This window comes from Streptomyces sp. NPDC048419 (assembly GCF_043200415.1).
GTDB lineage: Bacteria > Actinomycetota > Actinomycetes > Streptomycetales > Streptomycetaceae > Streptomyces.
Window position 1 is genome coordinate 1 of sequence record NZ_JBICXT010000032.1, and the last position, 55,466, is coordinate 55,466.

The 55,466-nt window shown below is 69.1% G+C and carries 52 protein-coding genes and 3 pseudogenes; 21 read left to right on the plus strand and 34 right to left on the minus strand.

Translation table 11 applies throughout. The features are described 5' to 3' along the window. Nucleotides 1-262, minus strand: a pseudogene (locus ACGFYN_RS40355) (1,3-beta-glucanase); the annotation flags it as partial. Between the two features lie 181 nt (nt 263-443). Beyond that, the gene (locus ACGFYN_RS40360) at nt 444-1,517 is read right to left on the minus strand and encodes an alkene reductase (RefSeq protein WP_393870979.1); all 1,074 of its coding nucleotides are present in this window, start codon (nt 1,515-1,517) and stop codon (nt 444-446) included. Nucleotides 1,518-1,632: 115 nt separating this feature from the next. Here ACGFYN_RS40360 and ACGFYN_RS40365 point away from each other — a divergent pair, with 115 nt between their 5' ends. Then, entirely contained in the window at nt 1,633-2,010 is a 378-nt protein-coding gene (locus ACGFYN_RS40365; RefSeq protein ID WP_393870980.1) for a MerR family transcriptional regulator, read from the plus strand. 8 nt (nt 2,011-2,018) lie between these two features. On the opposite strand, the gene ACGFYN_RS40370 is transcribed toward ACGFYN_RS40365, so the two are convergent. The 3 genes from ACGFYN_RS40370 to ACGFYN_RS40380 all read right to left on the minus strand — a co-directional run bounded on the left by ACGFYN_RS40370 (nt 2,019) and on the right by ACGFYN_RS40380 (nt 3,736). Further along, the gene (locus ACGFYN_RS40370) at nt 2,019-2,330 is read right to left on the minus strand and encodes a hypothetical protein (protein WP_393870981.1); all 312 of its coding nucleotides are present in this window, start codon (nt 2,328-2,330) and stop codon (nt 2,019-2,021) included. 75 nt (nt 2,331-2,405) lie between these two features. After that, nucleotides 2,406-3,014, minus strand: a complete 609-nt coding sequence (locus ACGFYN_RS40375; RefSeq protein WP_393870982.1) for a TIGR03086 family metal-binding protein — start codon at nt 3,012-3,014, stop codon at nt 2,406-2,408. Between the two features lie 44 nt (nt 3,015-3,058). Next, nucleotides 3,059-3,736: a TetR/AcrR family transcriptional regulator gene (locus tag ACGFYN_RS40380; RefSeq protein WP_393871052.1), complete on the minus strand. Its 678-nt coding sequence runs from the start codon at nt 3,734-3,736 to the stop codon at nt 3,059-3,061. Between ACGFYN_RS40380 and ACGFYN_RS40385 the strand changes: the two genes are divergently transcribed. Then, nucleotides 3,735-3,959, plus strand: a complete 225-nt coding sequence (locus ACGFYN_RS40385; protein WP_393870983.1) for a hypothetical protein — start codon at nt 3,735-3,737, stop codon at nt 3,957-3,959. The genes ACGFYN_RS40380 and ACGFYN_RS40385 overlap by 2 nt on opposite strands. A 154-nt stretch (nt 3,960-4,113) precedes the next feature. Here ACGFYN_RS40385 and ACGFYN_RS40390 read toward each other — a convergent pair whose 3' ends face one another. Continuing rightward, nucleotides 4,114-4,839, minus strand: coding sequence for a hypothetical protein (locus tag ACGFYN_RS40390; RefSeq protein ID WP_393870984.1), 726 nt, complete (start codon nt 4,837-4,839; stop codon nt 4,114-4,116). Between the two features lie 359 nt (nt 4,840-5,198). Between ACGFYN_RS40390 and ACGFYN_RS40395 the strand changes: the two genes are divergently transcribed. Together ACGFYN_RS40395 and ACGFYN_RS40400 are read left to right on the plus strand one after the other, a co-directional pair. Continuing rightward, a complete protein-coding gene (locus tag ACGFYN_RS40395; RefSeq protein WP_393870985.1) occupies nt 5,199-5,630 on the plus strand; it encodes a VOC family protein in 432 nt (143 codons plus the stop codon). Nucleotides 5,631-6,072: 442 nt separating this feature from the next. After that, entirely contained in the window at nt 6,073-6,456 is a 384-nt protein-coding gene (locus tag ACGFYN_RS40400; RefSeq protein WP_393870986.1) for an alpha/beta fold hydrolase, read from the plus strand. Here the strand turns inward: ACGFYN_RS40400 and ACGFYN_RS40405 are convergent. The 3 genes from ACGFYN_RS40405 to ACGFYN_RS40415 form a co-directional block, all read right to left on the minus strand. After that, nucleotides 6,433-7,572 (minus strand): ROK family protein, encoded by a 1,140-nt coding sequence (locus ACGFYN_RS40405; RefSeq protein WP_393870987.1) that lies wholly within the window; start codon nt 7,570-7,572, stop codon nt 6,433-6,435. The genes ACGFYN_RS40400 and ACGFYN_RS40405 overlap by 24 nt on opposite strands. Nucleotides 7,573-7,831: 259 nt before the next feature. Continuing rightward, nucleotides 7,832-8,518, minus strand: coding sequence for an SDR family NAD(P)-dependent oxidoreductase (locus ACGFYN_RS40410; protein WP_393870988.1), 687 nt, complete (start codon nt 8,516-8,518; stop codon nt 7,832-7,834). Next, entirely contained in the window at nt 8,515-9,168 is a 654-nt protein-coding gene (locus ACGFYN_RS40415; protein ID WP_393870989.1) for a hemerythrin domain-containing protein, read from the minus strand. The genes ACGFYN_RS40410 and ACGFYN_RS40415 overlap by 4 nt, the downstream gene beginning before the upstream one ends. Before the next feature lie 188 nt (nt 9,169-9,356). On the opposite strand from ACGFYN_RS40415, the gene ACGFYN_RS40420 reads away from it, so the two are divergent. Continuing rightward, complete coding sequence (locus ACGFYN_RS40420; RefSeq protein WP_393870990.1) at nt 9,357-9,980, plus strand: TetR family transcriptional regulator; 624 nt, start codon at nt 9,357-9,359, stop codon at nt 9,978-9,980. A 747-nt stretch (nt 9,981-10,727) separates the two neighbouring features. Further along, on the plus strand, nt 10,728-12,266 hold the full coding sequence (locus ACGFYN_RS40425; protein ID WP_393870991.1) for a sulfatase: 1,539 nt from the start codon (nt 10,728-10,730) through the stop codon (nt 12,264-12,266). A 393-nt stretch (nt 12,267-12,659) separates the two neighbouring features. Here the strand turns inward: ACGFYN_RS40425 and ACGFYN_RS40430 are convergent, their stop codons facing one another. The 10 genes from ACGFYN_RS40430 to ACGFYN_RS40475 are packed head-to-tail and all read right to left on the minus strand — an operon-like array spanning nt 12,660 to nt 23,142. Further along, entirely contained in the window at nt 12,660-13,922 is a 1,263-nt protein-coding gene (locus tag ACGFYN_RS40430) for an ROK family protein (RefSeq protein ID WP_393870992.1), read from the minus strand. Then, nucleotides 13,909-14,859: a sugar kinase gene (locus tag ACGFYN_RS40435; RefSeq protein WP_393870993.1), complete on the minus strand. Its 951-nt coding sequence runs from the start codon at nt 14,857-14,859 to the stop codon at nt 13,909-13,911. The genes ACGFYN_RS40430 and ACGFYN_RS40435 overlap by 14 nt, the downstream gene beginning before the upstream one ends. Beyond that, a complete protein-coding gene (locus ACGFYN_RS40440) occupies nt 14,856-15,485 on the minus strand; it encodes a bifunctional 4-hydroxy-2-oxoglutarate aldolase/2-dehydro-3-deoxy-phosphogluconate aldolase (RefSeq protein WP_393870994.1) in 630 nt (209 codons plus the stop codon). The genes ACGFYN_RS40435 and ACGFYN_RS40440 overlap by 4 nt, the downstream gene beginning before the upstream one ends. After that, complete coding sequence (locus ACGFYN_RS40445) at nt 15,482-17,581, minus strand: dipeptide ABC transporter ATP-binding protein (protein ID WP_393870995.1); 2,100 nt, start codon at nt 17,579-17,581, stop codon at nt 15,482-15,484. The genes ACGFYN_RS40440 and ACGFYN_RS40445 overlap by 4 nt, the downstream gene beginning before the upstream one ends. Further along, entirely contained in the window at nt 17,578-18,321 is a 744-nt protein-coding gene (locus ACGFYN_RS40450; protein ID WP_393870996.1) for an SDR family NAD(P)-dependent oxidoreductase, read from the minus strand. The genes ACGFYN_RS40445 and ACGFYN_RS40450 overlap by 4 nt, the downstream gene beginning before the upstream one ends. A 7-nt stretch (nt 18,322-18,328) precedes the next feature. Then, nucleotides 18,329-18,631, minus strand: a complete 303-nt coding sequence (locus tag ACGFYN_RS40455; RefSeq protein WP_393870997.1) for a hypothetical protein — start codon at nt 18,629-18,631, stop codon at nt 18,329-18,331. Continuing rightward, nucleotides 18,628-19,494: an ABC transporter permease gene (locus ACGFYN_RS40460; RefSeq protein WP_393870998.1), complete on the minus strand. Its 867-nt coding sequence runs from the start codon at nt 19,492-19,494 to the stop codon at nt 18,628-18,630. The genes ACGFYN_RS40455 and ACGFYN_RS40460 overlap by 4 nt, the downstream gene beginning before the upstream one ends. Then, nucleotides 19,494-20,441, minus strand: coding sequence for an ABC transporter permease (locus ACGFYN_RS40465; RefSeq protein ID WP_393870999.1), 948 nt, complete (start codon nt 20,439-20,441; stop codon nt 19,494-19,496). Before ACGFYN_RS40465 ends, ACGFYN_RS40460 begins: the two co-directional genes overlap by 1 nt. 9 nt (nt 20,442-20,450) lie before the next feature. Continuing rightward, on the minus strand, nt 20,451-22,028 hold the full coding sequence (locus ACGFYN_RS40470) for an ABC transporter substrate-binding protein (RefSeq protein ID WP_393871000.1): 1,578 nt from the start codon (nt 22,026-22,028) through the stop codon (nt 20,451-20,453). 10 nt (nt 22,029-22,038) lie between these two features. After that, entirely contained in the window at nt 22,039-23,142 is a 1,104-nt protein-coding gene (locus ACGFYN_RS40475) for a mandelate racemase/muconate lactonizing enzyme family protein (protein ID WP_393871001.1), read from the minus strand. Nucleotides 23,143-23,363: 221 nt separating this feature from the next. Here ACGFYN_RS40475 and ACGFYN_RS40480 point away from each other — a divergent pair, with 221 nt between their 5' ends. Together ACGFYN_RS40480 and ACGFYN_RS40485 are read left to right on the plus strand one after the other, a co-directional pair. Beyond that, the gene (locus tag ACGFYN_RS40480; RefSeq protein WP_393871002.1) at nt 23,364-24,287 is read left to right on the plus strand and encodes a serine/threonine-protein kinase; all 924 of its coding nucleotides are present in this window, start codon (nt 23,364-23,366) and stop codon (nt 24,285-24,287) included. After that, nucleotides 24,284-24,907, plus strand: a complete 624-nt coding sequence (locus ACGFYN_RS40485; protein ID WP_393871003.1) for a hypothetical protein — start codon at nt 24,284-24,286, stop codon at nt 24,905-24,907. The genes ACGFYN_RS40480 and ACGFYN_RS40485 overlap by 4 nt, the downstream gene beginning before the upstream one ends. Here ACGFYN_RS40485 and ACGFYN_RS40490 read toward each other — a convergent pair. The 3 genes from ACGFYN_RS40490 to ACGFYN_RS40500 are packed head-to-tail and all read right to left on the minus strand — an operon-like array spanning nt 24,898 to nt 27,963. Beyond that, nucleotides 24,898-26,397, minus strand: a complete 1,500-nt coding sequence (locus tag ACGFYN_RS40490) for a sensor histidine kinase (protein WP_393871004.1) — start codon at nt 26,395-26,397, stop codon at nt 24,898-24,900. The two genes, ACGFYN_RS40485 and ACGFYN_RS40490, sit on opposite strands and share 10 nt — an antisense overlap. Next, the gene (locus tag ACGFYN_RS40495; RefSeq protein WP_393871005.1) at nt 26,394-27,110 is read right to left on the minus strand and encodes a response regulator transcription factor; all 717 of its coding nucleotides are present in this window, start codon (nt 27,108-27,110) and stop codon (nt 26,394-26,396) included. Before ACGFYN_RS40495 ends, ACGFYN_RS40490 begins: the two co-directional genes overlap by 4 nt. 49 nt (nt 27,111-27,159) lie before the next feature. Continuing rightward, the gene (locus ACGFYN_RS40500; protein ID WP_393871006.1) at nt 27,160-27,963 is read right to left on the minus strand and encodes a helix-turn-helix domain-containing protein; all 804 of its coding nucleotides are present in this window, start codon (nt 27,961-27,963) and stop codon (nt 27,160-27,162) included. A 291-nt stretch (nt 27,964-28,254) separates the two neighbouring features. Here ACGFYN_RS40500 and ACGFYN_RS40505 point away from each other — a divergent pair, with 291 nt between their 5' ends. The 3 genes and pseudogenes from ACGFYN_RS40505 to ACGFYN_RS40515 all read left to right on the plus strand — a co-directional run bounded on the left by ACGFYN_RS40505 (nt 28,255) and on the right by ACGFYN_RS40515 (nt 31,951). Next, nucleotides 28,255-29,763, plus strand: coding sequence for a sulfatase (locus tag ACGFYN_RS40505; RefSeq protein WP_393871007.1), 1,509 nt, complete (start codon nt 28,255-28,257; stop codon nt 29,761-29,763). Nucleotides 29,764-29,938: 175 nt separating this feature from the next. Continuing rightward, nucleotides 29,939-31,080, plus strand: a pseudogene (locus ACGFYN_RS40510) (beta-1,3-glucanase family protein). A gap of 46 nt (nt 31,081-31,126) precedes the next feature. Further along, nucleotides 31,127-31,951 (plus strand): thaumatin family protein, encoded by an 825-nt coding sequence (locus ACGFYN_RS40515; protein WP_393871008.1) that lies wholly within the window; start codon nt 31,127-31,129, stop codon nt 31,949-31,951. A 14-nt stretch (nt 31,952-31,965) separates the two neighbouring features. On the opposite strand, the gene ACGFYN_RS40520 is transcribed toward ACGFYN_RS40515, so the two are convergent. After that, on the minus strand, nt 31,966-32,418 hold the full coding sequence (locus tag ACGFYN_RS40520; RefSeq protein ID WP_393871009.1) for a DUF6924 domain-containing protein: 453 nt from the start codon (nt 32,416-32,418) through the stop codon (nt 31,966-31,968). Between the two features lie 207 nt (nt 32,419-32,625). Here ACGFYN_RS40520 and ACGFYN_RS40525 point away from each other — a divergent pair, with 207 nt between their 5' ends. From ACGFYN_RS40525 to ACGFYN_RS40535, 3 genes are all read left to right on the plus strand, one after another. After that, the gene (locus ACGFYN_RS40525; protein ID WP_393871010.1) at nt 32,626-33,345 is read left to right on the plus strand and encodes a chitinase; all 720 of its coding nucleotides are present in this window, start codon (nt 32,626-32,628) and stop codon (nt 33,343-33,345) included. A gap of 67 nt (nt 33,346-33,412) precedes the next feature. Further along, a complete protein-coding gene (locus ACGFYN_RS40530) occupies nt 33,413-34,267 on the plus strand; it encodes a glycoside hydrolase family protein (protein ID WP_393871011.1) in 855 nt (284 codons plus the stop codon). 98 nt (nt 34,268-34,365) lie between these two features. Next, a complete protein-coding gene (locus ACGFYN_RS40535) occupies nt 34,366-34,800 on the plus strand; it encodes a septal ring lytic transglycosylase RlpA family protein (protein ID WP_393871012.1) in 435 nt (144 codons plus the stop codon). Between the two features lie 18 nt (nt 34,801-34,818). Here the strand turns inward: ACGFYN_RS40535 and ACGFYN_RS40540 are convergent, their stop codons facing one another. Then, entirely contained in the window at nt 34,819-35,943 is a 1,125-nt protein-coding gene (locus tag ACGFYN_RS40540; RefSeq protein ID WP_393871013.1) for an ROK family protein, read from the minus strand. Between the two features lie 351 nt (nt 35,944-36,294). On the opposite strand from ACGFYN_RS40540, the gene ACGFYN_RS40545 reads away from it, so the two are divergent. After that, nucleotides 36,295-37,026: a ferritin-like domain-containing protein gene (locus ACGFYN_RS40545; RefSeq protein ID WP_393871014.1), complete on the plus strand. Its 732-nt coding sequence runs from the start codon at nt 36,295-36,297 to the stop codon at nt 37,024-37,026. A gap of 54 nt (nt 37,027-37,080) precedes the next feature. Here the strand turns inward: ACGFYN_RS40545 and ACGFYN_RS40550 are convergent, their stop codons facing one another. Further along, nucleotides 37,081-37,665, minus strand: a complete 585-nt coding sequence (locus ACGFYN_RS40550) for a TetR/AcrR family transcriptional regulator (RefSeq protein ID WP_393871015.1) — start codon at nt 37,663-37,665, stop codon at nt 37,081-37,083. A 137-nt stretch (nt 37,666-37,802) separates the two neighbouring features. On the opposite strand from ACGFYN_RS40550, the gene ACGFYN_RS40555 reads away from it, so the two are divergent. The 3 genes from ACGFYN_RS40555 to ACGFYN_RS40565 all read left to right on the plus strand — a co-directional run bounded on the left by ACGFYN_RS40555 (nt 37,803) and on the right by ACGFYN_RS40565 (nt 39,247). Next, nucleotides 37,803-38,366, plus strand: a complete 564-nt coding sequence (locus ACGFYN_RS40555) for a hypothetical protein (protein ID WP_393871016.1) — start codon at nt 37,803-37,805, stop codon at nt 38,364-38,366. A 264-nt stretch (nt 38,367-38,630) separates the two neighbouring features. Next, nucleotides 38,631-38,777, plus strand: a complete 147-nt coding sequence (locus ACGFYN_RS40560; protein ID WP_384257352.1) for a hypothetical protein — start codon at nt 38,631-38,633, stop codon at nt 38,775-38,777. A gap of 62 nt (nt 38,778-38,839) precedes the next feature. Then, nucleotides 38,840-39,247: an ATP-binding protein gene (locus ACGFYN_RS40565; RefSeq protein ID WP_393871053.1), complete on the plus strand. Its 408-nt coding sequence runs from the start codon at nt 38,840-38,842 to the stop codon at nt 39,245-39,247. Nucleotides 39,248-39,329: 82 nt separating this feature from the next. Here the strand turns inward: ACGFYN_RS40565 and ACGFYN_RS40570 are convergent, their stop codons facing one another. The 5 genes from ACGFYN_RS40570 to ACGFYN_RS40590 form a co-directional block, all read right to left on the minus strand. After that, nucleotides 39,330-40,847 carry a catalase gene (locus ACGFYN_RS40570; protein ID WP_393871017.1) on the minus strand — a complete coding sequence of 506 codons (1,518 nt, stop codon included), beginning with the start codon at nt 40,845-40,847 and terminating at the stop codon, nt 39,330-39,332. A 336-nt stretch (nt 40,848-41,183) separates the two neighbouring features. Next, nucleotides 41,184-42,827, minus strand: coding sequence for an FAD-dependent oxidoreductase (locus ACGFYN_RS40575; protein WP_393871018.1), 1,644 nt, complete (start codon nt 42,825-42,827; stop codon nt 41,184-41,186). Nucleotides 42,828-42,863: 36 nt separating this feature from the next. Beyond that, nucleotides 42,864-43,778 (minus strand): diiron oxygenase, encoded by a 915-nt coding sequence (locus tag ACGFYN_RS40580; protein WP_393871019.1) that lies wholly within the window; start codon nt 43,776-43,778, stop codon nt 42,864-42,866. A 280-nt stretch (nt 43,779-44,058) separates the two neighbouring features. Further along, nucleotides 44,059-44,964 (minus strand): glycoside hydrolase family 16 protein, encoded by a 906-nt coding sequence (locus ACGFYN_RS40585; protein ID WP_393871020.1) that lies wholly within the window; start codon nt 44,962-44,964, stop codon nt 44,059-44,061. A 174-nt stretch (nt 44,965-45,138) separates the two neighbouring features. Further along, the gene (locus ACGFYN_RS40590) at nt 45,139-46,356 is read right to left on the minus strand and encodes a glycoside hydrolase family 3 N-terminal domain-containing protein (protein ID WP_393871021.1); all 1,218 of its coding nucleotides are present in this window, start codon (nt 46,354-46,356) and stop codon (nt 45,139-45,141) included. Nucleotides 46,357-46,535: 179 nt separating this feature from the next. On the opposite strand from ACGFYN_RS40590, the pseudogene ACGFYN_RS40595 reads away from it, so the two are divergent. The 3 genes and pseudogenes from ACGFYN_RS40595 to ACGFYN_RS40605 all read left to right on the plus strand — a co-directional run bounded on the left by ACGFYN_RS40595 (nt 46,536) and on the right by ACGFYN_RS40605 (nt 51,548). Beyond that, nucleotides 46,536-47,757, plus strand: a pseudogene (locus tag ACGFYN_RS40595) (RNA-guided endonuclease InsQ/TnpB family protein). Nucleotides 47,758-48,414: 657 nt separating this feature from the next. Next, nucleotides 48,415-49,734, plus strand: coding sequence for a phosphatase PAP2 family protein (locus tag ACGFYN_RS40600; protein WP_393871022.1), 1,320 nt, complete (start codon nt 48,415-48,417; stop codon nt 49,732-49,734). Nucleotides 49,735-49,895: 161 nt separating this feature from the next. Beyond that, nucleotides 49,896-51,548 carry a beta-1,3-glucanase family protein gene (locus ACGFYN_RS40605; RefSeq protein ID WP_393871023.1) on the plus strand — a complete coding sequence of 551 codons (1,653 nt, stop codon included), beginning with the start codon at nt 49,896-49,898 and terminating at the stop codon, nt 51,546-51,548. A gap of 64 nt (nt 51,549-51,612) precedes the next feature. Here the strand turns inward: ACGFYN_RS40605 and ACGFYN_RS40610 are convergent, their stop codons facing one another. The 4 genes from ACGFYN_RS40610 to ACGFYN_RS40625 form a co-directional block, all read right to left on the minus strand. Then, complete coding sequence (locus tag ACGFYN_RS40610) at nt 51,613-52,653, minus strand: NAD(P)-dependent alcohol dehydrogenase (protein WP_393871024.1); 1,041 nt, start codon at nt 52,651-52,653, stop codon at nt 51,613-51,615. Nucleotides 52,654-52,680: 27 nt separating this feature from the next. Continuing rightward, nucleotides 52,681-53,466, minus strand: coding sequence for an SDR family NAD(P)-dependent oxidoreductase (locus ACGFYN_RS40615; protein ID WP_393871025.1), 786 nt, complete (start codon nt 53,464-53,466; stop codon nt 52,681-52,683). Between the two features lie 9 nt (nt 53,467-53,475). Further along, entirely contained in the window at nt 53,476-54,147 is a 672-nt protein-coding gene (locus ACGFYN_RS40620; RefSeq protein ID WP_393871026.1) for a TetR/AcrR family transcriptional regulator, read from the minus strand. A 96-nt stretch (nt 54,148-54,243) separates the two neighbouring features. After that, nucleotides 54,244-55,098 (minus strand): SDR family oxidoreductase, encoded by an 855-nt coding sequence (locus tag ACGFYN_RS40625; RefSeq protein ID WP_393871027.1) that lies wholly within the window; start codon nt 55,096-55,098, stop codon nt 54,244-54,246. Nucleotides 55,099-55,466 lie beyond the last annotated feature (368 nt).

The window sequence follows — 55,466 nt, forward strand, 5'->3', positions numbered from 1 at the left end:
CGTTGTGGGTGCCGGGGGTGTAGTACTCGCGTTCGTGGTTGTTGACGTTGTCGCCGGTCTCGGTCTGCCACTTCGAGCCGTCGACGGCGGCGCCGGCGGGTCCGTCGAAGGTGTCGGAGAACGCAACCGCAGCAGCTGCGGTCGCGGCGGCGGGGGAGGCGTCCGGCGGATCCGCGTGCGCCGCGCCGGTCGCGGCGGACGCGACCAACACGGCGGACAGGGCCGCGAACAGGCATCTTCGGAGCAGGCGTGGAGAGGCCACAGCTCTTCCTTCCATGCAACGGCCGGTCCCACGGATGAGCCGGCCGAGGTGGGGGATGAAGGCATCGCCTCTTGATTTAAGGATTGAGGTAAGTGTGAGTCAATAGCTTGGTACGGACCACTGGTTCGAGGCCGGCATGGGGACCGGGGCAGTCCTCGTACTTCGCCACGAACCGGAGGCGTCAGGCCGCGTATTGGTAGGCCGGGTAGGTCAGATACCCGGCGTCACCGCCCTGGTAGTACGTGGTCTCGTCGACGGGAGCGATCGGGAGTCCGGCACGCAGCCGCTCGACCAGGTCGGGGTTGGCGATGAACGCCCGGCCGAAACTGATGAGGTCGGCTCCCAGCCCGAGCCAGTGGTCGGCCTCGGCCCGGCCGGCCTGCTTGGGTCCCATCGGAAGCGACGGGTTCACGACGAGGGTGCCCGGCCAGGCGTGGCGCAGGGCGACCAGCACCTCTTCGTCGGTGGTGGCCTCGAGATGGACGTAGGCCACCTCCAGCCGGGCCAGCTCGGTCAGCAACGTGGTGTAGAGCTTGAGCACGTCGGTCTCCTCCACGCCCCAGAACGTGCCGCCCGGAGAAAGGCGGATACCGGTCCTGGTCCCGCCGACGGCCTCGACGGTCGCCGAGGTCGCCTCGACGGCGAACCGGATGCGGTTGGCCACCGAGCCGCCGTAGCCGTCCGTGCGCAGGTTGGCGTTCGACGAGAGGAACTGCGAGATGAGATAGCCGTTGGCGCCGTGCAGTTCGACGCCGTCGAAACCGGCCTCGACGGCACGGCGGGCGGCGTGGGCGTACGAGGCGGCATGCTCAGGCACTTCGGCTGTGTCCAGGGCGCGCGGTGTCGGCGCGGGCTGGGGCCCGGTGGGAGTGAACACGTCGCCGACGGCGGGGACGGCCGAGGGGCCGACCGGCTGCGTCCCGGTCGTGTCGCGGTGCGAGACCCGTCCGCCGTGCATGATCTGGGCGAACGCCCGCCCGCCGTTGGCGCGTACGGCGGCGGTCACCGGCCGCCAGGAGGCCACCTGTTCATCGGTGTGCAGTCCCGGCGTACCGGGATTGGACTGCCCGACCAAGCTCGGCTGCACCCCTTCGGTCACGATCAGCCCGGCCGTCGCTCGCTGGGCGTAGTACGTCGCCATCGACGGGGTGGCCAGCCCGCCGGCGGCGGCGCGAACTCGTGTCATCGGGGCCATCACCACTCGATTGGGCAGGGTCGTGTAGCCGAGCTGATAGCTGTCGAAAAGGGTCGTCACTTCGGGACTCCATCGCGATCTGTCGTGCCCGGATCTCGGGTACGGCAGTTACGCTAAAACCTCACATGGATGTCAGAGGCAAGCGTTGTGGCGCGGGCAACAGTGGGAGGACGGCATGCGCATCGGGGAGCTCGCGTCACGAACGGGAGTCAGCGTCAGGTCCCTGCGCTACTACGAGGAACAGGGGTTGCTCAGCAGTTCCCGCAGCGCCGGCGGGCAGCGGCACTACACGGACGGGGAGGTCCAACGGGTGGCGTTCATCCAGGCGTTGTACGCCGCGGGGCTGTCCAGCCGCACCATCGCCGAGCTGCTGCCGTGCGTCGACGCCCCCAGCGAGGACCATTCCGACGCCGCGTTGGAGCGGATGGCGCAGGAGCGCGGCAGGCTCTCCGACCACATTGCCGACCTCGTACGCACCCGGGACGCGCTCGACGCGCTGATGGTCACAGTCCGAAGGCATCGGGAGACGCTGCAGCCGGCAGTGGCCGAGTGATCGAGGCGTCAGGGGTGCAGGGGCGGCAGCTTCCGGCGCCTACCGGTGACCCGGCCCTTCCTGAGCGTCTTGCCGGCCTGGACCACCAGCACGGCCCCGCCGATGCCGAGGGCGGCGGAACACATGGCGAGGATCAAGTCCAGTGGCTGTCGATCTCCTCGGAGAGACCCGATGCCATGGAGTAGTTGGCCCAGGCCGATCGCAAGTCCGCCCCATCCCGCGCGGGTGTCCGCATGCCTGCGTCGTTGCCGCCGGACAAACCAGGCGCCGATCACCACGAACACCATTGCGCTGGTGCTCAGGATTACCGCGTCGATCATCCCCCACCTCCCGGGCAAGCGTACCGATTCCCGCCAGGTGTCGGCTTCTACGGAGGTCAACAGGCCGTGGGCGGCTCAGGACCGTACGGGCCACCGGTGCGGCTCGCGGCCCAGAAGGCGCAGTGTCTCCTCGAGCGGATTCGACCCGGCCGATACGTCCAGAGCGGGGGCGAAGGCGTTTCCCGGGCCGCGGCGGGCCGGGTCGGTCGGCACCAGCCGGGCTGTGGCGAGCGCGGCGTCGAGGACGTCGTCGGACAGTTCCAGGCCCGTCCCGAGGGCAGCGGCGACGTCCCAGGCGTGCACCACGTAGTCGATGAAGTGGAAGCGGACGGCCTGCCGGCCGGGAAAGCTTCCGCCCAGCTCGGGGAGTGCGAACTCCCGCTCTGTGGAGGCGGGTTCGGCGAAGGCCGCGAGCACCGCCGTCGCGGCCACCCGGTGGACGCGGGCCGGTTCGCTCATGTCCTGCGGCTCCTGCCAGTGTGCCGCCTCTAGTCCCGCTCCGTGTGCGGCCGCCGCGAAACCGTGGTGCTGGGCGGTCATGTGCGCCACGAGCCGTCGCAGGTTCCAGCCTGCGCACGGGGTGTCGCGTTCCCAGTCCGCGCTCCGGGCCAGTTCCACCACCCGTAAGGCCTCGTTCACGGCGATCCGGTCGAGTTCCACGATGTTCGCTCCGGTGACAGTCATGGCTCGAGAATAAAATTGTGCGAACGATCGTGCAATTAGTTTGTTCAGGTCGCCCGGGGCACTGGCGCCCCGTCAGCGGCGGCGTTCCGCAGCCGGCTTGCGATGCCCACCCGGGCCCGGCGATAGCCGGTCTCCTCGTCGTGCAGCACGGAGAAGGCGTTGGCCGCTTCCATCAACGCGACCAGTTCGAAGGCGAGTTGGGGGACATCGGTGCCGGGGCGCAACTCGCCGCTCGGGCCGGCCTCGTCGATCGTGCGCTCCATCAGGTTCGTCCACGCCCGGTGGGCCGAGACCACCGCGTCGTGCACCGGCCCGGAGCGGGCGTCGAACTCGGCGATGACCCCGTAGAAGAAGCAGCCGCCCGGGAAGACCCGACCACGCGAGTACTCGAGCCACAGCTCGCACAGCTGCCACACCCGTCCGACTCCTGCCGGAACCTGCTCGGCAGGCCGGATCACCCGCTCGGCGAAGATCCGCCCGGCTTCGCGTATGGTCGCCAGCTGGAGCTCCTGCTTGGATCCGAAGAGCGCGAAAACCCCGCTCTTGCTCAGCTCCAGTTCGGAAGCGAGCCGCCCCACGGACAGCGCCTCCAGCCCTTCGACGGACGCGATGTCGACGGTGCGGCGCAGCACCAACTGCCGCGTGCGGTTGCCCCGCTCGACGCGGCCGTCGAGCCGGGGCGACCGAGCGGTCCCTGGTGCGGCGCCCTTTGAGCCTTCGATGCGTCTCACAACCGACCACCCTAAAGGCGGCTGGGGCCTTCTGGGCTTCGAGCACGGGCGCGGGCTAGGCGCCCTGCGTAGGCAGTACCTCCAGATCGTCGAACTGCGAGGTGGTGTAGGAGTCCAGGCCGACCTGGCCGTGGTCGTACGTGGCGTCGGCGACCTGGGCGACCTCTGTTCCGTCGATACGGGCCGTGATCGTCTTCCCGGAGAAGCCGAGTGAGAGCCGGTGCCAGGTGTTCGCTCCGGGGGAGGAGAGGCTGCCGCCGGCCAGGACTCGGGTGGTCTTGTCGGGTGCGAGGACCTCGAGCGACCAGGCGCGTCTTTGAAACGTTCAATTGCCGTTGACGGCAACGGCTCGGTATGCGGCGGAGCCGTCAGCGTGCGTCGGGATCGGACGGCTCGGAGGCGTCCATCGAGGTGTCGGTCTCGCCGTCGGCGTCGTCGCCCACGGCGAACACGCTCTCGCGCAGGGCGCGGATCGCTCCGTCGAGCTCGTCCACACCGTGCATCAGCCGGCCCCGCGCGGGGCCTTCGTCGATCATCGCGGCCGCGCCGTGCAGGTCCAGCCCGGCGTTGAAGATCTTCCGCACGACGCTCTCGCGGAGGTCGGCGGCGATACGGTCCCGCTCCCGGGTCAAGGACACCTCCGCCTGCAACGCCGCGTTGGCCGTCAGCGAGCCCCTGATCCGGTCCCGCAGACCATGAGCGGCCACCGCGATCAGCGCGCCGAGGACACTCCACAGCACCACGCGCCTGACGACCACCGCATCGGGCGTGGCCTGGATGACCGACGACACCGCCTGGACGGTCACGACCGCCACCACCACACACGCCGACTCCCATCGGCGGTGGAACAGCACCGACCAGATCAGCGGGACCAGCAGGACAAGTCCCACACCGGAGGCCACGCCTGAGGCCAGGATCAGCTCCAGGACCGAAACCGTGTACAGCAGCGGCACCAGAACCGGGGCCCACGACGGCAGTCGCTGCCACGGCAGAAGGAAGGCCCCGGCACACGCGAGCAGGAGCGTGACGCTCACCGCGTACTCCCACCAGGACCGCACGTGCCCGAACGGCACCAGCACACTGATCGTGGCCACCAGGGCAACCAGTGCGAACGGCACGGCCCTTGACGCCAGACCGGGCTGGCGGAACTGCCAACCGACGTGGCCGCCGTCGGTAACGACCCGTGCCGGCCAGGGATCGGTTGGAGATTCCACAGCAACACCCCCGTAGGACCGAAGCGCGCAAAGGCCTCATCGGGAGGCACATGCGACGGTGCGCATCGTATCCACTCACACCGCCGACGGCCCAACGCCCATGCCCACGTGATCCGAGCCGCACCGGAAACGACGTACACGACCACGACCCGTCCCATACGATGCCCTCCCGAACGGACCCTGCGGCGAATCAAGCCAGGCCCGCGGTACGGTCACAGACCCCCTGCTATGGTGCGCCGATGTCGATCAAGAAGTTCCAAGTCACCTTCGATTGCGCGGACCCCGAGCGCGTGGCCCGCTTTTGGTGCGAGGTGTTGGGGTACGTCGTGCCGTCGCCGCCGGACGGGTTCGATTCGTGGGGCGATTTCGATCGCTCGCTGCCGCCTGAGCGGCAGGGTGCGGGGTTCGTGTGCGGTGATCCCTCGGGCGAGGGCCCGCGTCTGTACTTCCAGCGCGTCCCCGAGGGCAAGGTCGTCAAGAACCGGGTGCATCTCGACGTGCGGGTCGGCACCGGGCTCGTAGGCGAGGAGCGCCTGGCCGCGCTCAAGGCCGAGTCCGCGCGGCTGGTGGCGCTCGGCGCCGTAGAAGTGCAAGTGCTGCTCGCCGATGAGTACAACGAGTCCTGCATCCCGATGCAGGACATCGAGGGCAACGAGTTCTGTATCGACTGAGCGTCCTCAGCCCGGCCAAGTGGCCTTCGTCGGCGTGAAGACGTGCTCGACGCGGGCTCGGAGCGTTCGGGATGTGTGTTGAACTCCCTTGTCCAAGGGGGGATTTCAACCTCAACATGTTCGTGGCGGTGCGGGACGGCCGGGTCGCGGTGACCAGCTTGCAGCCCTCGGCGTCCTTCACTGGACGGAGTCATTCCGACCCCGTCCCGCCGCTACGGGGGTCCGGCGTCCTTCCTCAGCGCCGCGGACCTTACGCCGGGCCGAGAGGGCGCTTGATGAGGTGTTGAGTTCCCGCTCGTGTAGATGCGCTGACCGGCACCCTGAAGGCCGCCCGTTCTATCCACCGCACGTCAGTACGTGGCTCAGCTGTGTTGGGGCCAACGTCGCGCGTCTACCGTCCCGTTGAGCCCAGTTGGGCACGAGCGAGACGAAAGAGGAAAGCATGCAGTCCACGACCCCCGTCGTCCTTGTTCACGGCTTCTGGCACGGAAGCTGGTGCTGGAGCCTGGTGAGCGAGCAGCTCGCGAGCCGTGGTGTCGCCTCGGTCGCCGTGGATCTTGACGGGCATGGGCTGAAGAGCCGCGCACCCGATCCCGATGGCAGCGGCCGTTCGACTCCGGGACCTTCGCCGAGGAGCCTTCGCCGTTGGCCGGGATCACGGCGTCCTCCGCAGCGGCGAGCCTTGTCGGGCAGATACGGCGGGTCGGCAACGGCCGGCCGTGTTTGGTCGTGGCGCACGGCGTGGGCGGCACAGCCGTCGCCGCCAACAGCGCGGAGGGGAGTCGCTGACGGCGGCCGATACTCAAGCCCAGGCGGACCCCGGTGAAGTGGCGTCACTGGACAGCCGCAGGAGCGAGGCTGCGCCGACCGCCGCTGCGAAGTCGCCCAACACGGCCTGACGAACGGGTATCGGCGCCCGGGGTCCGTACGTGACGACGTTCTCCCGCACCTCGTCTTCCAGAGGATTCATCAGCGACGGTCCGAGAGCGACGAGCTCGCCGCCGACCACGATCATGCTCGGCCCGAGTGCCTTGGCGAGCCCCGCCAGGACTCGGCCCGTGTGGATCGCGGCACGGTGCACCACCGCGTGAGCGCCTTGTTCTCCCACTCTGAGCGCGGCCGCCAGTTGTGCAAGGTCAGCAGCGGCAGGGTAGGCGTCGAGCACCGCCTTGGTCGATGCCACCGTCTGGAGACAGCCCCGGCTGCCGCAGGAGCAGGGTGCGCCCCCGGGCTCGGCCAGGATGTGGCCGAACCCGCCCGACCGTCCCTGAGTACCGCGGTGCAGAACTCCACCGGCCACCAGGCCTCCGCTGACACGGTGCGACAATTCCATATACAGCACGTCTGTCAGGCCTTTGGCCGCACCCCACGCTGTCTCGGCCAACGCCGCCAGCCGCGGAGCGTTGCCGATCCGCACCCGGGTGCCGAAGGTGCGGCCGAGCATGTCCGCCACGGCCCGCTCATCGAGCGTGCCCGAGGATTCGGTGGTCTGGTCTGTCACCGAAACTCCGACACCGCCAAGGGCGTTGAAGCCGGTAGCGGCCAGATTTGCGGCCAGTCTCCGCGCGATGGCGATACGTTCCGGCCACGGAGTGGCGGCAGGGTGCATTTCGCCGACCGTGTGTATCTCCTTGCGCGCGGCGGTGAGCGCGGCCAGTCGGACATGGCGCCGGCTGAAGTCGACGCCCAGTAGGCGGCCGGCGGCCGGATTGAAGGCGAGCTTCTCCGCCGGGCGCCCCCGCCCGCGTCGTTCGGTGTCCGGGACTGTCGCAGTCACCAGCCCACGGTCCACGAGTCGGCCGGCAACCTTGTACAGCGTCGTCCGTGACAACCCGCATCGCGCGCCGAGCTCACTTCGCGTCATGGGCCCCGACTCGCGCAGCAACTGCAGCACCCGGTCCGCATGTTGTCCGTTTGTGCCTGCTGTGGCGAGGGTCTGCATATATCGTGCACCTGCTCGTGTGTTCGGGTGGTGGCCCGGCTGTAGTGTCGGGCGGGCCACCAAGTGCACTGCTTCAGGGCATGGGGCCTCATCGAGGCCGACCCGCGCGCCTCACTCACGGCGATGTCCGTATCACCGGCACCGGGTTGGCGGGAGCTGCACATCGAACGCACCGAGGCGTCAGGCGCCGGCAGTGACGACCAGGGCCTGGAGGAGTGCCGGAACATGACATCCGGGCCGAAGCCGTCGTCGTGTGAGCTCAGGTGGCCAGGAGGCCGCCGTCGATGTTCAGGTCGTGGGCGTTGATACCGGTGTTGCGGAGCAGGAAGTCGGTGGCGTCGGCGATCTCGGCCATGGTGACCAGCCGCCCGATCGGCGTCTGCGCCGAATGCGGCGGGTCGGGGACGTCGCGCCACTTGGGGCTGTCGCCGATCAGGCCCGGGTGCAGGGCGTTGACGCGGTGTGGTGCGATTTCCACGGCGAGTGTCCTGACCAGGCCGGTGATCCCGGCGTTGAAGGTGGAGACGACCGTCGAGCCGGGGTAGGGGCGCTCCTTGGCGAGTCCGCCGAAGAGCACGACGGAGGCGTGCGGGGTGAACCGGTCGCGCAGCACACGGACGGTCTCCGCGTAGCCGACGAGTTTCATGGTCACTGCGGAGACCGCGTCGGTGATGCTGAACTGGGCCAGGGAGTTGGCCGCTTGGCCGACGGCGGTGATCACGAGGTGGTCGACCTCGGTCACGTCCGCCAGCGAGGCGCTGATCGTCTCGGGGCGGGCGAGGTCGAGGGCCAGCCCGCGGGTGTTGCCCCCGATCCGGTCCGCCACGGCCTCGGCACGTGCCTTGTCCCTGCTGGTGACGATGACGTCGTCGCCACGGCCGGCGAAGTGCTCGGCGATGGCACTGCCCAGCCCGCCGCTGCCGCCGACGATGAGGGTGCTGGTCATGCGGTGACCGTCCTTTCCTGCTGGGTGGACTCGAGGCTGTTGAGGGTGGCGTCGGCCTGCTCGCGCATGGCCGGTACGAGCTCCAGGGCGGCCGGCGGCAGGTTCGCCGTGACCGCTGCGAGTTCGGCGGGGGAGCCCACCCGCTCGAAGAAGCCGATGTTGAGGTGTGCGCCGACAGGTGGGGCCGAGGCGATGACTGCCCGGGAGAACTCTGCCCAGGCGTCGTCGGACATGTGCGCCGTAAGGGCCGGGAAGAGCAGCGGCTCCTCATGGTCGAGGTGCGAGTGCACCAGGTCCCGCACAGCGATCGCCGCGGCGATCAGCACCGCCCGATCGGCGACGTTGTGGACGGGAGCGGCGGCCAGCGCGTCCAGCGACGCGTCCAGCGCGTCGTGCTCCGCCGCCAGCTCGGCCAGTCCGGCCGCCGCCGCGGGATCAGCTGCGGTCAACTGCGGCCAGAGCACCTCGTCTTCGCTCTCGTGATGGTGCCGCAGCGCCGCGACGAGGAAGTCTCGCAACTCCTCCAGCGCGGCAGGTGGCGCGGCAGGCTTCCGCGCGGCGTCCGCGAGCAAGGACGTCGCCGCGCGGTGCATCTTGTGCAGCAGCCGGGTCTCGACGACCGCCGCGGAATCCGCCCCCTCAACGCTCACTGCAGGCTTCTCAACGCTCACCACAGGCTCCCCAGCGCTCACCGCAGGCCCCCAACGCTCTCCATGTGCACCCTGACGCTCACGACGGGCTCCCTCCCGGTTGGTTAATATCCACTTGGATACTAACGTAGCAGTAGCGGCGTTCGACGTGCCGCACGGCCGTAGAGTGATCACATGAAGGAGCCGTCGTGAACGACGCAGAGCCGGCCGACGAGTCGGTGGACGAGCCGCCACGCAGGCGCCGTCGGGATCCCGAGGGGCACCGGGTGGCCATCATCGAAGCGGCCCGCCACACCTTTGCCGAGCGCGGTTACGCCCGTACGACGCTGCGTGAGATCGCACGCCGTGCCGGCGTCACACACGGCCTGATCACGCGTAACTTCGCCTCCAAGGAACGGCTCTTCCTCGCGGCGGTACCGGGCAATCGCGACCTCGAACGCGTCGCGGCCGGTGACCCCAAGACGCTGCCCGACCGGATCGCCCATGCATTCGTACGGCGCCTGGAGTCCGACGCCGTCAACGACCCGCTGATCGCGCTCCTGCGCAGTGCCGCCTCCGACGAACGCGCCGCCGCCCACCTCCTGGTTGCGATGCAGGAGCACAGCGCCGCCGTGTACGGCTCCGTTCTGTCACCTGGTGAACCTGCCGTGCCGGACGGCGACTTGGACACGCGCGTGGCGCTGGTAGGGGCGCAGATGATCGGAGTGGCCTTCAGCCGCTACATCGCGCGCACCGAACCCCTAGCCTCGATGCCGCCCGACAAGCTCACCGAACACCTCACCCGGATCCTGCGGCAGATCCTCTTCGGCTGACTGCCTGTCCGAGAAGCTGTTGTCCTTCCGGAAGTGAATTATTCCGGAGGCGGTGGATTTAATCCGAAGCGATGTTCTTGCGAGTCCCCACTCGTGGAAGCCATTGTTGCGGAGTGAGCACGTACGCAAAGGCTGACGAAACACGCCACGACCCCGGGGCCGGACGCGGTGAGCCCACTCCGTCCTGGGCTGAAACCGAATGGCGGCGGAGACAAAGCGTAGGCGCGTGGTCAGGTCGGGCGCTGCTGTGGATCCTTGCCTCGGCCTTGGTCCTCTTCACGGCCGTCCTCGTCTGGGCCGTCACCATCGCCGGCGGAGGCTGGTACCTGCTGCCGGCGGCGTTCTGCTTTCTGGTTCCTCTGCCTCTCTGGTATTTTCTCGCCGACCGGCGACGCGTAATGAGCATTCCCCGAAGGGACTCGCAGTCGTAGGGCCGGACAAAGCGCTTCGCGCCTCGGATCAATTCGTCAAACCGGCCGAACTGCCCGGAGAGCCACTACGTTACCGACGTGGAAATCCACAACCGGTACCCGCCGGTGAGCATCTGGCCTACCGGCCCGACGCCATGGATGCACCGGCGCGGGGGATCGCTCGATGCCGCTGCCGGCGGCGACGCGTCCCCGGGCACGGACCCCGCCTGTCCTCCCCCGCAGCACGGGGTCCAGTGCCAACACCCAGCGTGCCCCGCCGACTTCTGACTGGACGGGGCGCACGAACAATGAGCGCAAAGCACGGAGGTTCTGTCGCATGCTCGACAGTCGTCAGCCAGGAAGGGTCCTGAGCGCCCTGTGCGTGGCCCTGGCCGCGGTATTGCTGGCCTCGTGCACGAGAGGGGAGGACACGGCCGACGGCGATCCCTCTCCCACCGCCAGTGCCTCGAGTTCCGCGCATGAGCCCAACGTGGTGTACGTCCTCACCGACGACCTGGCGTGGAACCTCGTGAAATACATGCCGCACGTACGCCAGATGGAGAAGAACGGGACGACCTTCACGAACTTCTTCGTCACCGACTCCCTGTGCTGTCCGTCGCGTTCGTCCATCTTCACCGGCCAGTACCCGCACAACACGGGAGTCTTCACCAACAACGGGAGGGACGGTGGTTACGGCGCCTTCCTGAAGAACGACGACGAACAGAAGAGCTTCGGTCCCGCGTTGCAGCGCGCCGGCTATCGAACCGGCTTCATGGGGAAGTACCTGAACGGGTATCAGCCTGCCGATCGCAACCGTACGTCCAAGCCCTACGTTCCGCCCGGCTGGGACGAGTGGGACGTCGCCGGCGACGGATACCCCGAGTTCGACTACGACCTGAACGAGAACGGCACTGTCGTGCCCTACGGGCATGAGCCCCGGGACTATCTGACGGACGTGCTGTCGAAGAAGGCGAGGTCCTTCGTGGGCTCCTCGGCGAAGGCGGGCAAGCCCTTCATGCTGGAGGTGGCGACGTTCGCTCCGCACGGTCCCTCCACACCCGCTCCGCGCGATGAGAACGCGTATCCCGGGCTCACCGCTCCCCGTACGAACGCCTATGACAAGGGGACCCTCAATGCCCCGAAGTGGCAGCACACGCTGTCCCCACTGACGTCGAAGGAACAGCGGGACATCGACGAGAAGTTCGCCAAGCGGGTGCGTTCCGTACAGGCCGTCGACGCGATGATCGGCCGCCTGGAAAGCACGCTCAAGGAGCAGGGCGTGGCGGACGACACCTACTTCGTCTTCGGGTCGGACAACGGCTTCCACATGGGCGAACATCGGCTCAGGCCGGGGAAGCAGACCGTGTACGACACCGACATCAAGGTGCCGATGATGGTCACAGGACCGGGTGTTCCCGCCGGTCGGCGTGTCTCGCGGCTTGCCGAGAACATCGACATGAACCCGACCTTCCAGGAACTCGCGGGCGTCAAGCCGCCGTCCACGGTGGACGGGCGCAGCCTCGCCGGCCTCATGCACGGCCACACCGAGGACGACTGGCGTCGGGCCCTGCTCGTCGAGCACCATCGCGCGGCGTCCAAGAACGGTGATCCCGACGCGGCACCCGACAACAGCGGCGATCCACCGGACTACGAGGCGCTTCGGACAACGGACGCCCTCTATGTCGAATACTCCGACGGGGAGCGCGAGTTCTATTCGACGGCCTCGGATCCCGACGAGTTGAACAACCGGGCAGGGTCACTCTCCGACGCACAACGAGCGTCACTGCAGCGCACCCTCACGGCGCTGCGGCACTGCAACGGACCAAGCTGCCGGACAGCGTCCGGCTCCACACGGAGAGCGCCCGAGGATGACTGAAGCGCGCGCTCTGCCCGTATCAGTTCTGTCCCTTGCTTCCGGCGGGCTGCTCCTGCTCGGCCACGTGGTTCCGTTGTTCCGACGGCCGTTGGAGTTCATGGACTCACTGCGGGACCACGGACCGGTTGTGCGATCCGTCTCGGCCGTCTCACGGTCTACGTCGTCACCGACGGCCGGTTGACCCACGAGATGCTGACCCATGACGGAGCAGCCGCGCCGACGGTGTCGCCGTCGGCGGAGCGTCCTGGCGACGACCGGCCGTCCGCCCCGCCGACCCCCGCCATCGCCTGGGACCGGCCCAGAGCGGCCGGACGCTGCCTAGGAGGCCTGGGCACCGCAGGCAGCGTCCCCGGGCGGCATGCGGCAGGCACGGGCATCGTGCCGGGGCACAGCTCAACCTCCTATCGGCGTCCGCAGCATCGGTGCGGGGTCGGAGAAGAAGGCGTGCAGGGGCAGGCTGCCCGATCCTCGGACGAGGGATCCTTCCCCCAGGCCGGTGGGCACGATGCGTTCGGCCGCCGCGGGGCGGCTGAGCCGGGCGGCGGCCGCCGCCCGGAGTGCGTCGAGGTGTTCGGGGGTCTGGAGCAGGCCGCCGCCGAGGACGAGCAGGTCAGGGTCCATGAGGTCGAGCAGGATGCCGGCGGCCGTGCCGACGTACTCGGCCCGTTCTTTGAGCAGCGCAGCGGCCTGTGTGCTGCCGGAGCGTGATTTGGTGACGAGTGACTCGAAGGAGGCGTGGGAGGGCACGACTCCGGCCTGGCGTGCGCGTTCGAGTACGGCGACGTCGCTGGCCAGCGCGGCGAGACAGTCGGTGCGCCCGCAGCGGCACGGTGTTCCCTGCGCGGTGTGCCCGAGCGGAAGGTGGTCGAGGGTTCCCGCCGCGGCATCGTGACCGAGCCGGAGGCGTCCGTCGACCATCAGTCCGGCGCCGACGATGTTGCCGATGAACAGGAAGATCGAGGAGTCGGCGTGCCGGGCGGCACCGAGATACGTCTCGGCCAGCGCCATGGCGCGAACGCTGCTGTCGATGAACACCGGGCCGTCGTCGGTGCCCAGTTCGTGTGCGAGCCGGACGTTCTTCCAGCCGAGCAGCGGGTGGTCGACGACGACACCCATATGCGGATCGACCCGGCCGCCGGTGGCCACGCCGGTGCCCAGGACGCGCTCCGGTCCTCCGGCCGTGGCGACGAGCTGGTCGCGCAGCTCGCGGGCCTCGTTGAGGATCGCCTTCTGCGTTCGGCTGCGGTGCGTGACGGCGTGTTCCGTGACGACGTTGCCGGCGAGGTCGAGGAGGCCTCCGGTGGTGCGGCGCAGGCCGATGTGGATGCCGACGAAGCGGTAGTAGGCGGTGTCCAGGGCTACGGGCACGCGCGGGCGCCCCATGTTGCCACCGGCCACCGCGGTGAGTTCGACCAGCATGCGGGCGCGCGCCATCTGCGCGGTGATCTTGGTCATGCTCGTGGCGCTGAGCCCGGTGGCATGGACGATCTCGGAGCGTGCCGACGGCCCGCGGTGCAGAAGGGTCCTGGCAACGAGTGCCGTGTTGCGGCGCCGCAGGCTCTCCAGACCGCTGCCGTGCGGCTGCGCCGTGCTGGGCAGCGGGCCGCCGTCGCGGCGCGGCGCGGCATCCTGTTCGTCGGTGTCAGCGGAGTACATCGTCACCCCGCAGCATGTCGATCTCGGCGCGAGAGGGCAGCCCTTCCCAGTCGCCGGGGCAGGCGACGTTCACGGCGGCGACAGCCGCCGCGGTCTCGAGTGCTTCTTGGGCAGTGCTGCCGCGAGCCAGCTCGACCAGGAGACCGGCGGCGAAGGAATCGCCCGCGCCCACCGGGTCGAAGGACTGCGCGGGATGCGCCGGCACCTCGTGCAGGCGGCCGTCGTCCCAGGCCACGGCACCGTCTGCGCCGCGCTTGACGACGGCGAGCCGGGGCCCGAGGCGACCGAGTGCTGTGGCCGCCTCGAAGGGGTCGGCCATCGGATGCTTCGTCAGTAGGGCGGCCTCTCTCTGGGTGGCGAGCACGATGTCGGCTCGCTTGATCACTTCCATGAGTATCGGTCGGGCCTCCATCGCCGTCCAAAGCGCCGAGCGGTAGTTGAGGTCGAAACATGTGGTCCGTCCGGCCTGTGCCGCCAACTCCAGTGCACGGAACACCGCTTGCCGGGCGCTCGCGGACAGTGCCGGAGTGATGCCCGACAGGTGCACCATCCGTGCCTGGGCCACGTGCTCGGGCAGGACATGCTCCGGAGCGAGCCGAGCGCCGGCGCTGTGCCGCCGGTAGTAGGACACCCGGGAGACGTCGGCGCTGCGCCGCTCCTTGAGCAGCAGACCGGTGGGCGACTCGGCGTCGATGACGACACCGTCGGTGTGCACCTGCTCGGCGCGGAGGTTTCTGAGGATGAGCCGGCCGACCTCGTCGTCGCCGACGACGCCCACCCAGGCCGCGCTGCCGCCCAGGCGGCTGACGCCGATGGCGACCGTGGTCTCGGCTCCGGCCATCGAGAGCCGCATCGGGCCCCCCATCCGCAACGGTCCGAGCCGCTCGCTCTCGAAGAGCCCCATCGTCTCGCCGTACGTGAGCACGTCGACGGTCATGAGACAGCAGCCTTCCATGCGCGGGCCCGCAACCGCAGCCGGGCGAGGTCCCCGGTCTCCAGAGTGTCGCCGGTCAAGGGTGAGCCGATCCCCAGGGCCACGGCGCCCGCTGCCAGCCATGCGGCCGCGTCGTCGAGTCCGACACCGCCCGTGGGCACTACTCCGGCCTCGGGCAGGGGTACGCGCAGCCGGCGGAGGAATCCCGGCTGGTGCGAGGCCGCCGGAAACAGCTTCACGAGTTCGGCGCCCGCCTCCAGCGCCGTGGCGATCTCGGTGGGCGTGAATGCTCCCGGCAGCATCGCGACGTCGTGGGCCCGTGCGTATTCGATCACCGGCACCGACAGGCTCGGCGAGACCAGGAAGCGTGCGCCGGCGTCCGAGGCCCGGCGAGCGTCGTCGACCGTGCGCACGGTGCCCGCGCCGGCCACCGCACGCCCGTCGAGGACCTCGACCGCACGACGCAGGGCGTCGAGCGCGCCGGGGCTGGTGAGGGGAAACTCCAGCACGCGTACGCCCTCCTCGACGAGTACCTGCGCCGCGGCCACCAAATGGTCGGTGCCGGAGCCCCGCAGGATCGCCACGAGGCGGGTGTCCCGGATCGCCTGGTAAGCGGTGGCCGCCTTCATGACGTCTCTCCTGACGGAGCGAGAACGGAGGCCTGCGTCGCACCGAGACCGCTGCCGCTCAGCTCGCCGGGGAAGTGGCAGGCGGCGTAGCGGCCGGGCGCCACCTCGGTGAGGAGCGGGCGTTCGGTGGCGCAGACGGTCCGTTCGGGGTCGGCCTTGGGGCCGATGGGGCAGCGGGTGTGGAAGCGGCAGGCCGGCGGGGGACTGATCGGGCTCGGCACGTCACCGGTGAGGACGATGCGCTCGCGGGCCCGCTCGCGCGCCGGATCGGGCTCGGGCACCGCGGACAACAGACTTGCGGTGTAGGGGTGTTGCGGCCGGGCCGTGATCTCTTCGGAGGGCCCCGACTCGACGATGTGGCCGAGGTACATGACCATGATCCGGTGCGAGATGTGCCGGACGGTCGCGAGGTCATGTCCGATGAAGAGGTAGGCGAGTCCCAGGCGCCGTTGAAGGTCCTGGAGCAGGTTCACGATCTGCGCCTGCAGCGACACGTCGAGGGCGGCCACCGCCTCGTCGCACACCAGCAACCGGGGGCTGACCGCGAGAGCGCGGGCGATGACGATGCGCTGCCGCTGGCCTCCGGAGAACTCGTGGGGGTAGCGGGACGCCACCTGTGGGTCCAGGCCCACCAGTTCGAGAAGCTCCGCCACGCGGCGCTTCGCCTCGGCGCCCCGGGCGAGCCCGTGAATCAGGAGGGGTTCGCCCACGGCATCCGCGACGGTCAGGCGCGGGTTGAGCGACGACATCGGGTCCTGGAAGACCAACTGGGTCTGGCCGCGGTACCATCGCAGGTCGCCGCCGCGCAGGACACCGACATCCCGGCCGTCGAAGCGGATGGCTCCCGATGTCGCCGGGTGGATGCCCAACAGGGCCTTGGCGAGTGTCGACTTCCCGCACCCCGACTCACCCACCAGGCCGAGCGTCTCGCCGGGCGCGATCGAGAAGTCGATGCCGTCGACCGCGCTGACCTGGACGGTTCTGCGTCGTACGGATCCGGTCCGCCGCTTCACCGGGAACCTCTTGACCAGACCGTGCACGCTCAACAGCGGCTCCTGGGCGTCGTGTTCGACGACGGGGTCCATGGCCGGTGCCGCCGGGGGCGGCGGTGGGAGCACCCCGTCCGCACCGGAGACCCAGCAGGCCCACTGGCGGCCGTGGTCCTCCTGGTGGAAGAAGGGCGGCTGCTCGGCGTGGCAGCGGTCCTCCGCGGCATCGCAGCGCGGCGCGAACGCGCAGCCGGGGATGGGCGCGATGAGGTTCGGCGGTCGGCCCTCGATGGGCAGCAGGGGCAGTTGCCGGGACGTGGCGAGGTGTGGTGTCGCTGCCAGGAGAGCCCGGGTGTACGGATGCCGGGGCTGGCCGAACAGCTCGTCCACCGGCGCCTGTTCGACGATGCGGCCGCCGTACATCACCGCCACCCGCTGGCATGAGCGCGCCACCACACCGAGGTTGTGGGTGATGAGCACGATGGCCGTGCCCAGGTCGCGATTGAGCTCGGCCAGCAGTTCGAGGATCTGCGCCTGGATGGTGACGTCGAGCGCCGTCGTCGGTTCGTCGGCGACGATGACGTCCGGCTCGTTGGCCAGCGCCATCGCGATCATCACGCGCTGGCGCATCCCGCCGGAGAACGCGTGGGGGTAGTCCGTCAGCCTGGCGTCGGGATCGGGGATGCCGACGCGTTCCATGAGCTCCAGGGCGCGGGATCGGGCCTGCGCGCCGGTGAACTTGCCGTGCGCGAGCATCGCCTCGACGAGCTGCTCGCGCACGCGCATCACCGGGTTCAGCGACGACATCGGATCTTGGAAGATCATGCTGATGCCGGCCCCGCGCACCTCGCGCATCTCCCTGTCGGAGAGCTTGAGCAGGTCGCGTCCGCGGTAGATCACCTCACCGGACACGACGCGTCCCGGCGGCCTGACGATGCGCATCAAGGACATGGCGGTCACGGACTTGCCCGAGCCGGACTCGCCGACCAGAGCGAGGGTCTCGCCGGCCTGGACGTCGAAGGACACGCCGCCGACCGCCCGGACGACACCGCGCTCGGTGGTGAAGTGGGTGGTGAGGTCTCGTACTTGCAGGACCGGTTCGGTCATGAGCGATCATCCTCCGGAAGCCGGGCGAGCAGTCCGCCGTCCACGGGGAGGACCGCTCCGGTGACGAACGAGGCGTCGGGGCCGGCGAGGAAGGCGACGCAGCGCGCGACCTCCGCCGGCCGACCGGCCCGGCGCAGCGGATAGAGCGCCACCACGTCCTCCAGCCGCTGAGGGTCGCGCCAGATGCGGGCGTTGCGTTCGACCGCGACGAAACCCGGCGCCACGGCGTTGACCCGTACTCCCAAGGGGCCCCACTCGACTGCCGCGTTGCGGGTGAACGCCGTGAGACCCGCTTTGGCCGTGGCATACGCGCCGAAGCCGGTCAGGCCCCCGTGCGCGTGGACGGAGGTGACGTTGACGATGGCGCCCGGACGGGAGTCCAGGGCGGCCACGAAGCGGCGGCTGAGCGCGACCGGCGCGCGAAGGGAGACGGCCAGGGTGTGATCCCAGCCCTCGTCGGTGCCGTCGAGCAGAGTGGCGCGCTCTTCGGCGAACGCGCAGTTGACCAGGACTCCGAGCGAACCGGGCAGCGATGCCGCGACGTTGAGGCACTCGTCGTGAACCTTGGCGTCGGCGATGTCTCCGACAACGGAGTGCCACGGCCCGTCGTCCGTGACCGCGTCGTCGATGTCGACGGCGACGACATGACTGCCGAGTTCGTGGAGGCGGGAGGCGACGGCGCGGCCGATGCCGCGCGCCGCGCCGGTGACGATGCTGGTGGTGCCCTCCAGCGTGGCCATGGTCAGATCACCATCCTGTTGGTCGGCAGCGTCCTCGCCGGGGTCCAGGCGGGTCGACCGCGGTGTCGTTGATGCGCAGGCACTGGCTGTCCGGTACATCGGCGAGGTGGCGGGTGCCGTCCTCGGTCTTCTCGTAGACGCACAGCCCTGACGTAGGTACGAGCGTCCCGTGCCCGGTGAGGGCGACGGCCGGGACGGGCGGCGCCAGTTCGGTGGTCGAGGTGGTTTCGGCCTCGGGGTCCGTGGCGTGGATGGCGGTAGCGTCGGAGGTCGCGGCTGCGATGTTCGTAAAGCTCGGGTTCGCGTTCATCGGCGCAGGAGTCCCCGGTTGAGGCCGTCGGCGATCAGGTTGAAGCCCAGCACCAGTGCGGTGACCACGACGATGGGGCCCAGCGCGTACCACTGGTTCTGGTTGAGGAAGTTGACGCTCGTGCGCAGCAGCGCGCCGAGTGAGGGTGCCGGTGGGCGGACGCCGATGCCGACGAAGCTCATGGCGCCTTCGATGAACACGGCCATCGACAGGCTGAGGGCCGCCTGCACGATCAGGGCGTCAAGGGCGTTGGGCAGGATGTGCCGCACGATGACGCGTGCCCGGCCGGCGCCGATGACCTCGGCCGCGACGACGTAGTCGCGGCTGCGCTGGGACTGGAGCGCCGAGCGGGTCAGCCGCCCGAACAGCGGGACGTTGACGAGGATCACCGTGACCATGATCGCTGTCATGCCGGGGCCTACGGCGGTGGCGGCCACGGCCACCCCCAGGACCAGGGCGGTGAAGGCCAGCATGACGTCGAAGATCCGCTGGATGACGGCGTCCACGAAGCGGTGCAGCCCGCAGGCCAGGCCGAGCACGGTGCCCACGACGGCGCCGATCGGCACCGCGACTCCGGCGACGAGGACGTCCTGGCGGATGCCGTAGAGCACACGGCTGAAGACGTCGCGTCCGAATTCGTCGGTGCCCAGCAGGTGCGCCGCGCTGATCCCGGCGAAGCTGTCGCCGCCCTGGGCGTCGGCGCCGTACGGCGCTGTCCAGGGGGCGAGGATGCCGAGGAGGAAGAGGACCGCGACGATGGCGATTCCGGCGACGGTCTCGGGACGGCGCAGGGCGCGGGCCCAGCGGGAGCGCTCGGCTTCCGTCGGGACGGCGACGGTCGAGGGTGCGGTGACGGCGGTCATCACGCCTCCAGGCGAACGCGCGGGTCGACGGCGGCGTGGGCGAGATCGGTGAGGGTCTGGATCACGACGAACACCGCGACGGTGAACAGGAGCAGGTCCTGGACGAGGACGTAGTCGCGGTTGAGGACGGAGGCGACCAGCAGGTCCCCGATGCCGTGCCAGCCGAAGATCGCCTCGACCACGATGGCGCCGCCGAGGAGCTGGCCGACCTGGATGCCCAGCACCGTGAGGACCGGCGGCAGGGCGTTGGGAATGATGTGGGCCCGCACCAGGCGGCGGGTGCGCAGACCCTTGGCGAGGCCGGTGCGGACGAACTCCTCGTCCTGCACCTGGCGGATCGACGCGGAGAGGAATCGCGCGAGGATCGCGGCCGTGGGCAGGCCGAGGCACACGGCCGGCATCAGCAGGTACTGGACGGCGATCTCGGGGTCCTGGGCCAGGGAGACGTAGCCGCCCGAGGGCAGCAGCCGGATCGTCACGGCGAGGAGCAGGACCAGGAGCACGCCGCTGACGTACGGCGGGATCGCGAAGGCGAGTGAGACCAGCCCGCCGGCCACCTTGGTCAGCACCCGGTTGCGGCCGACGCCGAGGACCACGCCGGCGATGCCGCCGAGAAGGAGCGCGACGAAGAGAGCGGCGAGCGTCAGGGAGACGGTCTGGCCGAGTGCGTCTCCGATGGCCGCGGTCGCGGGCTGCCGGCGGACGTAGGAGGTTCCGAGGTCGCCCGTGAGGATCCCGCGCACCCATTCCAGGTACTGGGTGACGACGCTCTGGTCCAGGCCGAGGTTGTGGCGTACGGCCGCGACGGTGGCCGGGGTGGCGTCCGGCCCGGCCAGGACGTCCGCCGCGTCGCCCTGCGCGAGCCGGGGGACACAGAAGACCAGGACCGAGGCCACAGCGAGCACGAGAGCTGCCGAGGGCAGTCGCTTGAGGGCGTATCGCAACATGGCCGCGCATCACTTCGTCAGGTACGCGTCGTCGAGATCGAGGTAGTCGTACAGGTTGTACTTCAGGTCCTTGAGCTTGGTGGAGATCGTGAACGTGTGCGAGCTGACGACCAGGTCGTTGACGAACTCCTGCTTGAGCAGGAAATCGTTCATCTTGGCGTAAGCGGCATGGGCCTTGCTGCCGCCCGGTGTCGTCCAGACTTGCTGGGCGAGGGTGCGGTAGGTGCCGGAGTCGAAGTTGGAGGCGTTCTTCTCCGCGTTGAACGGGAACGCGCCCTTGACCAGGGTCGCCGGGTTGAGCTGGCCGAAGCCGTGGACGTTGACGAACAGGCCGGGCAGGCCGCCGCCGGACAGCTTGCCGAAGAAGTCGGCTGCCTGAAGGGGCACGAGCTTTGCTCTCAACCCGGCCTGCTTGAGGTCGAATTGGACGATCTCGGCGATGGCCTGGTTCGTCGGCAGACCGGAGTTGAAGACGATGTTCACCGCTGCGTTCTTGGCGCCGGCCTGCGCGATCAGCTGCTTCGCCTTGCCGAGGTCGTGGTGATAGGTGTCGGCCTTGTCCTTGTCGAACGCCGGCGAGGACGGCGACCAGGGCAGTGAACTTGTCTGCCCGATGCCGGCGAGCACCTGCTTGAGGATCCGGTCGCGATCGACGGCCCAGGCGACGGCCTGGCGGAACTGCGGCTTGTTCAGCGGTGGGACCGTCACGTTGGAGCCGATGTAGTACGCGGCGTCGGCGGCGTCGGAGGCGACGACCTTGAAGTTGGGGTCGCCCTTGAGGGACACGGTGTCAAGTGGTGCGAGATCGAGGGCCAGTTGGCTCTGACCCGACCGGAGAGAGGCCTTCATCGACTGCGACTGACTCTGGACGCTGATGTTGACCTTGTCCAGGTACGGGCGCCCCGACTTCCAGTAGTGGTCGTTCCTCTTGAGCTGAAGTCCGGAACCCGGGGTGTACTTGACGACCTTGAACGGACCCGTTCCGACGAACTTCTTGCCTGCCAGGAGGTCGTCGAAGGTGGCCTTGTCCACGATGGGCATGACCTCGAACAGGTCGAACAGGTTGGACACCGGCTGTGCCATGCGCAGGGTGAGCGTGTGGGCGCCGTCGGCCTTCATGCTGGTGATCGCCTGAGCCACGTGCTTGAACTGCGAGGGCACGTCCTGCCGTGTGATCGCCTTGATGGTGAAGATGACGTCGTCGGCGGTGAAGGGACGACCGGAGTGGAAGGTCACCCCGTCCCGCAATTGCAGCGTGATCGACTTGTGGTCGGGGGACCACTTCCAGCTGGTCGCGAGCTGCGGCTGGGGCTTCAGGGTGGTGTGGTCGTACTCCGTCAGGGTGTTGAACACGGTTCTGATGACCGAGAAGTTCGGGTTGTTCTGGGACAGGAAGGTGTTCGGCGCGATGTCGGCGCTCTGGGCGATGTTCAGGGTGCCGCCCTGCTTGCGCCCGGACGAACCCGCGTCGTCGACGGCCGACTTGCACCCCGAGGAGGCGAGGGCGAGGCAGGCCATGCCTGCCGTCACGACGAGCGCGCCGCGTCGGGTGGGCACGCGCTGCGAGTGGTGCTGGGGTATGGACATGACGCTCCCCTTAAAGGGCGGTGGACCACAGGACTCGAAGACTCCGATGCCGTGTGTCGAGGGTCAGGCCGAGACCTGGACGGTCGTCGGCGTGGAGGTGACCCTCGGTCATGCGTTCCAGACCTCCGACGAGATCGGACCGCCAGGGCGTTTCGCCGAACTGGTACTCCAACTCGGTGGCGTTGGGGCAGACGGAGAAGAGGTGGGCGGCGGCCGCGGTGGCCACCGGACCCGACGGGTTGTGCGGCGAGACGGCGAGTTCCGGCACACCGCGCGCGATCGACACCACACGCTCGATGCCGCCCGCGTGCTTCACATCGGGCATCAGGATATCGATCAGGCCCTCCGACACCGCGATGTCGGCCTCTGCGGCGTCGAACATCAACTCGCCGCCGGCGAGCGGGATCGACGTGGCGGCCCGCAACGCGCGAAGGTCCTGTGTCCGGTCCAGGGCGACCGCGTCCTCCAGCCACCCGATGCCGAGGTCTTCGAGCGCCGGCAGCAGCCGGTGGATCTCCTCGACGGGAAGTCTGTCGTGGCAGTCCGCCCTCAACTCGACGTCCTCGCCCACCGCTTGGCGGATCGCGCGAAGCCGGCGCAAACCGGTGGCGGCAAGCGATCGACCTCCGTCCTCGACGTCGAACGGCGCGCATTTCACCGCGGAGAATCCGGCCGCAACCGCCTTCGAAGCTGCCGCCGCCACATCGCCCGGCGCCCGCCCGCCGGGCACCCGGTTGATGTTGGCGTACAGAGGCACCGGTGCGGGAGCTGAACCACCGAGCCATTTCCACACCGGTTCACCCGCCGCCTGTGCGGCGTGATCGGTGAGCAACTGCTCCAGTCCGCCCATGAGCGTCGCCGTGACGAACGCGTCCGGGCCCCTCTGCTCGCCGACGCGCCGCGCGAGTGCGTCGAGAATGCCGACGCGCTCCGCGATCAGGTCCCGTCCTCGCAACTCCCCGGCGACAAGTGCCAGTTCGGCCACCAGCTTCGCGGGGTGCCCAGAGTCGGAGCACTCGCCCAGCGCAAGGTGATCGGCGTCCCTGAGGACCACGAAATGCCACTGTGTCCGGTCGCTGACGTGCGACTCCAGCAGCTCCAGCGTGCGGCCCATCGGCGCCTCCCTTGGTTGCTACACAGTAGAAATTAAGTAGGACGGTGTCAACGGTTGCTCACCCGACCCGTAGGCACGAGGGGAATTAGTCCAGGCGACGGGGCATTTAATCCGCTTCTCAGTGCCTTGCAGACTCTTTTCCTCCGGCTCTAACGTCTGGCCACGACGCACGAGTGCGGGGCGAACGGCGACCCTCGCTCCCGAAGGAGACGTGAGAGCGCGTGATATCCGGAGATGGTGATCGTGGCACGGCCACGCGTCCGGAACGGCTGATCGCCGGCCGGTACCTGCTGTACGACGTTCTCGGCAGAGGCGGCATGGGGACGGTCTGGCGTGCCCACGACCAGCTGCTGGATCGACCGGTCGCCGCCAAGGAACTGCACATCCTCACGGCCGGTGACGAGGACCACCGCGTACGGGTACGGCGGACCATCCGCGAGGCCCGCGCCGTCGCCAGGGTGCCGCACCCGCACGTGGTCGGAGTCCACGACCTGGTCGAGTCCGAGGACCAGCTGTGGATCGTCATGGAGTTCATCGAGGGGTCCTCACTGGCCCATCGGATCACCGAGACCGGGCCCCTCACACCCCAGCAGGCCGCCGCCGTCGGCGTGCAGCTGATCGACGCGCTGGACGCCGTCCACCTGGTCGGCACCCTGCACCGTGACGTCAAGCCCGCCAACGTGCTGCTGCGTCGCGACGGCAGCGCCGTCCTCACCGACTTCGGCATCGCGGCCTTCGACGACGGCGAGTTCCTGACGACCACCGGTGAACTGGTCGGCTCCGTCGAGTACATGGCACCGGAGCGCGTGACGGGAGCCGAGGCCGGACCGCCCTCCGACCTGTGGTCACTGGGCGCGACGCTCGCCACGGTGTGCGGCGGTCAGTCCCCCTTCCGCAGACCGGGAGCGCCCGCGACGATGCACGCGGTGGCGTACGAGGAACCCGTTCTGGCGGAGCGGCTCGGGCCGCTGCGCCCGGTCGTGGAGGCACTGCTGCGCAAGTCCCCCAGGAGCGTCCTTCGGCGGCGGCCGTGCGCTCCGCGCTGCAAGGCGTCGTGTCCGGCCGGACGGATGTCGAGCTGCTGCCGCCGGCGACCGTGCGCGAGTTCCGGCCTCTGGCCCCGTTGGCCGAAGTGGACACGATGACCGGTGGCCAAAACCTGCCCGCTCCGCCCGGCACGGCCGTGCCGACGGGGCGCCACACGGCGTCGCCGCCCGTACTCCCGCCGCCGCAGCCGTCCCACACGGCGAAACCGAGGCGGCCATGGTGGGCGCTGGCCGGAACGGCCGTGCTGGCGGCGAGCGTTGCGGGTGGCCTCTTCCTCACCGGGACGCTGCCGCTCAAGAACGAACCGAAGGCGACCACGGCCGGCCAGGTGGTCCGGTCGGCGGCCGGCTGGCAGTCGGTTGCCGGAGTGTCCGTCCAGCGGGGAGACCGGATCACGGTGCAGTTCGTCTCCGGCGAATGGACGGCCAACTACCGAACGTTGCCCATGACCGGGCCGGCCGGCTACGACGCGAACGCCGACAAGCTGCCGGTCGGAACGAAGGCCTGCAAGGTCAAGGGTTCAGCCCCGTACGGCGCCCTGCTGGCGCGACTGGTGGGCGAGGAGGACTTCCCGGTCCACACGGTCGGTCGGAGGTTCACCTTCCGGGCGGCCGCCGACGCCGCCCTGCAACTGGGCATCAACGACGCCGCCGGACTCTGCTCCGAGGACAACAAGGGCACGCTCACCGTGCAGGTGAGCGTCACACATCAAAGTTGACGGGACGCGGGCAGGCCCGACGGGGTCTGCTCGGGGACGCCGGTCAGCCAGTCGCGGTGCAGCAGCGGCAGGGTGTGCTGCACGTTCTGGATGCCGACGGCCGGCAGGTACAGCTCGAAGCGTGTGCCGGGCCGTCCGTCCGGGCGGTCCGACACGGTGACCCGGCCGCGGTGGAGGGCGGCCTGCTGGGCGACCAGCGTGAGTCCCAGGCCGGATCCGGGGCTGTCCGGGCCCCGGCGGAAGCGCTGGAAGATCTCCTCACGGAGGCCCGGCGGGATGCCGGGGCCGTGGTCCTCCACGACGAGCACCGCAGTCGCCTGATGCCCGCCGCCAGGCGGGCGCAGGGCCACGTCGATGCGCGCGACACCGTCCTCGGCGCGGCCGTGGGTCCAGGCGTTGGTCAGCAGGTTGTCCAGGGCCGAGCGCAGTCCCTGCTCCCAGCCGTGCACGCGTATCCCTGAGATGGCCTGCACGGACACCTCGGCGTCGGGGTGCGCGCGTCGCAGGTCGGAGGCCGACACGGCCACGAGCTCCGCGAGGTCCAGCGGCGTGAACGCGTCCGCCTCGATCAGGTCACCCTGCGCGAGCGCTTTGAGCATCACCAACAGCCCGACAAGCCGGGCGTGTTCGCGTTCGAGGTCGTCGAGCACCTCCGTCCGGTCCTCGGCGCCGAGGTCGGGGTGGTCGGTGAGGATGTCGAGGTTGGTGCGCATGCTCATCAGCGGAGTGCGCAGCTCGTGGGAGGCGGTCGCGGCGAACGCTCGGGCGGTGGCCAGCGCCTCCCCGGTGCGGGCGACCTGCTCGTCGTAGCGGGCGAGTACGGTCTGCACCGTGTACGCCAGGTCGTCCACCTCGGCGATCCGGGTCGGCGTGTGCTCCAGGCGCGCGGTGCTGGTCCTGGGGTCCAGTCCGCTGGTACGGCGCTGCAGTCGCCGTAGCGGAAGCACCGCCCGGGCGGCGATGGCCCAGGCGGCGGCCCCGGCGAGGGCCGCGGCCAGCAGTGCGCCGGTCAGCACCCGCTTTCGTACCAGTGCCAGTTCGTCCTCGGCGGTGTCCGGTGACAGCAGCCACAGATTCGGGGTGGTGCCTTCCTTCGCGGCACCGACGCGCAGCGACAGCACGAGCCAGTCCTTGCCGCCGGTGGTCACGGTGACGGGGTTCGGGGCACTGGGGGGCAGCGTCGGGTACGGCTGCGGCTGCGGGCCGGCCGTGATCGGGTCCCCCGGGCCGGTCAGCCGGACGCCCACGTCCCGCGCGGAGTTGATGAGCCGGTGCCGGCGGACCCGCTGCAGGAGCGGGTGGTCGGTCCCGGCGACGTCCAGGTACGCCTTGGCGTTCTTGGCGACGACGGTTGCCCGGGCGCGCAGTTGGTCGTCCTGGTGTGCGCGCAGGTCGATGCTGACCAGGTGCAGCAGCAGCCAGCCGGAGGCAAGGACGAGCGCGGGCACGCTCGCGCCGACCGTGAGGGCGATACGGGTGGTGAGTTTCACGACGCATCCTCGATGGGCGGGGCCTGGCGGTCTGCGCGAAGGACGAATCCGACGCCGCGGACGGTGTGCAGGAGCCGGGGCCGGCCGCCCGCCTCGAGCTTGCGTCGCAGATAGCTGACGAAGGTGTCGACGGCGTCGCTGCGGACCTGGAAATCGTATCCCCAGACCCAGTCCAGCAGTTGCTCGCGGGTGAGGGCGATGCCGGTGTTGCGGACCAGGACCTCAAGGAGTGCGAACTCGCGGCGAGTCAGCTGGAGTTGACGGCCGTCCAGGGACGCCTGGTGGGCGGCCGGGTCGAGGACGAGGCCGCCGACGCGGAGGGGTGCGGTGGGGGCCGGCGGGCGGCGACGTAGCAATGCATGCAGCCGTAGGACCAACTCCTGCAGGGCGAACGGCTTGAGGAGGTAGTCGTCCCCGCCCGCCTGCAGACCCGCCACTCGGTCAGCCGTCTCGTCCAGTGCGGAGAGCATGAGAACGGGCACATCGTCGCCGTCGTTGCGCAGGGCCTGGCACACGTCGATGCCGTTGAGATCGGGCATGCAGATATCCATGACGATGATGTCGGGGCGGCCGGCGCGCGCTTCCGCCAGACCGGAGTGACCGCCGTCCGCAACGGTCACAGTGAATCCGCTCAGTCTCAGCCCTCGTTCGAGCGACCGCCGTATCGCCGCGTCGTCGTCGACCACCAGCACCCGTCCGGCCTTGCCTGCCATGCACACCCCGATTTCACCGCGTCGAACGAGCTTGCCTGAAGGAGGCCGATCAAAGCACTGTCAGGGCCTCTGGCTCCAGCCCGGACGGGCCGGTCGGGGTCAGGCCGCGACCGCGGGACCGCCTCGCCCGATACTGCGACGGCGTACATCCCTTGATGCGCCTGAAGCTCCGCGAGAAATGCTCGGAACCGGAGAATCCGCAGCGGCGCCCTACGTGGACGATGGTGTCGTCACCGTGCTCCAGATACTTGCATGCCAAATCGATCCGGAGCTCGGTGAGATAGCGGTACGGGGTGAGTCCGGTGGCGGTCTTGAAACAGCGTACGAAGTGGAAGCGGCTGAAGGAGACCAGGGACGCCAGATCGCCGACCGAAACCGGTTGAGCGAGGTTCTCCCGCATATACGACAGAATTGTCTCGAGCTGCCGTGAGCTCAGCGAACCGGCTGCCTTTCCCGAGCCGCAGGCATGCGGGGCGAGGAGATGAGCGACGATGAACTGCGCCGCCGACTGCGCGTAAAGGTCATCCGCGCCGACCTCGCTCGCGGCGGCCACCGCCTTCACCATTGCGGCGAGGAGCGGGTCGAAGCGCAGCACCGGGTACGGGTCCCGGAGAAACGGGGCCCGTGACCGCAGGTCCTCCTCGGCGATGAATCGGCGCAGGGTCCCGGCCGAGAGGGTGAGGGTCGCGATCGTGGCAGGTCCGTCGCCCGCCGGTGCCACGACCAGCGTCCGGCTCAGCCCCGGCGGGATGATGTACACGTCGTCAGGAAGCGGGAACGCCTGTTTCTCTGCCCGTGTTTCGCGACCTTCACGAATTTCCAGAAGGCCGGTCAGTTGAGCATTCAGTTTCATTCCGGAAGATGACGGTAGGTGGAGCGTGTGCACGCCCTTCGTGAACGTCTGCTTCCATACGTGCAGGGAGCGCCATGTTCCGCTCCCCACCCCGCTGGTTACCTCCAACGCCCGGTTTCCTCTCGCCCGTTGCTCATGACTCACGACACTGGTGCCGTATCCAGAGTGCGGGGGAGCGGAAGGCTGCCGCAAGGCGACCTGTGTCGGATTAATTGGCCTCGGCGCGGAATAATTCGGCGAAAGGCAAGCGGATATTGACCGGGGCGGAATCGTGCTGACACGCTGCTCCGCATGATTCGCACTCGTCAATTACTGACACTGGCGGTCGGCTTGGCGGCGATGGTGTTTTCCGCCCAGAGCGGCGCGAGCGGGGCGACGACCAACGCCCCCGATCCCATCACGCAGCCCGCCGCAGCCGTAGCCGCGGCCAAACCGAACATCGTCTTCGTCCTCACCGACGACATGTCCTCGAATCTGCTGCAGTACATGCCGGAGGTGAAGAAGCTCCAGTCGCAGGGCACGACGTTCAGCGACGACGTGGTCAGCAACTCGCTGTGCTGCCCCTCGCGTTCGTCCATCTTCACCGGCATGTACCCGCACAACACCGGAGTCCTCGGCAACGACGGACCCAACGGTGGTTTCAGCGCCTTCCACGACAACGGGCTGGAGAAGGACACCTTCGCCACGGCCCTGAAGTCCAAGGGCTACCGGACCGCCATGATGGGCAAGTACCTCAACGGCTACAACCCCGAGGACACGGTCGACGGCCAGCAGCCGTACGTGCCGCCGGGCTGGAGCCAGTGGGACGTCGTCGGCAACGGTTATCCCGAATACAAGTACAAGCTCGCCCACAACCACTCGATCGAACCGCACGGGAAGAAGGACAAGGACTACCTGACCGACGTCCTCAGCAAGAAGGGCCAGTCCTTCATCAAGAAGTCCGCGGCGGCGAACAAACCGTTCATGCTGGAGGTCGCGCTCTTCACCCCGCACGGCCCGTCCAGGCCGGCCCGCCGGGACAAGCATGACTTCCCCGGTCTGAAGGCCCCGCACAGCCCCGCCTTCGACAAGCTGCCCACCAACGCGCCGCCGTGGCTGGCCCGGCAGCACCCGTTGACCCACAGCGAGAAGCACACCATCAACAAGAAGTTCCGCAAGCGCGCACAGTCGCTCCAGGCCGTCGACAAGCTGCTCGGCAAGCTGCGCGAGTCCCTGACCAGGGCCCACGTCGCGGACAAGACCTACGTCGTGTTCAGCTCCGACAACGGCTTCCACCTGGGTGAGTACCGCCTCAAGGCCGGGAAGCAGACGGCTTTCGACACCGACGTACGCGTGCCGCTGGTGATCGCCGGCCCCCATGTCGCGGCGGGGCGGACCAGCCACGCCCAGGTGTCGAACATCGACTTCGCCCCCACCTTCCAGAAGATCGGCGGCGCTGCCGTCTCGTCCCGGGTGGACGGGCACAGCCTGCTCCCGCTGCTGGACGGCGGATCGGACGCGGGCTGGCGCACGGCCAACCTGATCGAACACCGCCACGCCAAGAAGTCACCTGACGACCCCGACAACCACGGGGGCGAGAGCATCAGCCCGCCGAACTACCACGCCATGCGCACCGCCTCGTACACCTATGTCGAGTACGACAGCGGCGCGAAGGAGTACTACGACCGCCGCACCGACCCCGACCAACTGCACAACACCGCCGGCCGGTTGAGCGGGCCCCGCCTGGCAGAGCTGCACGATGCGCTGACCCGGCTGGAGAACTGCCGCGGCGACGGATGCTGGAGCGCCGGCCATCCCTAGCCCCCTCCCCAGACTCCCTTCCCGTTGAGGGGAGTAGGGGCGCCCGGGCTGTCCCCCGCAGCCCGGGCGCCCCATTGAATCGGCCGTGATCTGCACCTATAGACATCAAGAGAGTGGAACCCGCATGACTTCGTCACGTCCATATCCGCCCACCCGCCGGACACTACTGGCCTCGATGGCCGGTGCCGCCGTAGCCGGATCCGCGATCGTCTCCGCCGCCCCGCGCGCCTTCGCCGACTCCGATGCCGGCGACGCAGCGCGAGGTGGACTTCCGCTCACGGTCGTCAACAACAGCGGCGATTTCGCCAACCGCTCGGTGCACTTGTACGTCGTGGGCAGCAAGGGAAACCGGCAGGTGCGACTCACCCGGCGCGGCACCCTGGCGCCCGTCAAGCTCTCCGACAACCACGCGGGTGGCTTCACCGACTACGCCATCCCGCTGGCCGCCCGCGGCAAGACCACGCTGCACCTGCCGTTCATGTCCGGCCGCATCTACGTCGCACTGGGCCACAAGCTGAAGTTCAAGGCCGTCAGGGGCGCCGACGGCAACACTGGCCTGCAGCAGCCGGCGGGCTGGGTGGAGTCCGACCCCAACTACCCGGTGCTGCACGACTTCGTGGAGTTCACCCACGACGCGTCCGGCATGCACTGCAACACCACCATGGTCGACATGTTCAGCGTGCCGATGATGATCCGGCTGACCGGAGCGAAGGACCACAGCACCGGCAGGCTGCGCGACGGCGGCCGAGCCCGCGTCTTCCACTCCCTGCGCAACAACCACGACTTCTCGCGCCTCGTCGTGGGGGACCGGCGCATCATCGCCCCGAGCCACGGACTCGACGCCGGCCATTTCCCCCAGCACTACTTCGACCACTACATCGACAAGGTCTGGCACACCTACCAGCACAAGAACCTCGTCGTCAGGACGAACGCCGGCACCTTCACCGGCCGCGTCCGGGACCACAGGCTCACCTTCACCGGCCCGGCATCGGTGTCCTTCGCCAAGCCCTCCACGCGTGACGTGCTCTTCTGCGACGGGGCCTCGCCGCTCCCAACGACGGGACCACCGGCCCCGTGGCCGCCGTCCTGGGCGCCGGCTTCAACCGCTCGACACTGCTGAGCCACCCCAAGCAGCCCACCACCCGTGCGGCCACCTTCTACGGCCCCGCCGTCACCAACCACTACGCCAAGGCCATTCACGCCGCGACCAGCAACGGCAAGGCCTACGGCTTCGCCTTCGACGACGTCGCCGACTGGGCCTCCTACATCGAGGACGGCAGGCCCCAGCACATGCACCTGACGCTGACCCCGTTCTGACGCGCCCGCTCGTGCCTGCAGCAGGCGACCACAGAGGGAGTACCTGGTGAAGAGATACCGTGAGTGGCTTCTCGCGGCTGTGCTGTGTGTCATGCCGGCGGTCGCGGCCGCCGGAGCCGAGCACACAACCGTGGCCGACGTTTCCCGCACCGTGCCGATCGCCGCGGCTGTCGCCGCACCCGACGCCCGCGCGGCTGCCGGTTCCGCCCACACGGTGACGTTCGTCAACCGGTCCGGGAAGAAGCTGTGGATCGGAAGCACCGTCAACAAGGGGGAACCCGACGGCAATTCGAAGAACCTGAAATCGCTGCCCGTTCTCAAGCCGGGGCAGTCGGCGACAGTGAAGATCCCGGAGAACGAGGCACCCCACCACTGGCGCGGCAAGTTCTTCGCCCGCCAAGGGTGTTCGGGCAAGTCGGGAAGTACGTTCCACTGTGCCATCGGCGACTGCGGGCATTTCGCCAAGCACTGCGCGACGGGTGAACAGCCGGTCAGTCTCGCCGAGTTCAACTTCGACCAGAAGGACCAGAAGGCGCCCTGGTACGACGTCAGCTACGTCAACGCCTTCTCGCTGCCCGTCACGATCGCACCCAAGGGCGCCGACAAGGTCACCAAAAACGGCTCGTGCTCCAAGCAGGGCTGCCGGAAGAACCTTCTCCGCAACTGTCCGAAGCCCGACCGGGTTCACAACGCCGCAGGGAAGACGGTGCTGTGCGTCAACCCGAGCCGGGACGCCCAGTCAGCCTACAGTCACGCCATCAAGAAGCACTGCCCGAAGGCGTACGCCTGGTCCAAGCAGGACACCGAGACCGGCAACGAGACGATGAAGCAGTGCAGCAGGTGCAAGGGCTTCGTCGTGACCTTCTGGTAGTCGCCTCGGGACGCTCACTCGCGCAAGACCTGGTCCGGGGTGCGCACCGCTGCGTAGGCGAACTCCCAGAAGTCCAGGTGTCCGATGGCCAGGTTCACGTGCACCCTGTTGACCAGCGTGGGCAACAGGCGGAAGACGCAGCCGAGTTCCTCGTCTCCCTCCTCCAGGTCCTCGGGCCTGGTGGAGACCGCGAGGAGGCTGTGGTCGCCCGTCATCGAGACGGCGTCGGCAAGGAACACCACTTCGAGCCGCGGGTCGGCCGCCATGACGGACAGGACCACGTCATCCGGGCTCGCTCCCGCATACCCACGGTCGTCCACCAAATGGTTGCGGACGTCGAACTCGCCGTCGGGCTGATCGAGGAGCGCAACGACCGCTCGCCACGCCGCGTCGTCCGAGTAGTCGGTACGGACGACAAGGGCTTCGGTCTCGAAGTCATGCCCTGCACGGTCGATGGTCGGTCGCATGAACTGGCCTCTCGGAAGACTTGCGGGACGGAATGATGAGTTGGCGCTACGGCAAAAACTAATGTCCGCAGGTGTCGCGATCGAACTCCCTGAGCAACAACTCCCGCTCGTGCAGCAACTATTGAGCCTTTTCGCCCGACGGCGCCAGGTAGCTTCGTCGTCGGTTTACCGATGGGCAACACGCCCTTACTCCAAGGAGTTTTCCGCATGCGAAAGTTGCGTGCTGTCTACGCCGTTCTCACGGCCGTACTGATAGCCATCTCCGCGATCAACCTGAGCGCCGGCACGGCGTCCGCCGCGGACCATCGAGGCGGCTTCGTCGTCAGCAAGGCGCAGTACAACAAGATGTTCCCGCACCACAAGAAGCTCTACACGTACAAGGGTCTGGTCAAGGCGATGAAGGCGTTCCCGGCCTTCGCGCACACCAGAGACGCGAAGACCCGGAAGCGTGAGGCCGCTGCCTTTCTCGCGAACGTCAGCCACGAGACCAGCGGGCTGATCTACATCAACGAGCAGAACAAGGCCGCCTGGCCGACCTACTGCGCCGACGAGCCGTACGGCTGCCCGGCCGGCCAGTCCGCCTACCACGGCCGCGGCCCGCTCCAGATCAGCTGGAACTACAACTACAAGTCGGCCGGCGACGCGTTCCACGTCGACCTGCTGCACCACCCCGACCTCGCGGCGAAGAACTCCGCCGTGACCTGGAAGCTCGCCCTCTGGTACTGGATGACCCAGTCGGGCCCCGGCACCATGACGCCGCACCACGCGATGGTCAAGCACGGCGGCTTCGGCGAGACGATCCGCAGCATCAACGGCGGCATCGAGTGCAACGGCGGCAACCCGGCCGAGGTGCAGGACCGGATCGCCAAGTACAAGAAGTTCACCAAGATGCTCCACGTCGGCACCGGCCAGCACCTCAGCTGCTGACGTCCGCAATGTTCCCGGGCTCCCGGCTCCCGGGCCAGGAGCCCCCGACCTTCAACAGGGAGACGTCATGCGGAAAGTACGCTTCCTCGCCCTGCCGTTCATGCTCTCGGCCCTTCTCGTGGCCGGCGGCCAGGGCATCGCGCCCACTGCGTTCGCGGCCGGCGGCCATTCCCCTGCCGCCACCTCCGCGGCAGAGAAGAAGGGCATCAGCGCCTGGAAGTTCGACGGAGTCACCAAGGCGCTCGCCGACTCGAAGTCCGGCTGGTTCTACACCTGGTCCTCGGACAAGGGCGGCATCAAGCCGCCGCGCGGTGTCGAGTTCGTGCCCATGATCCACGACGCGGGCTCGGTGACGAAGAAGGAGCTCGGCCGAGCGAAGAGGCAGGGCAAATCCCTGCTCGGCTTCAACGAGCCCGACAGGCCGGATCAGGCGCACATGACCGTGAACCAGGCACTCGACCTGTGGCCCCGGCTGCAGTCGACCGGTCTGCGGCTCGGTGCTCCCGCCGTGGCGACCGGCGGCGATGTCGCCGGGGGCTGGCTGGACCGGTTCATGAAGGGGGCCAAGGCCCGGCACTACCGGGTCGACTTCATCCCCCTGCACTGGTACGGCGCGGACTTCAACAGCCCGCGGGCGACAGAGCAGTTGCGCAGGTACCTCCAGGCCGTGCACAAGCGCTACAAGAAGCCGATCTGGCTCACCGAATACGCCCTCATCGACTTCTCGTCCGGCACCCCGCGCTATCCGACCAAGGCGCAACAAGCCGCATTCGTGAAGAAGTCGACGGCCATGCTCCAGCACCTGTCCTACGTCCGCCGGTACGCGTGGTTCACCCTCTCGACCAACCGCGGTGACGGCACCGGCCTTTATCAGGGTGCGCATGCCAACCGGGTGGGCGCCGCCTATCGCGCGGCGGGCTGACAGACCCTCACCGGCTATTCCGATCCAACGACACAGCGACACAACGACACACCAACGCATCGACGCATCGACGAGAGAAGAGAGACGAGGCCAAGAACATGAGCAAGCGAATCCTGCACGCCTCTCTCGCGGCCGGAGCCGCCGCACTGACCGCCGTGGTCGCGCTCGCTCCGGCGAGCTCGGCCGCGCCCGACTCCGCACAGGCCCACAGGCACTCGTGCTGGGCGACGCACTACGGCCCGGTACCCCCGGGCAGCACCACGTCCAACGGTGACATCTTCGACAACAGCAAGAACACCGCGGCGACTTCGCTCACCCGCAGGCACCAACTGCCGTTCGGCACGCGGGTGAAGGTCACCAACGTGGCGAACGGCAAGTCCCTGGTCGTGCGCATCAACGACCGCGGCACGTTCAAGCACACCAAGCAGGAACCCAAGTGCCTGGACCTGACCGACGGCGCCTTCAGTAGGCTCGGCGGCAGCCTCAACCCCGACGCCGGTCACATCGTCGTCCGGCAGAAGGTGCTCCACTGACCCCTGCGGCCGCCGACGTCACGGCATGAGCGCCCGGGTCGCATTCCGCGGCCCGGGCGCTCCAACGTCTATGCGCTGCTGCAGCAGGGCGATGGCGCCGAGGGCGGTGCCGGCATCGCCGAGTCCGGCCGGAATCACTGGTGGTACCCCGTACGAGCAGCGTGCGACGTGGCTGTTGAGCGTGTGCTCGATCGGTGCCATGAGGGCTCGCCCGGTGTCGACCAGCTCACCGCCGACGACGATCAGGTCCGGTCCGACGGCGTGACTCACGTCGGCCAGCACCCTGCCGACCTGCGCGCCCACTCGGGCCATAACCGTGTGCGCGGCCCGGTCGCCGGACTCCAGTGCGGTCACCAGGTCCGGTACGTCCACTGCCGAAGTGCCCGCAGTGCGGCAGGCGTCCAGTACGGCCCCGATCGAGGCCACCGTCTCCAGGCATCCGATCGCTCCGCAGTGACAGGGCGCGCCATCGGGGTCCACGGAGATGTGGCCGAACATTCCGGACCGGCCGTGAGCCCCGCGGTGCACGTTGCCGGCCATCACGAGTCCGCCGCCGACGCCGTGAGACAACCGCAGGTACAGCACGTTCTGCTCGCCCGCGGCCGCGCCCCAGACCGTCTCGGCCAGTGCGGCCAGCCGGGTGTTGTTGTCGATCAGCACCTGTGCGCCGAAGCGCTCGCGCACCAGCGCCGAAACCGCGTTGTGCCAAGGCACCGACGACTGGCCGCCGTCCCGGGAGGCGACCGGTCCGACCACTCCCAGGCCGACACTGCGGAAAGTGCCCGGCCGCAACGCCCCGCCCGTCAGGCTGTCTGCCAGCCGCCACGCGAGGTCGAGGCGCGCCTGCCACGGGACGTCATGGGCATGCGGCTCGGCCGCGGCGCCCGTGATTTCCTGTGCCGCGTTCATCGTGGCCACCCTTACCGCCCGTCGAGCGAATTCGATGCCGAGCAGCAGGCCGGTCCCGGGGTTGAGGGCCAGCACCTCCGCCGGACGACCGCGCTTGCGCCGGGCCGCCTCCGGGACCGAGGCGAGGATGGTGCCGTTGTCCATGAGCGCGCCGACGGCGTCGTAGAGCGTGGTGCGGGACAGACCGCACAGGGTGCCTAACTCTGACCGCGTCAGCGGACCGTGCTCACGCAACAGGCGTACTACCAAGGCCTCATGACCTTGGCGTGACCGAGGCTGAGAGCCGCGTTCCTGCGGCAGGCCGGTTGCGGCGGAGTTTCGCGTCGTCTCAGTCAGCATGGCGGAACGTGGCCCCCTAGTTGAGAACAGCTGTGACGTAGAAGCGCGGAAGTCAGCCCGTCGCTCTGGCGCGAGAAGCTAGGGGAGATCTTTGTGGGAATTCTGTGGGCTTCCGATGCGACGGAAGATCGGGCCGGGAGGCGGGCTGCCCACCTCCCGGCGCGGGCGGCAATGGAACGGTTCGGTGTCCGGCTGCGTCGTCCTTCTCCGGGGCACGGTGGCTGTGTTCCGGAGACGGGAGATCGAATGCATACGGGCGGCTTCGCCAAGTGGACAAGACGGTTCGAGGACGAGCGGGAGCGCAGGCGTGCCCTCGGTGATCCGGACTGGGGGCAGCGCGCCGCGCTGCATCCGGCGGTGTGGGCCAGCGTCCAGCGCTTCCAGGTCGGCGAGGACGGTGACGGTGCCAACCTCGTCGGCAAAGCGGACCAGGCCGGCGACCCTGACTACGGGCAGGCGGTCCGGCTCTTCGTCGCCGAGGAACAGAACCACGCCCGCCTACTTGCTCGGCTGCTGGCCGCGGGGGGCATGCCGACATTGACCGGCCACTGGAGCGACACGGTCTTCGTACGGCTGCGGCGTCTGATGGGCCTACGCCTGGAACTGCTGGTGCTGATGATCGCGGAAGTAGTGGCGCTGCGTTATTACCGGGTGCTGCGCGATGGCACCGACGACTCGCTCACTGCGGACGTGGCTGGGCGGATCCTGTCCGACGAGCAGCGCCATGTCCCCTTCCACTGCGAGCGCCTGCACGCCTCCCTGGCGGAGCTGCCCCGGGCAATGCGCCGCCCCGTGATGACCATGTGGCGACTTCTCCTGTTCGCGGCCTCCCTCGTCGTCGCCGCCGACCACGGTCCGGCACTGCGCCAACTCGGCATCCGACGCGTGCAGTTCGTCGCCGATGTCATGGCCTCCTCCCACGCGGTGGTCTCCGCGGTGCTGATGCCCCGCCCGGATGAATGGACGAGCGCGGGCTGAAAGAGACAGCCCGCGCGCCAAGACGCTGCCCGTCACCGCCTGGGGCACCTCCGATCACTCTCTACCGGTTTGCAGGATTCCTTCGACGGCATGCAGGAAGGTCTCTGAGATCAGTTCGGGGTCGAAGAGGCAGCCGGCTGCCATCGCGCCGTCCCGCAGCATGACGAGGTGCCGGGCCGCTACGTCGGCGGGAGCGGCGCCGATCTGCGACAGCAACTCTGTGATCGTTTCCAGGAACCACTGCCGGTGGGCCAGTACGGCTTGGTGGACCGGGTGGGAGGGGTCGGGGTATTCGGCCACCGCGTTCAGGAAGGCGCAGCCGCGGAAGCCGGGGGACCGGATGCCCTCGGTGATGGATCGGGCGACGGCCCTGACCTTGTCGACCGGTGACTGGCTGCCTGCCTGAGCTGCGGCGACCTGTGCCCGGATTCCCTGGTCGGCCTGGCCGAGGTAGGCGAGGACGAGTTCTTCCTTGCCGGTGAAGTGCCGGTACAGGGTCGCCCGGGTCACCTGCGCCTCCGCGGTGATCCGGTCGATGCCGACCGAGTGGATCCCCTCGCCGTAGAAGATCCTCGTTGCTGTGCTGAGCAGCCGCGTTCGCGCTTCCGACGTGCTGCGGCCTTCCGGGCTCCGGTTCATGCGGCCCAGGATACCCAGTCGGTGAGGTAGAACGTTCGGTCTTGACAGGGGCGTGCCCGCGCTGTTTAGATCCGAGGTAGACAGAACGTTCTCCCTCATTATGAGTGGAGCCCGCACCGCCGTCGAAAGGCATTGCCATGGACACCCTCGTCGCCACCACCTCCGGCAGCATCCCGGTGACCTTGCGGAAGCTGTATTTCCTGCGCTTCGCGTTCGCCGCCGTGTGGGCCGTCCTGCTCTTCACGGCCGCCGACACGCTGGGCCCGCTGAGTGTGACGCTCCTGCTGATCTACCCACTGTTCGACGCGGCGGCCGCGATCGTCGACGCACGGTCCGCCAGGGCGAACGGCACTACCGCCAACCCCCTGTATGCCAACATCGTCATCAGTTCACTGACGGTCATCGGCCTGGCCCTGGCCGCCACGTCCGGTATCCCGGCCGTCCTGCGAGTGTGGGGAGCCTGGGCTGTCACCGCGGGTCTCGTCCAGCTGATCGCGGGTGCCATCCGCCGGAAGCTGGGCGGCCAGTGGGCGATGATCGCCAGCGGCGCCATCTCCACGATCGCCGGCTCGTCGTTCATCGCCCAGGCGGGCAGCAACGACCCCTCGCTGAAGAACCTTGCCGGCTACGCCTTCCTCGGAGGCGTCTTCTTCCTCATCTCCGCATTCCGACTCAACTCCGCTTCCCGCCGCCAGGCATGACCCCGCGGGCTCCGCGGCCGACGCCTGTCCGAGCCGGACGGGCATCGGCCAGCGCCTCTGGACGGTGCCTGTGCAGGGCAGCCGTGCCGGCGGCGGCCGCGCCCAAGTCGCGGTCTTGCCAGGCCACTTGGGCAGTCGATTCGCGACCGGAGCGTGAGGGGCGGCATGCAGAGAGTCGAGCGACAGGGCTGAGCCGACGCGTCGGGGGTAGCCGAAACAGCAGCAAGCACGGTGCCTTTTGGGTGCCTGGAGGGAAGGAGCGTCATGCCGGGAATGATGGAGCGCATCAAGCAGTTCGCCAGGAGTCCCCAGGGGCGGCGCGCAGCCGAACAGGCGCGCCGAGCCGCTGCCGATCCGCGTCGCCGGGCCCAGGCCCAGCGGCTGCTGGGCAAGCTCCGTGGTCAACGCTGAGCACATTCGCCCTACACGTGCGTGAGTTGACCGGCACACTCTCTCGAACGGGAATGATCATCGTGGAAAGTTCGTCGCTTCGGGCAGTGGGCTGGGCCCGTACGCTGCCGTTGGACTGCGAAGTGAAAGCGGCCCGGGACTGGGCGCGTGAGCATCTGAAGACGCTGGGCTGGACCACCAGTGCTCCAGAGACGGTGGACGCCATCCTGCTCACCGTCTCCGAGCTGGTGACGAACGCGCACAGGCACGCCCACAGCAGTGCCCAACTGGTGATGACCTATGACGACCGTTGCCTGCACGTCTCCGTGCACGACGGTTCCAGCGACCTGCCGACTCCGCGTGAGGCGAGCACGGAACGCCTCGGTGGGCGTGGCATGTTCCTCGTGGACGCACTGGCCGACACATGGGAGTCGCACCCCTGCCCCCACGGAAAGTCCGTCAGCGCGTGCTTCCGGGCGCCCGCCGCCTGAGTGCGAGCGCCGGGCTGCAGAGCCGGTGGGCTTCCGTCCCCGCGGAGCAGGGAACCGAAGCCCACCGTGGAAAACCGGAGTGTCAGGCCTTGTCCTGCATGTCGCGGCGTGCGGGATTGCCCTGTTGGGCGGCCTTGGGGTCCTTCTCGCCGGCCTTGGCACGCACGCCCTGGGCGATGCGGTCGCCGACGGTCTTGTCGATGTTCGACCAGTACTCGAAGGCCCGCTTGAGGACGGGTTCCGAGACACCGTTGAGGAGATGACCGACGACGTTGTCGACCAGGCGGTCTCGCGCGGCGTCGTCCATGACCTCGCGCACCATCGTGCCCGGCTGGCCCCAGTCGTCGTCCTCGGCATGACTGACGTAGGCCGCACGTGTGATGGCGCCGTCGGCCTCCCAGCTGGGCGGTGAGTAGCGGGCGGGGTCGGCGGCGGGTCCGCCCTTGGAGTTGGGGGCGTACACCGGGTCGGTGGTGTTCCGGTACGCCATCGCCCCGTCCTTGGAGTACGTGTGGACGTCGACGACGGGGGCGTTCACCGGGAGCTGCTGGTAGTTGCCGCCGATCCGGTGGCGGTGTGCGTCCGAGTAGGAGAACAGCCGGGCCAGCAGCATGCGGTCGGGGCTGGGGCCGATGCCGGGGACGAGGTTGTTGGGCTGGAAGGCCGCCTGCTCGATCTGGGCGTGGTTGTCGGTCGGGTTGCGGTCCAGCGTCATCCTGCCGACCGGGATGAGCGGGTAGTCGCCGTGCGGCCACACCTTGGTGAGGTCGAACGGGTTGAACCGGTAGTTCGCGGCGTCCTCGTACGGCATGACCTGCACGTGCAGCGTCCAGCTGGGGAAGTCGCCGTCGCGGATGTGCTCGAACAGATCACGCGTGTGGTAATCCGTGTCTGCGGCCGCCATCTGATCGGCCTCGTGCTGAGTGAAGCACTCGATGCCCTGGTCCGTCTTGAAGTGGTACTTCACCCAGAACCGCTCACCGGCGGCGTTGATCCACATGTATGTGTGGGAGGTGTAGCCGTTCATGTGGCGCCAGGTCCGCGGGATGCCGCGGTCGCCCATCAGCCAGGTGACCTGGTGGGCGGACTCGGGGGAGAGGGTCCAGAAGTCCCACTGCATGTCGTGGTCGCGGAGGTTGTTGTCGGCACGGCGCTTCTGGGAGCGGATGAAGTGCTGGAACTTCATCGGGTCCTTCACGAAGAACACCGGCGTGTTGTTGCCGACCATGTCGTAGTTGCCTTCGCTGGTGTAGAACTTCACCGCGAAGCCGCGCGGGTCGCGCCAGGTGTCCGGGCTGCCACGCTCACCCGCGACGGTCGAGAAGCGGGTGACCAGGTCGGTGCGTGTTCCCGGCTGGAAGACGGCCGCCTTGGTGTAGGCGCTGACGTCGTGGGTGACCTCGAAGTGACCGAATGCGCCGCTTCCCTTGGCGTGCGGCTGACGCTCGGGGATCCGCTCCCGGTTGAACTGGGCCATCTGCTCGATCAGATAGGCGTCCTGCAGGAGGATCGGACCGGCGGGTCCCACGGTGAGCGAATGCTCGTCGCTCTCGACCGGGGCGCCGGAATCGGTCGTAGTGACGGGTGGGGTCTCGGTCATCAATCTGCCTCTCGTCGTCCGTAGCATCGGGGTGCTGGGCACCCCGCACGTGCCCGGAGCCAGTCGGTCCCGTCAGCCAGGTGACCTCGACCGACCGCGGCAAACATCTCTTTCGCGACCGATGTACCGGCGCATCGAGCGGGCCGACAGCTGCGAGGCACGCCGGGGCGACGGCAGCGGGCACGGCGGCAGCACGAAGCGGTGCGTGCTGACCGGCGCCTGTCTGTTTGGTGCGCACTCCTGGCAGGATGTGCCGGTTCGGCGGAGGCCGCCACCTGAAAGGCAGAGGAGGGCGGCGTCCGGTGCTCCGTCCGGACGCCGCCGCCGTTCAGGGCGTCATCCGCGCCGCGATGCCTTCACGAGCTCCGGCAGCGTGGCCAGCTTGCTGCGTGGCCTGCCCAGGCGTCGTCCGCGGGACAGCTCCGCGTGTTCGATGGACGCCATCCCGCGCGCGTCCACCACATGCCGTCCGCGCCGGCGCACGAGCCGTGCGAAGGCCTTCGAGGAGAGGGCCGGCTTGGGCAGTGTGCCCGCGACGGCGTCGGAGAGCAGCGTGCCGACGGTTTCCGCGGAGCAGGCCCGGTTGGCACCGATGCCGCCCTGGGAGCCACGCTTGATCCACCCGACCACGTACGCCCCCGGGAACCCGGCCACCCGCCCGTTCTCGTGCGGAATCGTGCCGGTGGACTCGTCGAAGGGCAGTCCCGGCACCGGCGTCCCCTGGTAGCCGATCGCCCGCAGCGCCATCCCGGCCGGGATCACGGTGTGCCCCGCCGCACCGGTGACGCGCACGGCACGGATCGCCGAGGTGTCCTCGTCGCCGACCAGTTCCCTGGGTTCGGAGTGGAAGCGCAGCACGATGCGCCGGCCCGGCCCCGCCGGGCGTGACCAGGCCACCGTCGTACGGGGCACGTCGCGCAGTACGGCGGCGATGTCATCGGGGCCCGCCGCGTCGATGGCGTCGGCGGTGCGGGGGTCGTGGTCGTCGACGACCAGCTCCACGCCGGGCAGCCGGGTCAGCGCGAGCAGTTCGGGCCGGGTGCAGGCGGCGTCCTCGGGGCCGCGCCGGCCGAGGAGCACGATTTCGCGTACGGCGCTGTCGCGCAATGCCCGCAGCGCGTGGTCGGCGATGTCGGTGGCGGCCAGTGCGTCGGCGTCGGCGACCAGGATGCGGGCGACGTCGAGGGCGACGTTGCCGTTGCCGACCACCACGACGCGCTCGGCGGAGAGGTCGACGGCGTCGGGCGCGACGTCGGGGTGGGCGTTGTACCAGGCGACGAATGTGGTGGCCGAAAGGCTGCCGGTGCGGTCCTCGCCGGGGACGCCGAGCCGGCGATCGCCGGAGGCGCCCACCGCGTACACGACGGCGTCGTGGTGGGCGGCGAGCTCGTCGACGGTGACGTCCTCACCGGCCCGGACCCCCAGCAGCATGCGCACCCGGGGGTGGGTGTGGAAGCGCGCGAACGTCTCACCGACCTTCTTGGTGGTGGGGTGGTCGGGCGCCACGCCGTAGCGCACCAGGCCGCCGGCGACCGGCAGCCGGTCGATCAGGGTGACCTCGGCGGCGGTGTGCAGGAGCAGGTCCTGGGCCGTGTACATGCCGGCCGGTCCGGTGCCGACGACCGCGATGCGCAGCGCCGGGAAGTCGGCCGGCAGCGTGCGTTCGAAGGCGGGCCTGTCCCAGGCGTGGAAGATCGGGCTGCCGGCGGCCGGCTCCGGCGTCGGAGCGTCGGCGTAGTAGGCCGCGTTGATCGCGACGAACACCTCCTGCGGGCCGGTGAGTTCGTCCGCCGGGTGGATCGCGTCGACGGGACAGGCGTCGGCGCACGCGCCGCAGTCGATGCAGGCGACGGGGTCGACGTGGAGCATCTCGGTGCTGCCGAACGCCCGCTCCTGGGGCGTCGGATGGATGCAGTTGACCGGGCACACGGCGACGCAGGTGGCGTCGCTGCAGCAGGTCTGAGTGATGACGTAGGGCATGGTGTCCGCTCTGATCGGCTGTGCGGGCCTGGTCGGTCAGATGAGGTGGGCGCGCTTGTAGAACGCCAGGGCCGGCTTGGTGAGCAGCCGGGCCGAGGCCAGGAAGTCCATCAGCCCCGAGCAGCTGGAGCGCATCATCGCCTTGTGGTGCTCGTTGGACCGCGCCGCCTCCAGCGCGCGTTTCGGGTCCAGTCCGGCGTTGGCGTACACGCCCTTGTTGACCATGCTGGTGACGATGACGTACGCGGCGACCGCGATCACGAAGGCGTGGATGTGCCGGCGTATCCGTCCCGCCTTCGCGAGGTTCTTGCGCGTCTCGTCACGGGCGAACTTCATGTGGCGGGACTCCTCGACCACATGGATGTTGTTGATGGTGCGGACGAAGGGCACGACCCGCTCGTCGCGCATCCAGTCGCGCTGCATGACGTCCAGGACCTCCTCGGCCACGAGGATCGCCGCATACGCGGCCTCGCCGAACGCCAGGGTCTTGAACGCCCGGCCGAGTTCGACCGCCATACGGTGCGGCCGGTAGGCCGGCGCCCCCAGCTTCTTCGCGCCCCGGGCGAACATGATCGAGTGCCGGCACTCGTCGGCGATCTCGGTCAGCGCCCACTGGACCTTGTCGTCGCCGGGGTCCTTGGCGTAGATGTCGCGCAGGATCAGCTGTTGCAGGATCATCTCGAACCAGATGCCGGTGCTGGCGACGGAGGCGGCTTCGTGCCGCGTCAGCTCCTTGCGCTGCGCTTCGGTGAGTTCGTCCCAGTACGGGGTTCCGTACAGGGTGCTCCACTCCGGGCTGGCGCCGTGGAAGTCCGTGTCCAGCGGCGTCTTCCAGTCGACTTCCGTCAGGGGGTCGTAGGAGAGCTTCGCGGACGAGTCGAGCAGCCGGCCGGCGACGCGGGCGCTCGGCGCGGTGGTCTCAACGTCCGGACGGGTCGTGCTGCTTGCCATGCTCCAACTCCTCAGCTCGGATGACGGACTCGCGTCCGTTTCTGCGTGGTGCGTGTGATCGCGGGCGAAGGCCGATCGCGCGCCTGGGGGCAGCCGAGGACGCGCCTGCCCGGGGGGACGTCTCGGGCCTCCGTCGGTGCGCACGGTGAGCCGGTCCGACGGCGGCGAAGACGGCAGGCGCTGGTGGCGCCGTAGCCCTTGTTAGACGCAATGTATAACAAGGGTCGGCGGCGTGCCTACCCGTGAGTAAGGAAGTTCTGTGCGGGAAGTCTCGAGGTGGTCAACCCCAGCCGTACGCGTACGCCGCGACCCACGTGATGTCGAGCTGTGCGCTGCTTCCGGGTGCCGCCCCCGGCCCCTCCAGGGCGCTCTCGTTCTGCATCACCCACGACAGAGGGCCGTCCGGTACGCCTCGCGTGTCGTGGCCGGTCTCCCGCCCGTCGACGAAGAACCGCACCTTCCCCGGCGTCCACTCCGTGGACACGGTGTGCCACTGCGTCCAGTCGTCACTGCCGGGGTAGGAGCCCTGCTCACCGCCGCCGCAGGGATGGTGGAAGGCGGTGAGCGAGCCCGTCCACTCGCCCTCGGGATGGTCGATCTCGCAACCGCCGCCGTAGTGCAGCCAGGCCGATTTGTAACCCGGGGCCAGCTTCGTCACCTTGATGCGCGCGCTGTACTTGCCGTAGGTCATCTGCATCACCGCACGCGGGACGACGGCGGCGGCATGGACCGGGCCTCCGTCGGAGGGCCGCCACATCCGGATGAACATCCTCCCGTCGCCGTCGGCCGCGGGGCCTACGCTCACCGTGTCCTCCGGGTGGTACACGCCCACCACGTCACGGCCCCGGCTGTTGGCCGTGTCGCGCCAACCCGTCGGATACGCCCACCAGTTGTCGCGGAACTTCCCCGTCAGCCCTCCGCAGTAGGCGCCCGAGGTGTCGACGTGGTGATCACAGTCGCTGAAGGAGCCGAGCGGTACCCGGTCGCCGTTGAAGTCCTCCGCGAGGACCTGCCAGAACGGCCCGCAGTCGCCCCGGGGCAGACTCGCACCCGTCGTGTGACAGGCGTCGGCGGAGACCGGCACCGCGTCGGCCCGGGGGAGCCACAGCAGTGCGGCGACGAGCATGAGGCCCGAGGACAGGAGCAGGCCTCGCCTCCTGTGGTGCGGCGCCGCGTGCGAACCCATCCCAGGCTCCTCGATGCTCAGCTGCCGGCCGTGTCCGTCCTCCTCGCGAAGGAACATCGTCGCTCGTGACACCGGGCAATGCCATCCCCGGGAAAGGCACCGAACCGGACGCCGACGCTCCGACTCCCGTGACAGCAGGCCGAGTTGACCTCATCGGCGGCCGACGGGCCAGGCTCACCCGCAGGACAGCAGGCCCTCCTGCTGCTTCGCCGTCAGGACGCGATGGACGCTCTGGTCCACCTGCGTGCGGAAGGTCGCGTTCTCCGCCATCCGCATCTGCACGGCCTTGGCCATGGTCGGGATCAGGGTCGGGTCGACGGTCAGCACCAGGTCACCGCCCGCCGACAGGAAGTTCAGGGCCCGGTTGGCCGGAGGCACGGCCTTCACGGCGACCGCCTGACCGAGGTCGTCCGAGATCACCACACCCTTGAACCCGAGGTTCTTGCGGAGCAGCCCCTGGATCACCGTGGAGGAGAACGGAGCCTGATGCCTCGGGTCGATCCTGCTGTACGTGGCCGAGGAGATCATGACGAGCGGCGCACCGGCCTTGATGCCCGAACGGAACGGGTCGAGGCTCGAACTCGAGCTCGCCGTCACCGAGTCCACGACGTTCGCCGTGGTGTCGGTGTTGCCGCGGACGTTGCCGAGCCCCGGAAAGTGCTTCAGCGTGGCCAGCACCTTCGACTGGGCCATGCCGGCGGCGAACGCGTTGCTGTGAGGGGTCACGGTCGCGGCCGTATGGCCGAACTCGCGGTCGAAGGCGCCTATCGGGGCGTTGTTCCTGCCCAGAGATGCGGGCACGACATCGGCGACGGGCGCGAGGTTCAGATTCACGCCGGCCGCCCTGAGCTGATCGGCCCAGGTGGCGGCCTGGCTGCGCAGGTACGTCGTCGACCAGCTTCCCTGCACGAGCGCGCTCGGCATGGTCGAGAACCCCGGACCGGACAGCACCTGTACCCGGCCGCCCTCCTGGTCGGTGGAGACCAGCAGGGGAACGCGACGTCCCGCCACCGTGTCGGCGTGCGCCTGGAGGCCGTCGACGAGGGTCCTGGTCGCCTTCGTGCCCGCGGTGCTGCGCCCGGCCAGGAACACCGACCCGACGTGGTACTGGCGCATCAGCTGGATCTTCTGCTGGTCCGGCTTGGACGGGGTGACGGCACCCATGAAGAGCTGACCGACACGCTGCGGGACCGTCATCGCGCCGAAGGTCTTGTCGACGCAGGTCGCGGCGGCGCTCATGGCCGCGCGGCCCGGCGCTCGGGATTCGACAGCGGCGTGCGAGGTGCATGCCCCTGCGAGACTTGCGGCCGCCAGCGAGAGCGTCACCACGGGAACGGGCCACAGGGCCCGCATCCTGCTCGTGTGCCGGTTGTGCGCCTGCTGAGATTTCATCAACGTTGTCCTTCGTCGATACCTCCGGCTTCAGCCGGGGGGGAACCGAAGCTCCTGCGGAGCAGGGCAAGGAACGGTGTTTCGCCGCCGGGGCGAAAAGCCGTCTCTCCGACGGCGTGAGCGGGCCCGTTGTGATCGGGAGCTCTCAACTGTCAGACCCCCCAAGTAGGTTCGGGTGCATGACGACGGAAGCGAGCGCGCAGGAGTGCGGGTATGCCCGGTATACCTTCCGGCTGCGTCTGTCGTTGACGGCCCGGCGTGCGCTGGAGGCCGAGTGGGATCGGTGCCGGTGGGTCTGGAATGAATGCGTGGCGAAGTCGAAGGCGGTCCATGCGCGCAACCGGGCGGGCGGCGAGAGGGCGACCTGTGGGCCGGTGCAGCTGGCGAAGATGCTGACCGCGGCCCGTGCGGTGACGCCGTGGCTGGCCGAGGGTGCGTGTGTGCCCCAGCAGCAGATGATCCGCGACTTCGGTAAATCCCGCGCCAAAGCCTTGAAGGACATCGAGGCGCGTCTGCCGATGCGGCAGCGTGCCGGAATGCCGAAGCACAAGAAGAAGAGGGGCGCGCTGGCCACGCTGGAGTACACGAAGCGCGGGTTCCGTCTCAAGGACGGTCACCTGCATCTGGCTGGCGGGATCGCGGTGCGGCCGGTGTGGTCGCGCGAGCTGCCCACGCCGCCCTCCAGCGTGCGCGTGTACCGGGATGCGGTGGGGCACTGGTGGGCGTCGTTCGTCGTTGCGGTCGTGAGCGAGTACCTGCCCGCGACCGGACGGGTGATCGGGATCGACTGGGGTGTCAGGGAGATCGCCACCACCACATCCGACGCCCACGACCTTCCTCATCCGCAGCACGGCCGCACGGCCGCGCAGAGGCTGGCCCGCTATCAGCGGATGATGGCCCGGCGCCGGCCCGCGAAGGGCCAGGCCGCCTCGAACGGTTATCGGGAGGCGAAGCGGCAGACCGCCAAGCTGCACGGAAAAGTGGCGCGGCAGCGGCAGGACGGCGCCCGTAAGTGGGCCAAGCATGTCGTGCGCGACCACGACGCCCTGGCCGTGGAGGACTTCCGCCCCAGATTCCTGGCGAAGTCCACGATGGCCCGCAAGGCGGCGGACGCCGCGATCGGAGCCACGAAGAAGGCCCTGCTGGAGATGGCCCGTAAGTACGGCCGCATCGTGCACCTGGTCCACCCCGCGCACACCAGCATGGACTGTGCGCAGTGCGGAGCGAGAACCAAGCACGCACTTCCCCTCTCCGAAAGGACGTATACCTGCATCGCGTGCGGAGCCGTGTCCCCTCGGGACAAGAACTCCGCGCGAGTGATGCTGGTCCGGGCTGGTCTGCAACCCGGCTAGCGCTGATCGTGCAAGACCTGCTGGTCCGCCGGGCCGGCAGGCAACGTGAGCTAGGAATCCCCCTCCTGCAGGAAGGGGAGGAGTCAATGGATCCCTCGCGGCACACGCACCCGCACGCCCAGTACGGACCGGGTACCCCTTGGGTGGCCGCCGACGACGGTCTCTCGTCCCGTCCGAGAAACGTACATCCATTCGGCGGTATGCGCCTGCGCGCACGCCGAGCACGTCGAGGGTGGCCGAGGGCGCTCCCCGACTCGCTGAGTGATCGCTGAGAGATTGCTGAGTGATCGCTGTCGCATCTCTATTGACCTGCGCAGATTGGCTGTGTTTCGCTCTGTGGATCTAGGGGGCGAAGTGAGTCAGGGTATGGGGAGATTCATCCCGATCGCGGGCGCGGTGGCCGGGGTACGCAGGCACGCGCCTCCTCTTGCTGGCCCGTAGCGGCCTCCCTTCCTCGAGTTCGTTCGAAACGTCGAGTGCGCCCCGCAGGCCCAGCACGTCCCATATGCCTGCCCTCACCGGATCCGCCTGGTGAACAGGGCGCGAACGAGTTCGGAACCGCTCCGCAACCCCCGTGGTATTCCTTCCGCCCGCCTCAGCGTTCGGGCGGGACGGAGCGGCTGGGACGGGTGACATGGCCGGTATCTAGTGAAGCGGTTCGGAATTGATACTCAGACGGATTCAGCCAGGAGCAAGACTCTGGGCCGTGGCGGCGGTCGCGGTCCTCGGTTTCCTCATAGCGCTGGAATTCGCCGTACGGCATTACGGTCTGGCGGGGCCGATCACCACCCAGGCGCGCGAGGTCATATACCCGCCGAAATCGGGTGGCCTGCTGTACGCCGGCATGGCGTTGATGATGGTCGTTCTCACCTGGCGACAGCGGTTCGTCGCACTTGGGGCGGCGATCGGCATTGACATCGTTATCTGGTTCTTCCGTTGGCTGGCCGACGTGAGGGTGACCGACGGCCACCCCTTCGGCAATGGTGCGCTGTGGGTGATTCTGGGCTGTGCGGTCCTTGCCTTCACCCGACGCACCGGCCAGGAACGGGTCCTGCTGCTGAAGGGCGTCGGACTGGCCCTGCTGCTGGTGGCGGGGCGCAAGACCGGTGACGCCTGGCTCTTCATCACGTCCCGGACCCGTCCCATGGTGCTCGACCAGTACGTGGCGACCGCCGACCACGCGCTGGACAACCCGTCCTGGCTGGTCGGGCGGATCGTCACCGCCTGCGGCCCCGTCGGCTTCAACTTCCTCGACTTCGTCTACGGCCAGCTCCCGGTGGCCGCGGTCGCCGTCGCCCTGTACCAACTGCGCCACGTGTCCGCCGAGCGCCGCTTCCCGCGCCATCACCTGGTGCGCACCTTCCTCGTGATCGGCCTCGTCGGACCGGCCTTCTACATGATCTTCCCGGTGGTCGGCCCGGTCTTCGCCTACGGCACCGGCGCCGAGCACTGGGAGGGGGTCAGCCTGTGGGCGCCGCACATGCCGTCCAGCGCGCCCTGGTCCGTGGCCGACCTGTGGCCGGGGAGGCTGCCTACGGCCGGTGCCCCACATGCGATGTCGTTCGACGAGATCACCCCACGGAACTGCATGCCGAGCCTGCACACCGCATGGGCCACCGCGATCTTCATCCACTCCCGCAAGGGCCCGCGCGCGCTGCGTTACGCCGGTACGTTCTGGCTCATCGCCACCCTCGCCGCGACGCTCGGCTTCGGCTACCACTACGGCGCCGACCTCATCGCCGGTGTGGTGTTCACGCTCACGATCGAGGCGGCACTGCGCGCCTTCGACCACGGCTGGGACCGGTCGGCGATCCGACTGGTCGCCTACGGCGCGGCCGTCTTCGCCGCCCTCCTGCTGTCCTACCGCTACCTGCCTCTGGAGATGGCCGGACACCCCTGGCTCGCAGGGCCCCTCCTCCTGCTCGCCATGGTTTCGGTGATCTACGGCTACGTACGGACCACCACGTCATGGGAGCCGGGTGCTGTGCGTGCCCCGCGGCCGGCCCCGCAACCCGAGCTGATCTGACGAGCAGGTACCCGGCCGGCCTCCGTACCACCCGTGAGGCCGGCCGACTCTTGACGGTATTGGTCCAGTCCAATAGCTTCACCTCGCACAGAACCGCACAAGGCACAACACCCCCCAGCCGTCACATGGTTGACGGCCATCCCCCATCCGGGAGGGCCCCTGTGGTTTCGCGACGTTCCTTCCTGGCCGCGGCCGGTTCCGTCACCGCCACGACCGCGCTCAGCCCGTTCTCCCCGCTGGCCTCCACCGCCGCGGCAGCGGGCGTCTCACTCCCCGTGAAACTGGCGAACAACTCCGGCCAGAACACCGTCTACGCCTACATCTCAGGCACCGACAGCAGCGGCTGGCCCGTCTTCGTCTCGGCGAACGGCACCCTGAACCGGCTGCCCAACCCCTCCTCCCCGGTGACCCCCATCGCCGACTACTCCATCGCGCTGGGCGCCTCCGGTTCGGCCGGCACCACCGTCAACCTCACCGACTACGTCATCGGCGGCCGTGTCTGGTTCTCGGTCGGCAAGAAGCTCCAGTTCTTCGTCAACCCGGGCAGCGTGCCCGGCGTCGTGCAGCCCGCCCTGGTCAGCTCCGACCCCAACTGGGCCACCAACTGGACGTTCTGCGAATTCACCTTCAACAGCGCCAACCTGTACGCGAACATCTCCTACGTCGACATGGTCTCCCTGCCGATCTCGATGGCCAGCACCGGCAGCGGAGGCAACCAGTCGGTCAGTCCGCTGCCCGCCGGCGCCCTTGCCTCCATCGCCACCGGCCTGCAGACACAGCACGCCTCCGACGGAGCCCCCTGGGACCGGCTGGTGGTCACCGACTCGTCCGGATCGGTGCTGCGCGTCATGTCGCCCGCCCACTCGCCGGTGGACTTCGGCGGCTACTGGGACGACTACCTGAACCGGGTCTGGAGCCACTACGCCTCCACTCCGCTGACCATCAACGGCCAGGGCAGCATCGGCTCCTACACCGGTACCGTCTCCGGAAACGCCATCGTCTTCTCCGGCCTCAACACCAACGGCGTGCCGTTCACCAAGCCCAGCGCCGTCGACATCTTCGGCTGCGCCTCCGGGCCCCTCTACAACTCCGGGGCGGACGCACGCGGCGCGATAGCCGCCCGGCTCGCCGCCGCGCTCAACCGCAGCTCGCTCCTGGTCTCGGGCGGCAACAACCAGCCCGACGGCGTGACGCCCTCGCAGTACTACCAGGACTCGATCACCAACCACTACGCACGGCTCGTCCACAAGTACGCCGGCATCGGCTACGCCTTCCCCTACGACGACGTCGGCCCCACCGGCTCGGCCCCCGTCGACGGGCACATCCAGGACGGGGCGCCCACCTCGTGGAACATCACCCTGGGCGCAGGCGCCTCCGGCGGAGGATCGGGCGGCGGCACGGGCACCAGCGCCTACGGCACCATCCAGGCCGAGTCCTACTCGGCACAGAGCGGGACCACCACCGAGAGCTGCTCCGACACCGGCGGCGGCAGCGACGTGGGCTACATCGCGAACGGCGACTGGCTGAAGTACTCGTCCGTCGACTTCGGTTCGGCCTCCCCGACCCAGTTCAAGGCCCGGCTCGCGTCGGGTGCCGCCGCCGGCGCCAGCGGCGCCATCCAGGTACGGCTCGACAGCACCGGCGGCACGAAGATCGCCGAGATCGACTTCGCCAACAACGGCGGCTGGCAGAACTGGCAGACCGTGCCCGCCAACATCGTCGCGTCCGCCACCGGCGTCCACGACGTCTACCTGGTCTTCTCGGGCAGCACCTCGGACTTCACCAACGTCAACTGGTTCACCTTCACCCGCTGATCCTGCGGCCCCGGCGTACCCGGGGCCGCAGGAGGGCCGGTGGCGCTGAGCCACCGTAGGTGGCTCAGCCGTTGGGAAGGATGACCGCCCGGCCGTTGATCTTCCCGGCGTGCAGGCGCTCGTAGGCGAGCGGGGCCTCGTCCAGGGAGTAGGTCTCGGTGTGGACCGACACCGCGCCCGAGCGGACCAGGTCCAGCACCTCGATGAGCTCGCGGCGGCTGCCCCAGTAGGGCGCGGTGACCGACACCTCGAAGGGCAGGGACCCGAAGCCGACGGGCAGGGAGGCGCCGCCGATGCCGACGATCGTGACGTCGGCCTCCACGGCGGCGACGGCCCCCGCTGTCTGAACGGTGGGCTCGGCGCCGACGAAGTCGAAGACGGCCTCAGCACCCAGACCGCCGGTCAGGGTGCGTACGGCGGCGGCCGCGGCGGCATCGGAGAGCACCGCCTCGTGGGAGCCGACCTGCCTCGCCAGCCGCAGCTTGTCCTCGCTGACGTCGAGGGCGATCACCCGGGCCGGCGTGAGCGCGCGCAGCAGCTGGATCGCGACGTGCCCGAGGCCGCCGGTGCCGATGACCACGGCCGTCGAACCGGGGACCAGCTTCGGCAGCGACCGCTTGATCGCGTGGTACGGGGTGAGGCCGGCGTCGGTCAGCGGAACCGCGGCGACCGGGTCCAGACCGTCCAGCGGCACGAGATGGCGCGGGTCGTCGACGAGCAGGTACTCGGCGATGGCGCCCGGCGAGCCGAGCCCCGGCGGCCGGATGCCCAGCGCGTCCGCGCGCGGGCAGTAATTCTCCTTGCCCTCCGCGCACTTGGCGCAGGTGCCGCAGCCCCAGGGCCCGTACACCGCGACCGAGTCGCCCTCGCCGAGGCCCGTGACGCCGTCGCCCAGCGCGGCGACCGTACCCACGCCCTCATGGCCGAGGGTGAGCGGAAGCTCGTAGGGGAAGGTGTCGGCGGGCCAGCTCATCACCGCGATGTCGGAGTGGCAGACGCCGGCGGCGGTGACCTTCAGCAGGACCTGGCCGGGGCCGGGCTCGGGGTCGGGGACCGTGACCACCTCGGGGGCGGCACCGATCGTGCGGTACTGCAGTGCCTTCATGACGGGACTCCTTTCTGCGGCTGCGGCTCAGAGGGCGGTGTAGGCGCCGTCGACCAGGTGGTAGCTGCCGGCCACGAACGAGGCCCGGTCGGAGAGCAGGAAGACGATCAGTTCGGCGACCTCCTCGGGGCGGCCGAGGCGGGCGATCGGGTGCAGACCGACCAGTCCGTCGTAGGCCTTCTGGTCCATGCCCTTGAGCAGCGGGGTCTCGATGAAGCCGGGGCCGACGGCGTTGACGCGGATGTTCTTCGCCGCGTACTCGGCGGCGGCGGTCTTGGTCAGGCCGACCACGCCGTGCTTGGCGGCGACGTAGGCGGAGGAGCCGGCGAAGCCGACCGAGCCGAGGATGGAGGCCACGTTGACGACGGCGCCGCCCTTCCCGGCCGCCTCGATGGCGGGAAGCTCGTAGCGCAGCGAGTAGAAGACACCGTCGAGGTTGGTGCGGATGACCCGGCTGTAGGCGTCGAGGTCGTACTCGCCGGTCGGGGCGCTCGGGCCGCCGATGCCGGCGTTGTTCACGGCGACGTGCAGCGCGCCGAAGGTGTCCACGGTGAACGCGACGGCGGCGGCAACGGACTCGGGGTCGGTCACGTCGAGCTTCACGGCGGCGGCCTTGATGCCCTCGGCCTTCAGATCTTCGGCGGCCAGCTCGGCGCCCTCGGCGTTGTAGTCGGCGATGACGACGTCCGCGCCGCCCGCCCCGAGACGGCGGGCGGTGGCCAGGCCGATGCCGGAGGCGGCGCCGGTGACCAGCGCGGTACGGCCGGCGAACTCAGTGCTGTAGGTGAACTCGTTGCTGGAGATGGTGCTCATGTGCTGTTCTCACTCTTCGGAAAGTGGTTCGGCGGCCGCGGTGGCGGCCTCCGAGATCAGGGCGTCGTAGGCCCGCTCCACCAGGGCGGCCAGGTCTGCGGCTCCCGAGTCGTGGCCCTCGCCGCCGCGCGCCCAGACGCGCAGCGCCGCGGTGAGGACTCCGGCGGCGGCGTCCACGACGACGGCCGGGCGCATGTCCCGTACGTCGTCCGTGCCGAGCCGCTCGGCGATGATGCGGCTCGACTCCTCCTGGGCGTCGACCCGGATGCGTTCGTAGGCGGCGAACAGGGCGGGCTCGGCGTCCACCAGGGTCAGCAGCCGCCGCATCCGGGGGCGCAGATGGTGGGCCGGGTTCTCCTGGTCGGCGAGCCAGGCGCGCACCGCCCGCCGGTAGGCGAGCAGCGGCGGTTCCCCGGCCGGCCGGGCGCGCAGCAGGTCGTTGATGCGGTCGCCGTCACCCCGGACGAAGTCGAGGGCCGCGTCCTCCTTGCCGGTGAAGTGCCGGCTGAAGGTACGGCGGGTGACGTCGGCCTCCTCCGCGATCGCCTCCACGGTCGTGGCCGCGAGCCCCCGCTCCAGGATCAGCTCCACGGCGGCGGCGGCCAGCGCGTTCCGCGTCTGCTGCGCCTTGCGCTGCCGCCGGTCCTGCTGGGTCGCGGTGAGGGGCTTCGTCGCCTTCATGGTTTCGAGCATACGCCTTGATGTCCCAATGGGACACAAGTCGCACTGAGACTTGTGTCCCATTGGGACATTTCTTGCAGAAGAGAAGCCACGTGCTCAGGGCCGGGCTTCGGCTTCGCTGCGGAAGTGATCCGCGAGACGGCGTCGGCCGTGCGCAGGCGCGATGACGTCGTGAGCGAGGACGGTCAGGGGAAACTCGAGCACTCCGTGGACACGCAACGGGGTGAGCCGGCGCAGCAGCGTCAGGCCGATTTTGAGCGCTGGCAGCGGGAGTCGGGTGATCCGGGCAGGTCCGCCGAGGGCCTGGAAGGCCGCTCTCGCGATCTGTTCGTGAGTGAGCACCTCGGGGCCGCCGAGTTCGATGTCCTGTTCGTCGGTGCTGACGGCGTCCGCGAGAGCGGCCGCGACGTCCTCGCCCGCGATGGGGTTGATGCGGAAGCCGCCCTTGCCGAAGACGAACGCCCGGCCCCGGCGCGCCATCCGGAGATAGTCCTCCATGTCCGAGAAGTAGCCGTTGGGGTAGAGGATGGTGTGTTCCATCCCTGAGGCTCGGAGTTCTTTCTCGAAGGCGCGCTTCGCCTGGACGAGCGCCAGGTTCTCCAGGGCGGGCGCGTGGACCACGGAGACGTACACGAACTTGTGGACGCGGGCCCGTTGGGCCTCCCGCAGCAGGTTGAGATTGGCGCCGTAGTCGACGTCCCAGCAGGTCGGTCCGGCCGGCTTGCCCACGAGTCCGACGGTGCTGACGAGTATGTCGACCCCGTCGCAGCAGCCGGCGAGGCCCTGGGAGTCGGTGGCGTCCGCGGTGATCACTTCGTCCACGACGTCACGGAGTGGACCCAGGCGGTCGGGGTTGCGCACGAGTGCGCGGACCGAATGACCGCGCACGTTGAGCTCCTGGACAACATGTTTGCCGAGATAGCCTGTTGCACCAGCGACCAGAACCTTCACGGCTGTCCCTTCCGGATCGGTTGTTGCCGTCCATGATGAGTGAGACTGACGGCGCCGTGGCTGGTGCGCCGAGCGTCGACACGGCCTCGATCTGTGGAAGCCGGCGCTGTCCGCCGTGGGCCGTGAGGCTTTCCGCCGCTTGCCGTACTACGTAACACCGGCAAGGCCGAGCTCTCTCATGAACGGTCCCGTATCACCAGTTCCCAGGGATCGAAAGACCGCTGACCAGCACTTCTGTGGGTGAGTCGCGCCAGCTCCCCGGCCGGCGCGACGGGCCCATATCGACCAGCGGCGGGCGCGGACCCGGCCGGCCCCCGCCCAACGCCACACCAGTGCGTGTCTCTTGATGCATGTAGGTGGGGTGATGT

Bases quoted from the DNA above. Each gene is read 5' to 3' on its own strand.
- ACGFYN_RS40470 (WP_393871000.1), bottom strand. From the start codon at position 22,028: ATGTCCATACCCCAGCACCACTCGCAGCGCGTGCCCACCCGACGCGGC.
- ACGFYN_RS40525 (WP_393871010.1), top strand. From the start codon at position 32,626: ATGCGAAAGTTGCGTGCTGTCTACGCCGTTCTCACGGCCGTACTGATA.
- ACGFYN_RS40475 (WP_393871001.1), bottom strand. From the start codon at position 23,142: ATGGGCCGCACGCTGGAGCTGCTGGAGTCGCACGTCAGCGACCGGACA.
- ACGFYN_RS40570 (WP_393871017.1), bottom strand. From the start codon at position 40,847: ATGACCGAGACCCCACCCGTCACTACGACCGATTCCGGCGCCCCGGTC.
- ACGFYN_RS40555 (WP_393871016.1), top strand. From the start codon at position 37,803: ATGGACACCCTCGTCGCCACCACCTCCGGCAGCATCCCGGTGACCTTG.
- ACGFYN_RS40395 (WP_393870985.1), top strand. From the start codon at position 5,199: ATGTCGATCAAGAAGTTCCAAGTCACCTTCGATTGCGCGGACCCCGAG.
- ACGFYN_RS40465 (WP_393870999.1), bottom strand. From the start codon at position 20,441: ATGTTGCGATACGCCCTCAAGCGACTGCCCTCGGCAGCTCTCGTGCTC.
- ACGFYN_RS40435 (WP_393870993.1), bottom strand. From the start codon at position 14,859: ATGACCGTCGACGTGCTCACGTACGGCGAGACGATGGGGCTCTTCGAG.
- ACGFYN_RS40370 (WP_393870981.1), bottom strand. From the start codon at position 2,330: ATGATCGACGCGGTAATCCTGAGCACCAGCGCAATGGTGTTCGTGGTG.
- ACGFYN_RS40375 (WP_393870982.1), bottom strand. From the start codon at position 3,014: ATGACTGTCACCGGAGCGAACATCGTGGAACTCGACCGGATCGCCGTG.
- ACGFYN_RS40610 (WP_393871024.1), bottom strand. From the start codon at position 52,653: ATGAAGGCACTGCAGTACCGCACGATCGGTGCCGCCCCCGAGGTGGTC.
- ACGFYN_RS40445 (WP_393870995.1), bottom strand. From the start codon at position 17,581: ATGACCGAACCGGTCCTGCAAGTACGAGACCTCACCACCCACTTCACC.
- ACGFYN_RS40405 (WP_393870987.1), bottom strand. From the start codon at position 7,572: ATGCAGACCCTCGCCACAGCAGGCACAAACGGACAACATGCGGACCGG.
- ACGFYN_RS40495 (WP_393871005.1), bottom strand. From the start codon at position 27,110: ATGGCAGGCAAGGCCGGACGGGTGCTGGTGGTCGACGACGACGCGGCG.
- ACGFYN_RS40580 (WP_393871019.1), bottom strand. From the start codon at position 43,778: ATGGCAAGCAGCACGACCCGTCCGGACGTTGAGACCACCGCGCCGAGC.
- ACGFYN_RS40460 (WP_393870998.1), bottom strand. From the start codon at position 19,494: ATGACCGCCGTCACCGCACCCTCGACCGTCGCCGTCCCGACGGAAGCC.
- ACGFYN_RS40535 (WP_393871012.1), top strand. From the start codon at position 34,366: ATGAGCAAGCGAATCCTGCACGCCTCTCTCGCGGCCGGAGCCGCCGCA.
- ACGFYN_RS40400 (WP_393870986.1), top strand. From the start codon at position 6,073: ATGCAGTCCACGACCCCCGTCGTCCTTGTTCACGGCTTCTGGCACGGA.
- ACGFYN_RS40485 (WP_393871003.1), top strand. From the start codon at position 24,284: ATGACCGGTGGCCAAAACCTGCCCGCTCCGCCCGGCACGGCCGTGCCG.
- ACGFYN_RS40520 (WP_393871009.1), bottom strand. From the start codon at position 32,418: ATGCGACCGACCATCGACCGTGCAGGGCATGACTTCGAGACCGAAGCC.
- ACGFYN_RS40585 (WP_393871020.1), bottom strand. From the start codon at position 44,964: ATGGGTTCGCACGCGGCGCCGCACCACAGGAGGCGAGGCCTGCTCCTG.
- ACGFYN_RS40430 (WP_393870992.1), bottom strand. From the start codon at position 13,922: ATGTACTCCGCTGACACCGACGAACAGGATGCCGCGCCGCGCCGCGAC.
- ACGFYN_RS40560 (WP_384257352.1), top strand. From the start codon at position 38,631: ATGCCGGGAATGATGGAGCGCATCAAGCAGTTCGCCAGGAGTCCCCAG.
- ACGFYN_RS40545 (WP_393871014.1), top strand. From the start codon at position 36,295: ATGCATACGGGCGGCTTCGCCAAGTGGACAAGACGGTTCGAGGACGAG.
- ACGFYN_RS40410 (WP_393870988.1), bottom strand. From the start codon at position 8,518: ATGACCAGCACCCTCATCGTCGGCGGCAGCGGCGGGCTGGGCAGTGCC.
- ACGFYN_RS40620 (WP_393871026.1), bottom strand. From the start codon at position 54,147: ATGAAGGCGACGAAGCCCCTCACCGCGACCCAGCAGGACCGGCGGCAG.
- ACGFYN_RS40440 (WP_393870994.1), bottom strand. From the start codon at position 15,485: ATGAAGGCGGCCACCGCTTACCAGGCGATCCGGGACACCCGCCTCGTG.
- ACGFYN_RS40500 (WP_393871006.1), bottom strand. From the start codon at position 27,963: ATGAAACTGAATGCTCAACTGACCGGCCTTCTGGAAATTCGTGAAGGT.
- ACGFYN_RS40455 (WP_393870997.1), bottom strand. From the start codon at position 18,631: ATGAACGCGAACCCGAGCTTTACGAACATCGCAGCCGCGACCTCCGAC.
- ACGFYN_RS40365 (WP_393870980.1), top strand. From the start codon at position 1,633: ATGCGCATCGGGGAGCTCGCGTCACGAACGGGAGTCAGCGTCAGGTCC.
- ACGFYN_RS40425 (WP_393870991.1), top strand. From the start codon at position 10,728: ATGCTCGACAGTCGTCAGCCAGGAAGGGTCCTGAGCGCCCTGTGCGTG.
- ACGFYN_RS40590 (WP_393871021.1), bottom strand. From the start codon at position 46,356: ATGAAATCTCAGCAGGCGCACAACCGGCACACGAGCAGGATGCGGGCC.
- ACGFYN_RS40505 (WP_393871007.1), top strand. From the start codon at position 28,255: ATGATTCGCACTCGTCAATTACTGACACTGGCGGTCGGCTTGGCGGCG.
- ACGFYN_RS40530 (WP_393871011.1), top strand. From the start codon at position 33,413: ATGCGGAAAGTACGCTTCCTCGCCCTGCCGTTCATGCTCTCGGCCCTT.
- ACGFYN_RS40385 (WP_393870983.1), top strand. From the start codon at position 3,735: ATGCGTCTCACAACCGACCACCCTAAAGGCGGCTGGGGCCTTCTGGGC.
- ACGFYN_RS40615 (WP_393871025.1), bottom strand. From the start codon at position 53,466: ATGAGCACCATCTCCAGCAACGAGTTCACCTACAGCACTGAGTTCGCC.
- ACGFYN_RS40550 (WP_393871015.1), bottom strand. From the start codon at position 37,665: ATGAACCGGAGCCCGGAAGGCCGCAGCACGTCGGAAGCGCGAACGCGG.
- ACGFYN_RS40575 (WP_393871018.1), bottom strand. From the start codon at position 42,827: ATGCCCTACGTCATCACTCAGACCTGCTGCAGCGACGCCACCTGCGTC.
- ACGFYN_RS40450 (WP_393870996.1), bottom strand. From the start codon at position 18,321: ATGGCCACGCTGGAGGGCACCACCAGCATCGTCACCGGCGCGGCGCGC.